The sequence below is a fragment of the Nocardia sp. 852002-51101_SCH5132738 genome (assembly GCF_001665695.1).
Classification (GTDB): Bacteria; Actinomycetota; Actinomycetes; order Mycobacteriales; family Mycobacteriaceae; genus Nocardia; species Nocardia nova.
Map to the genome: position 1 here is coordinate 1 of NZ_LZML01000027.1, position 57,038 is coordinate 57,038.

The following is a 57,038-nucleotide window of genomic DNA, read 5'->3' on the forward strand; positions in this document are numbered from 1 at the left end:
CCCCCGCGCCGCTTCCGCCGCCGCCCCCGCCGGCGCCGGTCTACCCGGACAACCTGGACGGCTGGATCCACAACGCTCTCGACATCATGGCCGCGCACGGCATCCCGGGCAGCTACAACGGCATCTACCGCAACATCATGCGGGAGTCCTCGGGTAACACCCAGGCCATCAACCTGTACGACTCCAACGCCGCCATGGGCATCCCGTCCAAGGGTCTGCTGCAGGTCATCGACCCGACCTTCGCGGCCTATCACGTCGACGGCACCTCCTGGGACATCTGGGATCCGGTCGCCAACATCGTGGCCGCCTGCAACTACGCAGCGCATCGCTACGGCTCGATGGACAACGTCAACTCGGCGTACTGAGCCGAGGCGACCGCGTCCGAGCGGGCATGACCCCGCTCACATCGATCCCCGGCCGGGGGTTCCCGCCTCGAGCGCCGCGGCGGCACGGATCTAGGCTGGTCGGCATGACCGACGATCAGCTGGGGTTCTCCACACGAGCCGTGCATGCCGGGTTCGATCCCGACCCGCAGACCGGTGCGGTGAACGTGCCGATCTACGCGAGCTCGACCTTCGCCCAGGACGGCGTGGGCGGGCTGCGTGGCGGCTACGAGTACGCCCGCACCGGTAACCCGACCCGCGCCGCGCTGGAAGCGAATCTGGCCGCGCTGGAATCCGGGAGTCACGGGCGGGCATTCTCCTCGGGGATGGCGGCCACCGACTGTGTGCTGCGGGCGACGCTGCGCCCGGGTGATCACCTGGTGATCCCGAACGACGCCTACGGCGGCACGTTCCGGCTCATCGACAAGGTGTTCACGCAGTGGGGTATCGAATACTCCGTGGCCCCGGTGTCGGATCCGGACGCGGTCGCCAACGCGTTGCGTCCCAACACCAAACTGGTGTGGCTGGAGACGCCGACCAACCCGCTGCTCAACGTCGGCGACATCTCGGCACTGGCCGACGTCGCGCACGGCGGCGGCGCGAAACTGGTGGTGGACAACACCTTCGCCTCGCCGTATCTGCAGCAGCCGCTGCTGCTCGGCGCGGACATCGTGCTGCATTCGACCACCAAATATCTGGGCGGTCATTCCGATGTTGTCGGCGGTGCGCTGATCACGAACGACGCCGAACTCGACGCCGCCTTCGCCTTCCTGCAGAACGGCGCCGGCGCGGTTCCGGGTCCCACCGACGCCTTCCTCACCATGCGCGGCATCAAAACCCTTGCGCTGCGGATGGATCGGCATTGCGACAACGCGGAGACCCTCGCCGGATTCCTCGCCGAGCACTCGGCCATCTCACAGGTGATCTACCCCGGCCTGCCCGAACATCCCGGAAATCCGGTGGCGCAGAAGCAGATGCGCCGCTTCGGCGGCATGATCTCGGTGCGGCTGCGCGGCGGTAAGCAGGCCGCGCACGACTTCTGCGCGCGGACCAAGATCTTCACCCTCGCCGAATCGCTCGGTGGAGTGGAATCGCTGATCGAGCACCCCGGCGCGATGACCCACGCCTCGACCGAGGGCTCCGAACTGGAGGTGCCCGCGGATCTGGTGCGACTGTCGGTCGGTATCGAGGACATCAGCGATCTGCTCGCCGATGTGGAGCGCGCGCTGGGCTGACGCAGGGAAACGACGAACGGCCGCACCGGAATCGGTGCGGCCGTTCGTGTGGGTAGAGCTATATAAGGTATCCGGCCGGGCTGCTGCCGACCCGGCCGAATCTGCCGAGGAGCGCGCGCAACGCAGCCGCGGTGGTATCACCGCCGCTGCTCGCGTCCATCGACGACACCTTCCCGTCAGCTGTGGTACGGCTCCGCGCTGACCAGGGTCACCTTCATCATGTTGCCGTTGGGCAGGCGGTATTCGCGCGTCTCGCCGACCTTCGCGTCGATCAGGGCGCCGCCGAGCGGGGAACTCGGCGAGTAGGTCTCCAGGTCCGATCGGCCCAGGCCCTCTTCGCGGGTCGCGATCAGGAAGGTCTCGGTGTCGGTTTCGTCGCCGTCGTAGTAGACCTTGACCACCGAACCCGGAAGCGCCACACCGGATTTGGTCGGCGCGACGCCGACCTTGGCGTTGTTCAGCAGCTCCTGCAGCTGACGGATGCGGGCCTCCTGCTGACCCTGCTCCTCGCGCGCGGCGTGGTAGCCGCCGTTCTCCTTCAGGTCGCCTTCTTCGCGGCGTTCGTTGATCTCGGCCGCGATGACCGGACGGTTGGCAATGAGCGCGTCGAGTTCGCTCTTGAGCCTCTCATGCGACTCCGGTGTGAGCCAGGTCACTTGCGTCTCAGTCATCTCGATCACTCCCTAGTAGTTGTTCCCGGCGTGCCGGGGTCCGTGATACCCGTCGCGCATGCGCGAGAACCTGTCCGCGCACAGCAACAGTCGACGGCTAGAGCGATCCGGGGGGATGTTCCTCGAACCCCGACGGTGCGCGGGCATTGTGTGCCCGGGAACCGGCAGCGCTGGCCGTCAATGCAGCAAACACGGCTCCGAGCGTTCGGAACCGTGTTCGCGCCATTCTAGCACGAATTGGATATGTGCAGGTAGAAGGCTTGAATGTGGGGGTGTCAGCCGGCCTTCAGGTAGGCCGGTACCTGATCGCTGCACCCATAGATATTGCCGTTGGCGGGCCGGGCGGTGGTCCGCACCGTGGTGGTGAGTTCGACGGTTCCGCTGTCCGAGCCGGGGATCAGCACCTCGCGGCGGCCGATCTCGCTGCCCTCGGTGTCCATGCCCCGTACCAGGCACACCACCGGCTGCTCCGGATGCTTGCGGGTCAGCTTGAAGTGCACGGTCAGCGTGGAATCGTCGACGACGTCGTAGCCGAGTTGGTCGGGCTCGATATCCTTGGGACCGTACTGCCGATAACCCACATAGGCGACGATCAGCCCGAGTATCACCACCACGATGCCGAGTGCGATCGGAACCCAGCGGCGGTTGCGCACGGGACCGGTTCCGTAACGATTCGACACCCGATCGTTGCCTGCTCCCGTCGCCCCGGTCGCGGCGTCGGCGGTGCGCCCGTCCGGATCGGTCCGGTCGGACTGCGGTGCCGCCTCGCTCATGATGTGGTTGCTCCCGTGGTCGATCAGGGGGTAGGTCGGAACAAAAGACCGTCGGATGGAACTATAGGGAATGCAGTTCGGACACCCGCGTGCCGCTCGGGCACGGCGGACGGCTATGAGGTGAAACGGTGAGCAACGAGGTGAACGAGAAGTGAGCGGCAGCTTCGATCGGCCGCTGCGCCTCATGGCGGTGCACGCCCACCCCGACGACGAGTCGAGCAAGGGCGCCGCCACCACCGCGAAATATGCCGCGGAGGGTGACGACGTGCTGGTCGTGAGCCTGACCGGGGGTGAGCGCGGCTCCATCCTCAATCCGGCGATGGATGTGCCGGGCATTCTCGATCGCATCGACGATGTCCGCCGCGAGGAGATGGCGGCCGCCGCGAAGGCACTGGGCGTGCAGCACCGCTGGCTGGGATTCGTGGATTCCGGTCTGCCCGAAGGAGATCCGCTGCCGCCGCTGCCCGAGGGCAGTTTCGCGCTGGTGCCGCTCGAGGAGGCCACCGAGGCCTTGGTGCGGGTGGTGCGCGAGTTCAGGCCGCACGTGATGACCACCTACGACGAGAACGGTGGCTATCCGCATCCGGACCACATCATGTGCCACAAGGTGTCGATGGCGGCCTTCGAGGCGGCCGGCGACCCCGAGCGCTTCCCCGACGCGGGCGAACCGTGGACGCCGCTGAAGCTCTACTACAACCACGGTTTCAGCCTGCAGCGGCTGGAGACCTTCGCCGACGAGTACGACCGGATCGGGGAGCCGTTCCCGATGCGCGACTGGATGGAGCGCATCCGCAAGGCCGCCCAGGAACACGGCGATGTGATGTCGCGGGTGACCACGCAGATCGACTGCGGCAAGTACTTCCCGCAGCGTGACGAGGCCCTGCGCGCGCACGCCACACAGATCGACCCCAACGGCATGTTCTTCGCGATCCCGCTGGAGATGCAGCAGCGGTTGTGGCCGACCGAGGAATTCGAACTGGCCAGGACCCGGGTGCGCACCGCGATTCCGGAGAACGACCTGTTCGCCGGAATCCGGGACGCCGACGATGCGGAGGCAGATGACATGGTCGCCGACGATATGGTCGCCGACCGGGCGGTCGAGGGCACGGTTCGATGATGTCGATGTTGTACGCGCACACCGCGCTGCTGGCCCAGAACACCACCACGAACCCGACCGGTCCGGAATTCGGCAAGGCGTCGCCGCTGGGTCTGGTGATCATCCTCGTGCTGCTGGCCGGCACGGTGCTGTTGATCCGCTCGATGAACAAGCACATCAAGAAGCTGCCCGCGGATTTCTCCCGCGAACATCCGGAACCGGACCAGGAAGCCGACGAGGGCACCGAGCACGGTGTCGCCGGCGAAGATGACGATGCGGCAGGCGGCGATGCGTCAGGCGGCGATCGGGCGGAGCAGCCGCGCGACGGCGCCGCCAACGGATCCGGCCGCAGCGATTCGGGTCCGTCCACCCCTCCGCCGGCCTCCGGTAAGGCCTCCTGAGATCCGCTGATTCGCCGCGTCGTCGCCGATTCGCCGCCCAATCGCAATCCGAGGTCGGTCACGGCCGCGGGCGGCGACGTCGATTGATGCTCTGATCTGCTTTGATGTTGCCCGGGTCATACGACCCGGCGCTCGCTCACGCATGTCTCGATACCGCGCTTCGGCGGTAATCGGCCGGACGACTCCTATGGGATCCCACACGATACGTGCGGGTAACCCTGCACGGCGTACACATTCGTGGAATAAAGGTGCACACTACGCGGAGCCGCGATACCTCGAATTCTGCCCATGCACCGGGCCTACGCTGTGGAAAGGAGTCGGCGAGTGTTCAGCCGCATCGCCATCGTGAACCGGGGTGAGGCCGCAATGCGCCTCATCCACGCCGTCCGAGATTTGGCCGCGGCGACCGCGCGACAGATCGAAACCGTCGCTCTGTACACCGATGTCGACCGGAACGCGACGTTCGTGCGCGAGGCCGATATCGCCTACGACCTCGGTCCGGCCTCCGCCCGCCCCTACCTGGATCTGAAGGCGCTGGAGAAGGCGCTGGTGGCGACCAAGGCCGACGCCGCCTGGGTCGGCTGGGGTTTCGTCGCCGAGGATCCCGCCTTCGCGGAACTGTGCGAGCACATCGGTATCACGTTCATCGGTCCGAGCCCGGACGCCATGCGCAAACTCGGCGACAAGATCGGCGCGAAGCTGATCGCCGAAGAGGTCGGGGTGCCGGTGGCGCCTTGGAGCCGCGGTGCGGTCGAGACGCTGGACGCCGCCATCGCGGCGGCCAAGGACATCGGCTATCCGCTGATGTTGAAGGCCACCGCCGGTGGTGGTGGTCGCGGTATCCGTGTCATCACCAACGAAGCCGAACTGGTCGACGCCTACGAGCGCACCAGCCAGGAAGCGGCCCGCGCCTTCGGCAGTGGTGTCGTCTTCCTGGAGCGGCTGGTCACCGGCGCTCGCCATGTCGAGGTTCAGGTGATCGCCGACGGTCAGGGCACCGCGTGGGCGCTGGGCGTGCGCGACTGCTCGGTGCAGCGGCGCAATCAGAAGGTCATCGAGGAGTCCGCCTCGCCGGTGCTGCGGCCCGAACAGGTCGCCGATCTCAAGGCCTCGGCCGAGCGGCTCGCGGTGGCGGTCGGTTACCGCGGCGCGGCGACCGTCGAATTCCTCTACCACCCCGGCGACGAGTTGTTCGCCTTCCTGGAGGTCAACACCCGCCTGCAGGTCGAGCACCCGATCACCGAGTACACCACCGGGTTCGACCTGGTCCGGGCGCAGTTGCACGTGGCCTCCGGCGGACGGCTCGAGGGTGAGCCGCCGGCCGAACGCGGGCACGCCATCGAGGCCCGCCTCAACGCCGAGGACCCCGACCGCGACTTCGCCCCGGCGCCGGGCCGCATCGCCCTGCTGGATCTGCCGGCCGGCCCGGGTATCCGCGTCGACACCGGTGTCAGCGAGGGCGACACCATCCCCGCCGACTTCGACTCGATGATCGCCAAGATCATCGCCTACGGCCGCGATCGCGAAGAGGCCCTGGGTCGGCTGCGCCGCGCGGTCGGCGAGACCCGCGTGATCATCGAGGGCGGCGCGACCAACAAGAGCTTCGTCCTGGATCTGCTCGACCAGCCCGAGGTCATCGACGCCAGCGCCGACACCGGCTGGATCGACCGGGTGCGCGGCGAGGGCCGATTGGTGGCCCAGCGGCACACCGCGGTCGCCTTGGCCGCCGCCGCCATCGACGCCTACGAGGAAGAGGAGCGGGCCGAGCGGCATCGGCTGCTGTCCACCGCCGCCGGTGGCCGCCCGCAGGTGCAGCACGAGAGCGGCCGCCCGCTGGATCTGAAGCTGCGTGGCGCGAGCTACCGCCTGCGGGTCGCGCGAGTCGGCGCGCACCGATTCCGGATCGGCATCGAGGCGGCCGGCGAGATCGCCACCGCGGACGTCGATCTCGAGCGTTTCGACCGCCACACCGGTCAGATCGTGGTCAACGGCACCCGGTATCGGCTGGTCACCGGCACGCACGGCCCCACCCACGTGGTGGATGTCGACGGCGTGACGCATCGGGTGAGCCGTGACGAAGGCGGTGTCGTGCGCTCGCCCGCGCCCGCGCTGGTCGTCGCCAAGCCGCTCGAGGTCGGCGACGAGGTCGAGGCGGGCGCGCCCGTGCTGGTCCTCGAGTCGATGAAGATGGAGACCGTGCTGCGGTCGCCGTTCAGGGCGCGCCTCAAGGAGTGCAGCGTCTCGGTCGGCTCGCAGGTCGAGGCGGGCGCGCCGCTGCTGCGGCTGGAACCGATCGCCGACGACGATCAGGCCGACGAGGCCGCCGCGGTCGAGTCGGTCGAACTGGACCTGCCCACCGCGCCCACCGAGGTGCTGGCCCACGAGCGCACCGTGCGCGGCCAGGAGGATCTGCGCGGGCTGCTGCTCGGTTTCGACGTCGACCCGCACGACGGCGGCCGTGTCCTGACGGACTACCTGGCCGCGCGCCGCGCGGCGATCGCGGACAGCCGCCGCCCGCTCGCCGAGGAACTGGAACTGATCGAGGTCTTCACCGATCTCGCCGAGCTGAGCCAGTTCTGGGGTGAGGACGCCGGCCACGGCCACGTCCACAGCGCCCGCGAATATTTCCACACCTATCTGCAGAGTCTCGACGTCGAGCGGGCCGGACTGCCGGAGTCCTACCGGGCCAAGCTGTCGAAGGCGCTCGCGCACTACGGCGTCACCGACCTGGAGCGCACCCCGGAACTCGAGGCCGCGGTCTTCCGGATCTTCCTCGCCCAGCAGCGCCCGTCCGACACGGTCACCGTCGTCACCACGCTGCTGCGCGAATGGCTGGGCGAGCCGGTGCCGGATCGGGTGCTGCAGGAACCGGTGGGCCTGGCGCTGGAGCGGCTGGTGGCCGCGAACCAGGTGCGCTTCCCGGTGATCGCCGACATCACCCGCGGTGTGGTCTACGCCTGGTACGGCCAGCCGCTGCTGCGCCGCAACCGCGCGCGCGTCTACACCACGGTCCGCAAGCATCTGAGCCATCTGGACGCGCATCCGGACGCCGCCGACCGCGCCGATCGCATCGCCGAGATGGTGCGCAGCACCGAACCGCTGGTACGCCTGCTGGCCCAGCGGCTGGTGCGGGGCAACCCCGACAACACCGTCATGCTCGAGGTGCTGACCCGGCGGTACTACGGCAACAAGGGCCTGACCGACGTCCGCACCCAGGAGGTGGACGGCTGCACCTTCGTGGTCGCCGAACGCCGCGGTGTGAATCTGGTCTCCGCGGCCGTCAGTTTCGACTCGCTCGACACGGTGCTGAGCGGGCTCACCGAACTGGCCGGCGGCGCCGCCTCCATCGAGGCCGACATCTACCTCGGCTGGGAGAACCAGCCGGAGGACTTCGACGCGATGGCCGCCGCCCTGCAGGAGGTGCTCGGCGCCCGGTCGCTGCCCAACCAGGTGAATCGGATCACGGCCACCGTCGCGGGCAGCAACGGCGCGGTGATGCACCACCACTTCACCTTCCGCCCGTCGGCGACCGGTCTGGCCGAGGAGCGGTTGATCCGCGGCCTGCACCCCTATATCGCCGAGCGGATGCAGATGCGCCGCCTGCGCAAATTCGATCTCACCCGGCTGCCGTCCTCCGACGAGGAGGTCTACCTGTTCCGCGGTGTCGCGAAGGAGAACCCCGCCGACGAGCGGTTGATCGCCTTCGCGCAGGTGCGCGACCTGACCGCGCTGCGTGACCACGAGGGCCGGCTGCTGTCGCTGCCGACCGCCGAGAGCACGGTCGCGACCTGTGTCGATTCGATCCGCCGGGCACAGTCGCGGCGCCCGTCGGCCAAGCGCTTCCACACCAACCGGATCGTGCTCTACATCTGGCCGCCGCTGGATGTGACCCGCGCCGAACTGGACACCATCGTCGGTCGCGTCGAACCGGCCACCGCGGGCGCCGGGCTGGAGGAGATCCTGCTCATCGCCCGTCAGCCCGATGCGCAGACCGGTGAGCTCGTCAAGCTCGTCGTGCGCATCCGGTTCGATGCCACCGGCAGCACCGAGGTCACCGTCGGCGAGCGCACCGACGATCCGGTCGAACCGCTCGACGAGTACCGCCAGAAGGTGCTGCGGGCCGCCGGCCGCGGCACCGTGTACCCGTACGAATTGACCGGTCTGCTCGGCACTTTCACCGAATACGACCTCGACGCCGAGCACGCCCTCGTCCCGGTCGACCGGCCCAAGGGCCGCAACACCGCGGCCATGGTCGCCGGTGTGGTGAACACGCCGACCGACCGGCATCCGCAGGGCATCACGCGGGTGGTGCTGCTCGGCGATCCGACCAAGTCGCTGGGCGCGCTCTCGGAGCCGGAGTGCCGCCGGGTGATCGCGGCGCTGGATCTGGCCGAGCAGATGGAGGTGCCGCTCGAGTGGTACGCGCTGTCCTCCGGCGCCCGGATCTCGATGAAATCCGGTACCGAGAACATGGACTGGGTGGCGGCGGCGCTCAAGCGCATCGTCGAATTCACTCAGGACGGCGGCGAGATCAACATCGTGGTCTCCGGCATCAACGTCGGCGCGCAGCCGTACTGGAACGCCGAGGCGACGATGCTCATGCACACCAAGGGCATCCTCGTGATGACCCCGGATTCGGCGATGGTGCTGACCGGTAAGCAGGCGCTGGACTTCTCCGGCGGTGTGTCGGCCGAGGACAACTTCGGCATCGGCGGCTACGACCGCGTGATGGGCCCCAACGGTCAGGCGCAGTACTGGGCGCCGAATCTGGCCGGAGCCCGCGATGTGCTGATGTCGCACTACGACCACACCTACATCGCTCCCGGTGAGCAGGGTCCGCGCCGCGCGCAGACCACCGACCCGATCGACCGCGACGTGTGCACGTTCCCACACAACGTGCCGGACAGCGATTTCACGACTGTCGGCGAGATCTTCTCCGCGACCGCGAACCCGGATCGCAAGAAGCCCTTCGATATTCGCACCGTGATGCGGGCGCTGGCCGACCAGGACCACGCCGTGCTGGAGCGCTGGGCGGGTATGGCCGATGCGGAGACCGCAGTCGTCCAGGACGCGCATGTGGGTGGTATCCCGGTCTGCCTGCTGGGCATCGAATCGCGGGGTGTGCCGCGGCGCGGCTTCCCGTCCACCGACGGACCCGACACCTACACCGCGGGCACGCTGTTCCCGCGGTCGTCGAAGAAGGCGGCTCGCGCGATCAACGCGGCCAGTGGCAACCGCCCGCTGGTGGTGCTGGCGAATCTGTCCGGCTTCGACGGATCGCCGGAGTCGATGCGCAAGCTGCAGCTCGAATACGGTGCCGAAATCGGCCGCGCGATCGTGAACTTCCGCGGGCCCATCGTGTTCTGCGTGATCTCGCGCTACCACGGCGGTGCGTTCGTGGTGTTCTCGAAGGCGCTGAACCCGAATATGACCGTGCTCGCGCTGGAGGGTTCGTTCGCCTCGGTGCTCGGTGGCGCCCCGGCCGCGGCCGTGGTGTTCGCCGGTGACGTCAACACCCGCACCGCCTCGGATTCGCGGGTTCGCGAATTGGAGTCGCGGGTCGCGAACGCGTCGGGCACCGAGCGCGCGGAACTGTCCGCCGAACTCGACGAGGTCCGTTCGCAGGTGCGCGCGGAGAAGCTGGGCGAGGTCGCCGCCGAGTTCGACCGGGTGCACAACATCCACCGCGCCGTCGAGGTCGGCTCGGTCGACGCGGTGATCAGCGCTCGCGAGCTGCGGCCGCGCATCATCGAGGCGATCGAGGCGCGTCTCGGCTGATTTCCTGCCCGTGACCGGCCGTCCGCGGCCGGTCACGGGTTCGGCCGCGTTGTGATGATCATGGCGGGGTAGTCCCTTGTCGTGACGGTAATCACGCGACTTCTCGTAATGGTGTGTGCGGTCGTTGCCGGGGGTACTTTCGCGGCGGGTTCGGCCGCGGCGGACCCGGCGGCGCATGTGGTGGGCGAACATCCGCTGGGTCCGGCGGCGGTCGAGATGGACGTCTATTCGCCATCGATGGACCGGGTGATCACGAACCGGGTGATCCGCGCGGCCGGTGGCGGACCGGCACCCACGCTCTATCTGCTCACCGGCATCGGCGGCGGTGTGGACAACATCTCCTGGTGGGACGACACCGATGTGCGCGCGTTCTTCGCCGACAAGCATGTCAATGTGGTGATGCCGATCGGCGGGCCCAACAGCATGTACACCGATTGGATCGCCGACGACCCGATGATGGGCCGCAATCGCTGGCAGACCTACCTCACCCAGGAACTGCCCGATGTGGTCGACGCCCAGCTGGGGACCACGGGCCGCAATGCGATCGCCGGGGTGTCGATGAGCGGGGCGTCGGCGGTGGACCTCGCCATCCAGGCACCGGAACGCTTCGCCGCGGTGGCCTCCTACAGCGGGTGCCCGTGGTCGAACGATCCGGCCGGGATCGCGATGGTGAGTGCCCAGGTCGTGCGGGGCGGCGGTAATCCGGGCAATATGTGGGGCCTGCCGGGAACCGGGGCGTGGCCCGCACACGATGCGTTCGCGCGGGCCGGCGCCCTGGCCGGCAAGGCCATCTATCTGTCTGCGGCGTCCGGTATCCCGGGTGGTATCGACCGGGGACTGCCCTTCCCACCGGTGGAGGCCGTCGCGAGTGCGTGTACCGGTGCTTTCGCCGGTCGGCTCGGGCAGCTCCGCATCCCGGCGGTGTTCGTGGACCGGCCCGAGGGCTCCCACACCTGGGGACTGTTCGAGGCGGACCTCCACGATTCCTGGCCCGTACTGGCCGGTGGCATCGGCGCCTGAGATCAGCCCGTTCACGAGCGCCATATCGTTGCCGCCACCCGTGACCGGGGTGAAGGAGTAGACCAGGCGGCGACCGAGGTCTCGGGTGGTGAACATTCCGTCCTGTAGCCGTAGGTACTGCCGGTCTTCCCCCAGACCGTCACTCCGTTCGCCGAGGTGACCCGCATGAGGCCCGCGCTGTAGTAGCCCGGCTTCGGCCACTGTCCCTCGTCCCTCGGCGCTACGTAGCCGTGTGGGGTGCGGGCCGGGAATCGTCGTATCGGTCTGCGGGGCAGTGGTATCGGGTAGACGCGGCGCTGCCCGGACGGAACCGCCCGTCCACCGGCACCGGGGCTTTCGTGACCGTGCCGGCGACGCCGGAAGTCCCGGGCCACTGCCCTGCGGGTCCGTTCACCTGCGCGAGAACCGCCGTTGCTCGGTCGGGCGCGCTGGATACCGCGGCCTGCATCGATGCCGAATCGAGTTGTGGGAGAGCGGAATCGGCATACTCGTGGACTCGACTGCTCGTCGAGGGGACGAACTTCAGTGCCAGAGTTCCGGCGCCCAAGATCACTACGGCCGAGGCGGCGCTCACCAGGGCTACCCTCGGCGATCGGACTGCTCGCCGAAAACCGAACGGCGCGAAGAATTTTCAGACCGCTGCGGGCCGGAACCGCCGGTGGCAGATCTCGCAATCACAATCGAAATAGCCGAGTCCGGCATTGCCGTGGGCGCCACGTCGTTCGGCTTCTTCCAGATCCGCGAACCAAGGCCGCCGCCGCATCGGTACCGGTCGAATCTGCGCGCTGTCGTTCATGGCGACGGAGTACCCATTTCGGACAGCGCGTACGGTCACGGTTTCGGCGCGATGGGTGTGGTGATACTGGAGGGGATGGCGAGCACAGATCCCGAACCGATCCGGGAATCGCGCAGGGCGTCGGCGGGCGCCGGATGGTCGGCCGCCGACCGCGCGGCCTACCGCCGTTTCGTGCGCGCCCAACACCCCGACGTCGGCGGTGACCCGGCCGCGTTCCGAGAAGGTCTGGCTCGCTACGAGGCCGCCCGCCGGGCCGGTACCTCCGCATCCGAAGTCGACCCGACGGACCGATTCGACGGGCCGGTGCGGTTCGTCGCCACACCGCGTGGCTGGCGGCGAGCAGTGCGCGTGCTGCGTCCGCGCCGGCGTACCCGGCACCTGCAGTGATCGATATGCCGGAAGCCTATCCGGCTAATGGCCGACAGCAGCGATAGCTGGGTATACGCTGATGTAAGGCCATTCTGTGATGTGGCTTACTCCAAACATCGGGGTGTCGTCGCTCGACCTATCCCGCGGCAGTGTGGCCGCGCCGGCACGCCGAGCAAACAACGAGAAGGCCATGAAGGGTGGCACAAGTATCGCTGTAGGAGTGGGTATCGGATACCTACTGGGCCGCACGCGGAAGATGCGGTTCGCGCTGGGGGTGATGATGGCGAAACGTTCGTCGGACATTCCCGGTGAGTTGCTGGAGCGGGGGACATCGCTGCTCAAGTCGTCGGCGGATCTGACGCAGCTCACCGATACCGTTCGCGACGAATTGCTGGGCGCGGCCCGGTCCGCCGCCGTGACCGCTGCGAGCAATCAGCTCGACTCACTCAACACCCGGCTGCAGCAGGGCTCGTCCCTGTTGTCGGGCGACTCCCTCTTGTCGGGCAAGGACCGCGAGCGAGCACCGGCAGCCGAGCCGGACGACGAAGGCGAGCCCGAGGTCCTGGACGTGGAGTCCTCCGACGAAGATCTCGAGGAAGTCGATTCCGGCGACCGGGAAGAAGACCGGGAGCCGCCCGCCCCGCGGACACGCAAGTCCGCGGCCCCCCCGCGCGCGGAAGACGACTTCTCGGACTTCCACTACTCGTAAATCCGCGGAACGCAAACCCGTTTCGGTCAACCGACGCCGCAGCAGCTCCGATTCCGACGAACCGCCCGTGCGACGCACGAGGAGGTGAGAGCGATGGCGAAAACGGCTCAGCCGACCAGCCCGCTCCAGCAATCGGTGCAGAACCTCGCGGGCACGCTGGCCGAACGCGCGGTGGAAGGGCTGTCGAACCGGGTCTCGAAGACCGCCGGCCGGTTGAACGACTACGCGGGTGGCGAGGGCAATCTCCTCGCGGCCGTGACCGGCGTCGACAAGCTGGCCGGCGGCGCTTCCCCACTGCACGCCGTCATGAGCGGAGGTATGAGCAAACTCAAGCACTCGGCGGGGGAGACGTTCCAATCGATCAAGAATTCGCTGACCGGTGGTGGCAAAGGAGGCGGGGGGAAGAAGCTCAAGCTGACCAATATCGTCGAGGAGATCGACGTCGGCGTGCCGATCGATCTAGCCTACGACCAGTGGACCCAGTTCGCGGACTTCCCGAAGTTCACGAAGAAGCTCGAGCAGGTCGAGCAGGTCTCCGATGAGAAACTCAGCTGGACCGGCAAGGTGTTCTGGTCGAGGCGGACCTGGGAATCGACGATCATCGAACAGATTCCGTTCGAGCGAATCATCTGGCGTTCCAAGGGCGCCAAGGGCTATATCGACGGTGCCGTCGGCTTCTATGAGCTCACCCCGAATCTCACCCGCATCCTGGTGGTGCTCGAGTACCACCCGCAGGGAGTGTTCGAGAAGACCGCCAATATGTGGCGCGCCGCCGGGCGCCGATGCCGGTTGGAGCTCAAGCACTTTCAGCGTCATGTCATGACCGATGCGGTCCTGCACAGCGACGACATCGTCGGCTGGCACGGCGAGATCCGCGACGGCAAGGTCGTGGAAGACGACGAGACGGCGCGACAGCGCGAAGAGGAAGAAGAGGCCGCCGAGGAAGACCACGAAGAGGACAACACCGACGAGGACAACGCCGGCGAGGAAGCATTCGACGACGAAGAACCGGATGAGGCAGAAGAAGAGGAAGACGAGGAAGACGAGCAGGACCGGGATCGGAGCGAGCCGGACGAGGAGGAAGAACCGGAGCCGCCTCGCCGCCGAACGGCCGCCCGCAAGAGCTCGGTCACTCGCCGGCCACGTGTGAGCGGAGGAGCAAGAAGATGACGATCGAACCCGCAGGAGGCGGGGGCGGAGGCGGAGCCGGCACGATGGCCCGGCCGAACTCGTCCAGCCTGGCCGATGTAATCGACACCATTCTCGACAAAGGCCTGGTCATCGACGCGTTCGCCCGGGTGTCGCTGGTGGGTATCGAATTGGTGACCATCGACGCGCGCGTCGTGGTCGCCAGTGTCGACACATATCTGCGGTTCGCCGAAGCGGTGAACCGGCTGGAGATTTCGACCAGTGAGCCGAAGGGCATCACCGACATCGTCGGCGACGTCACCGAGGGCGCGGCCAAGCACAAGACCAAGGGCGCACTCGATGCGGCCGGACAGAAGGTCGCGGACTTCCTCGGCGATGTGCAGGAGAAGCGGCAGACGGTGCACCGGCCCTCCAAGCGGGAGGAGCGGTGATGGCTGCCGATGCAACCGCCGTATACGTCTACGGCATCGTGCCCGCCGACGTCGAGCCGCAGCCACACGCCACCGGAGTCGGCGATCCACCGGGTGAGGTAACGGTCGTGCGGCACGGCGACATCGCCGCGCTGGTCAGTCCGCTCTCCTCCGATCGGCCCCTGGGCACACCCCAGGACCTCACCGCCCACGAGAAACTTCTCGACGGGTCCGCGGCGGTGGCCCCCGTGCTGCCGCTGCGGTTCGGCGCGGTCATGACCGACACCGATGCGGTGGAAAATGAGCTGCTCGAGGCGAACGAAGACGAATTCCACGCGGCCCTGGTGGAACTCGAGGGGCGCGTGCAGTTCGTTATCAGAGGACGTTACGTCGAGAATGCGATCTTGCGCGAACTGCTCGACGAGAATGCCGACGCCGCCCGCCTCCGGGACGAGATCCGTGGGAAATCGGAGGATGCGACCCGCAACGAGCGAATCATGCTGGGCGAGATGATCAATCAGGCCATCGAGACGAAGCGAGCCGAGGACACCCGCAAAGTGGCTTCCGAACTCGAGAAACTCGAGGCGATGGTCAACCTGCGCGACCCCACCCACGAAGAGGATGCCGTGCACCTCGCGGCACTGATCGAAACGGCCCGCCAGGACGAGTTGGAGGAGTTGTTGCGCCGGCTCATGTCGGACTGGGACGGCCGGGTGGAGTTGAGTCTGCTCGGGCCGATGGCGGCTTACGACTTCGTGACCAAGCGAGCACCGGAGGGGTGAGGCATGGGTCTGTTCTCTTCGATACTCCTGCTCCCCGCCGCGCCGGTTCGTGGCGTGATCTGGCTGAGTGAATTGATCCAGGAGCAGGTCGAACAGCAAATGCACGATCCCGTGAGGTTGCGGCGCGAGCTCGAGGACATCGACCGTGCCGCAGCCGCCGGCGAGCTGTCCGCGGAGGAGGCCGCGCAAGCGCAACAAGAGATCCTGAATCGGATGACCGGTCCGAGGTAGGTCCGACCGACCGGAAGAAGTGACTCCCGTGGCCCGCGAAACCATCTCCGACGATGCCCAGGCATCGGACGAACAACCGCCACTCACCGCGGCGCAGGCCGCTGGGGTGGCGGTCGAATGCCTCGCGGAATTGACGTCGCACCCCCTCCAGGGCGTCACGAGCGTGGAGCCGACCGACGACGGGTGGCTGGTGGAGATCGAGGTGCTCGAGGATCGCCGGATCCCCTCCTCGGCGGACATCATGGCGCTGTATCAGGTGGAGATCGATTTCGACGAGAACCTGCTGGCCTACCGCAGAACCAAGCGCTACATCCGCGGCAGCACCGACATCGGCTCGAGGGGGCAACGATGACGGTGGTCGGAGGCGAGTCGTACGCGCCGCAGCCCTACGGGGGCGGGGGTGGGGGCGGGCACCACTCCACCAATCTCGCCGACATCCTGGAGCGAGTCCTCGACAAGGGTTTGGTGATCGCGGGCGATATCCAGGTGAATCTCCTCGACATCGAACTGCTCACCATCAAGTTGCGGTTGGTGGTCGCGTCCCTGGAGACGGCCAAGGCGGTGGGCATCGACTGGTGGGAGACCGATCCCTGGCTCAGCAGTAAGGCGCATACGCTGGAAAAGCAGGACAGCGACCTGGAAATCGAGAACCGGGAGTTGCGCGAGCGGATCGCCCAATTGGAGGCGGCGAACGAACGCCGGCAGCCCATCGAGCGCGGGCGCGAGTCGAGGAAAGAGCGATCGTGACGGATCGTTGCCTGGTCTGGCTGTACGCGGTGGCGCCCCGCAGCGACGAGGAGGCGGAAACCGCCGCGCCGGCCGGAGTCGCGGGGGAGCCGGTGCGGACGATCGTTTCCGGCGATCTCACCGCGATCGTCGGCTCGGTGCCGATGGACGTGTTCGGCGAGGAGCCGCTGCGGCGGAACTTCGAAGACCTGGACTGGCTGGAGGCGACCGCGCGGGCACACGACGCGGTCGTCTCGGCCGTGGTGCGCCGCGGCCCGGCCGTACCGTTGCGGCTGGCCACCGTCTTTCGCGACGACGAGCGGGTGCGTGAGCTGCTCGACGAACGGCGAGCGGATTTCGCCGCGGCGCTGGAATTGGTGAGCGGGCGCACCGAGTGGGGAGTGCGCGCCTACGGCGACCGTGCCGTCCTCACCGCCGCCGTGGCCGAGGCCAAGGCCGAAGCCGGCACCATGACGCCGGGCGCGGCCTATCTCGCCCGGCGGCGCGCGCAATTGTCCGCGCAGGAGACGGTCGAACGCGACGCGGCCGAGCGGGCGTCGCAGGTGCACGAGCGGTTGCTGCGCCGGGCCGCGGCCGGACGATGTCAGCCACTGACCGATCCGGCGGTGAGCGGCCGCCGGGACTGGATGGTGCTCAACGGCACCTACCTCGTCGACGACGACCGGACCGAGGACTTCACGGCGACCGTGAACGCGCTCGGCGCCGAATTTCCCGGTATCCGGCTCGAACTCACCGGCCCGTGGCCACCGTATTCGTTCGCCGGCGTACAACGTGAGCCGACATGACGCGGGCCGATATGACGCGGGCCGGCACCACACCGCCCGATCGCGGCGTCGACGCCGAGCGGCGTATCGCGCTGGTGGACCTCTTGGACCGGGTGCTGGCCGGCGGTGTGATCATCACCGGCGACATCAAACTGGCCATCGCCGATGTGGATCTGGTGCAGATCTCGCTACGCGCCCTCATCTCCTCGATCAGCACCCTGTTCCCGCCGGCCCTGTCCACGTCGTCCGACAAGCACGGCGATGACTGAATTCGGCGGTATCCCACCGCGTATCGACACCGACCCGGAATCCGTCGAACGCGGACTGGTCACCCTCGTGCTCACCCTGGTGGAGTTGCTGCGCCAGCTCATGGAGCGCCAAGCGCTGCGCCGCGTGGACGCCGGCGACCTCACCGACACCCAGGTCGAACGCATCGGCACCACGCTGATGCTGCTCGAACAACGCATGGCGGAACTGCGCGAACACTTCGGCCTCACCCCGGAAGACCTCAACATCGACCTCGGTCCGCTGGGGCCTTTACTGCCCCCGCCGGAGTGAGAAAGCTCCGGTGCGCTCGCCGCCGCGGTGCCCCGAAAATCGTTGGACGGGTGCGATATCTGCGGCGTTCGTGTCTCGCGGCGCAACGACGAAGCCCCGTCTCCACAGCAGCGGATACGGGGACTTGGGGCGTCCGGGTGTTGTGGTGCGGTCCGGAGGATCGCTCAGAAGCGAAGTTCGGGAATGGTGTTCAGGTCGAATCCGTGGCGAGCGTAGATCTTGATCGTGTTCTCGCCGGTGAGGTCATGCTCCGTATAGCCGAGCAGTTCGGCGACCCGGATCACGTCCTCCGTCGTCGCTGCTTCGATCTCCAGATACGGAGGAATCAGGGGCCACGTATCTATTTCGAGCTGGGCACCTTCGAGAGTGAAGCTCGCGCGCTTGGTCTCTTGGTACGACTTGGGCATGAAGCCCATCAGCTTCAGCAGTTCGTTGGCGGCGGTGAAGTCACTGACGGTGACCTCTACCTCGTGAGTGCCGTCAATGGAGTCCTTGGTGATCTGCTTGACGGCGAGCGTGATGCCGTTTCCGTTGTCGCGCAGTCTGATCCACTTGGATTCATCGCCGGGGGTGATGTCGTAGACGTAGCGCCGCATGAACCGGTCGCCGAGCTTGATTCCCCCTTTGTCGAGGATCCTACGTTCGGCGGTCCGAGGATCGATGCCGAGAATCTTGGCTTCGTGCTCGATAGGCAATGTGTCTCCAAACGTGCTGTGTCACAGCGAGATTTGTCCGGCACGCCGGGCGGCGAGTCGGTCGTACTCGGTGTCGCGCAAGGTGAGGATTTCGCGGCGTAGGGGGCTGCTCAGGAAGTCGGACAGCGGTAGGCACAGGTCCATGCGCTGGATGCACACGCCGACCTGGAATGTGCCGGTCCGGTCGTAGTACAGCCGTACACCGTAGAAGCTCTCTTCGCAATCGGTCCCATTGTTGAACCGGCATCCGGAACATGTGCCTGGCAAGCGGACCGGCCGAATCTGCTTGAAGAAGATGCGTCGTCCATCCGGCAGACGGTAGGCGGTCCGTGCACCGGATGCGCCTGCCGTGATATGTAGAGACTCGGCGACGGCACCCCGGTCAGCGAGGATCCGCGAGATGGCTTCGATCGAGGTTTGTCCGCCATCGAGCGAGTTGAGTAGCCGTACGGTCAGCCGCGGGGAGTGCTCGTCGAGGAGGCGATGTACCCGCGGCGCGTGCGTGTAGTCAGGAACCACGAGATTGGCGTTGGCGTCGACTCCGTTCACGTCGCACGCGGCGATGGAGAGCGCGAGCGCTTCGAGCTTCCGTTGTGCCAGAACAGGGTTGCGGTAACGGCTGTGTTGAACCTCGGCTAGTTCAGCCGCGGTTGTGCCGAAGATTGAGAAGTTCACCCGGCCGAGTCCAGCCTCAGCGCAATCCGGGATTACTCGTTCACCGCGTTCTCCGTTCGAGGTCATACCCACCCGAAAACCGGCCTCGGTGCTATCGCGGTCAATCGCGCTACGCCTGGGTGCGAGGCCGGCAGGAAGGCAGATTGAATTTCACGACCAGCGCGAACGACATGAGGCTCCCTCGAACAGCGTGTGCGGACAGTCCGGAGGATAACCCGCACGGCCGTGCGGCCCTCATGTCACGAGTATGGGGCCGCTTCCCGTCTCGTGGACGATGGCTCGAGTGCTCGGCCTGGACCGGCCGGTCACCGCGCAGTGCGGCTCGGCTGCCCGGTCAGCGGGTGTCGCTGTGTGTCGGTCCTGTGGGAGGGTGGACCCATGAACCGCTTGGCCGACGCAACTTCTCCCTACCTGCGCCAGCACGCCGACAACCCCGTCGACTGGCGGGAATGGAGCGCCGAGGCGCTGGCGGAGGCGCGCTCGCGGGATGTGCCGATCCTGCTGTCGGTCGGTTACGCCTCCTGTCACTGGTGTCACGTGATGGCGCACGAATCGTTCTCCGATCCGGCCACCGCCGAACTGATGAACGCGAATTTCGTCTGTGTGAAGGTCGATCGCGAGGAACGGCCCGACATCGACGCGGTGTACATGTCCGCGACCGTCGCGATGACCGGGCAGGGCGGGTGGCCGATGACGTGTTTTCTCACGCCGGCCGGGGAGCCGTTCTACTGCGGCACCTACTATCCGAAATCGCCGCGCGGCGGTATGCCGTCGTTCACCCAGCTGCTGACGGCGGTCGCCGATACCTGGACCAATCGCCGTGCCGAGGTCGACCAGGCCGCCGGTCAGGTGGCGCAGGCGCTGCGGGACCAGGGCGCCGGACTGCCCGCGAGCGAGTTGACCGTCACGCCCGAGTTGCTCGCGCACGCGGTCGCCACGGTGCTGCGCGATGTCGACGAGCGCTACGCCGGATTCGGCGGGGCGCCGAAATTCCCGCCCTCGGCGCTGCTGGAGGGCCTGCTGCGCCATTACGAGCGCACCGGGGAAGACGCTGCGCGACAAGCGGTTTCGGCGACCTGCGCGGCCATGGCGCGCGGGGGAATCTACGATCAGCTGCGCGGTGGCTTCGCTCGCTACTCGGTCGATGCCGCCTGGGTGGTTCCGCATTTCGAGAAGATGCTCTACGACAATGCGCAACTGCTGCGTGCCTACGCGCATCTGGCACGGCTGGAGGCGAGCGGTGAACCGGGTACGGGCGACCCGCTGCCGCAGCGGATCACCGAGGAAACCGCGGCCTTCCTGCTCACCGATCTGCTGACCGCCGAGGGCGGGTTCGCCTCGGCCTTCGACGCCGACACCCATGTGGAACCCGGGGCGCCCGGAATCGAGGGCGCCACCTACGTGTGGACGCCGCCGCAGCTCACGGAAGCCCTCGGTCCCGAGGACGGCCCCTGGGCCGCAACGATCTTCGGCGTGACGCCCGAGGGCACGTTCGAACACGGCACCTCCGTGCTCACCCGGTACACCGATCCCGGCGCCGGACCGGGCGAGGATCCCGCCGACGCCCGCCGCTTCGACGACATCCGGCAGCGGCTGCGCGCGGTGCGGGACCGGCGGCCGCAACCCGAGCGCGACGACAAGGTGGTCACCGCCTGGAACGGCATCGCGATCACCGCCCTCGCCGAGGCGGGTGCCGCACACGACCGGCCGGAATGGGTCGACGCCGCGGCGCGGTGCGCGCGGTACCTGCTGGACCGGCACCTCGTCGACGGCCGTTTGATGCGCGCCTCACTGGGCGGCGCGACCGGTAACGCGCCCGCCGTCCTCGAGGACTACGCGTGGCTGGCGACCGGACTGCTGACCCTGCACCAGGCCACCGGCGAACTGTCCTGGCTCGACCGGGCGCAGCAGCTGATCGACGCCGCCACAACCCTTTTCGAGGACCCGGCACAACCCGGCAGTTGGTTCGACACGGCCGTCGATGCCGAGGAACTCGTCGCCCGCCCGCGCGATCCGCTCGACGGGGCGACCCCGGCCGGGGCCTCCACCTTCGCCGAAACCCTGCTCACCGCCTCCGCCCTGAGTGTCCCGGACCGCGCGGCCCGTTACCGCACGCTGGCCGATGCCACCCTCGACGCAGGTGCCATCGTCCTGGCCCGTGCGCCGCGCTCCGGCGGCCAGTGGCTCAGCGTCGCCGAGGCGGCACTGGCCGGGCCGATCCAGATCGCGATCTCGCAATCGGCCGACGCCGACGCTAGCGCCGAACTGCTCGGCACTGCACGGCGTTTCGCCCCTGGCGGTGCGGTCATCATTGCCGGACAGGCAGATTCGGCGCCGCTGCTCACCGAGCGCCCCGCACTGGGAGGCGCCCCGGCGGCCTACATCTGCCGTGGCACCGTTTGCGATCTCCCGGTCTCGGATCCGCAGCGGGTGCGCACAGCACTGGTGGGAGAGTGAAGCGCCGCTGATCCGGTAGCGGCATCCATTCGATGCCGCCCAGCTGTATTCGGGTCTCAGACGGCTTACACGGTACCGAAGCTGAGCGTGCGGGGTGGGCGACGGCGTGAATCGGAGGTAGCGAGAGGTTCACGTGGTGACGATGGGTGCGCGGCATCCGGCCCGGCGCAGCCGCCCTCACTCCTCGACCGGAGCGTTCGCGCCCAGTCCCACCGGTTTGCGATCGGTCCAGCACGCCGTCGGCTCCCGGCGGCCGCGCAGCTGGATCTTGTCGTAGAGCACCCACCGGGAACGTTCGGATTCGGTCGCCGCGTCGATCACGGCCTGGCTGGCCAGGATCCGGCGGGGGACCTCCTTGGCCTCGGTGGTGAGCCGGGAGGCCTCATTGACAGCGTCGCCGATCACGGTGAATTCCAGCCGGGTGTCGGTGCCCACGTCGCCGGCGAAGACGCTGCCGCGCGCCAGGCCGATGCCGATATCGAATTCGCCGCCGAGGGCCACCTCGTCGCGGATGCGCCGCGCGGCGCGCAGGGCGGGAGTCGCGTTGTCGCCCAGAGCGATCGGGGCGCCGAAGATGCACAGCGCCGCATCGCCCTCGAATTTGTTGACCAGCCCGCCGTTGTCCTCGGTGGCCGAGACGACCACGGCCAGTAGGCGATTGAGCTGATCGACGAATTCGCGCGGCGCGAGTTCGGTCGACATCTCGACCGATCCGGTCACGTCCACGAACAGCGCGGTCACCACCCGTACATCGCCGGTCAGGTCGACGCCGCCGGCCAGTGCGCGTTCGGCCACCTCGTTGCCGACGTGGCGGCCGAAGACGTCGCGCATGCGTTCGCGTTCGGACAGATTCTCGGCCAGCTCGTTCACCGACAGTTCCAGGCGCCCGATCTCACTGGCGCTGGTGATCGGCACCCGCGCGGACAGTTCCCCGCGCGCGATCCGGTCCAGCGCCCGCCGCAGCGTCCCCAGCGGCGCCGCCACCGACCGGGCCAGCGTGGCGGTGGTCAGCGCCCCGACCAGCAGGCCGACCAGCGACATGTACAGCGCGGTCCGCACCCGATCGGTGGCGTCGGCCACCGGATCGCCGAGGACGGTGATCAACATCAGCAGCGGCATCGCCCCGGCCACCGCCCAGGAGATGACCAGCCGGTTGAGCACCGTGGCACTCCAGTGCGAGGTACCGCCGAGCACCCGCGCGATGACCGGGATCGTCGGCCGGATGAGCCGGTCCACCACCAGGAAGGTGAAGCCCGCCGACTCCAGCCCGCCCAGGAAGAACATCGCCCCGATCGCCCACAGGGCCCGGGTGGGCACCACCTGGGCGAACAAGGCCGTGGCGATGGCGACACCCGGTATCCAGATGGCCAGCGCCCGCACTGTGATGGCGATGGGTAGTCGGAGTAGTCGCTCGGCCTCGGGACGGGTGGGCCGGCGGGTCTGATCGATCCAGCTGAAGTAGTACACCCGGTCGCGCACCGCCAGCACGATGCCGGCCAGTGCGCCGATCACCGGATAGATCGCGGTCTGGGCCACGGCACTGAGCCAGTCCTCGCCGAGGTTGCCGAGAAATCCGCTCAACCACAATTCGACGACGATCACCGCGAGGCCGCCCAGATTGCAGACCATCACCACCGTCGAAAGGCCCCAGCGCGCACGCAGGGCCCAGAGCACGAGTCGACTGGTCATAGCCCCTGGCAGTGGTCTGGTTCGGTATTACCGGTTTCGGACGTATAGCACGAACGAGCATAGAACCCGCCCGTACGGCCGCGGCAGGTTACCGGTGATCTTGCCCTACGAGAATACGACCAACCAGATCGCGACGTAATGACACAGGGCAGCGAGAACCGTTGCCGCGTGGAAGAATTCGTGGTGACCGAAGACCTCCGGCCACGGATTCGGCCATTTCGCGGCGTACAGGATCGCGCCGACGCTGTATGCGATGCCGCCGATCAGCAACAGCACCATCGGTGTGACGCCCACATTGTGGGTGAGCGTCGCGGCGACCGGCACGATGGCCCAGCCCAGCAGCAGATACAGCGGCACCCCGACCCAGCGCGGCGCGGTCGGCCACAGCACCTTCAATGCCACCCCGGCGACGGCACCCGCCCAGACCACGCTCAGCAGGGTGATCCCGGTGCGGCCGGGCAGCCCCAGCAGGGCGAACGGTGTGTAACTTCCCGCGATGAACAGGAAGATCATCGAATGGTCGGCGCGCTTCATCCGGGTGCGGGTGCGTGCGGACTGCCACGTCACCCGGTGGTAGACCGCGCTGATGCCGAAGATGCCGCAGACGGTCACGCCGTAGACCAGCGTCGACCAGCCCGCGGTGGCGGAAACAGTGGCCGAGAACGCGACGAGCACCGCCACGGCGATGGCCGCGACGCCGACCGCGTAGGTGTGGATCCAGCCGCGCATCCGCGGTTTGACGGCCAGGGTGCGCAGCCCCTTCTCGGCCAGATGCTCGAGTGTGGACACCTCCCCGCAGACCGGATTTGCCGAGCTCACCGATTCGGACACTAGTTCCCTCCTGAGTAACCTACGGTTGCGTAGGTTAGTTCTTCAGCCACTGTACCGGCAGTAGGCTCCGCGTGCCGGACGCCGCCGCGATAGGGTCGATCGGAACCGGGGAACTGATTCGTGGTGTCCGCTGCCATTCCTGCGCAGCAGAAATTGGCGGAGAACTCGGGCGGCACGCGAGAGGTGGATAAGGTTGGCAGCCGTGAAGCTTGCTAGTCGGGTGCTCAGCGGTAAGGTGCGCAACCTGCCCTATCGCATCTACGAAGCGCAGCTGTCGAAACAGCTGGCAGGCAAACAGCATCCGCGTCACGTCGCGGTCGTTTGTGACGGAAATCGCCGCTGGGCGCGGGAGAACGGCTTCACCGACGTCACCCACGGCCACCGGGTCGGTGCGCTGAAGATCGCCGAACTGGTCGGCTGGTGCGAGGCCGAGGGCATCGAGATGGTGACGGTGTATCTGCTCTCGACCGAGAATCTCAGCCGCTCCGCCGACGAACTGGAAACCCTGTTCGAGGTGATCACCGATGTGGTCGAGGAGTTGTCCGCGCCGGAGAACAACTGGGGTGTGCGCATCGTCGGGTCGCTGAAGGGCCTGCCCGAGGATGTCGCCCGCCGCATGCAGAAGGCGGCCGACGAAACGCACGGTCGTGGCGGTGTGCACGTGAACGTGGCCATCGGCTACGGCGGCCGGCAGGAGATCGCCGACGCGGTGCGCTCGCTGGTGCGGCAGGAGATCGCGGCCGGGGAGACCGGTGAGGATCTGGTGCAGTCGATCACGGTCAACGCGATCGGCCAGCATCTCTACACCTCCGGTCAGCCCGATCCGGACCTGGTCATCCGCACCTCGGGAGAGCAGCGGCTCTCGGGCTTCCTGCTGTGGCAGAGCGCCTACTCCGAGATCTGGTTCACCGAGGCCTACTGGCCGGAGTTCCGCCGCGTCGACTTCCTGCGCGCGCTGCGCGACTACGCCGCGCGGCATCGCCGTTACGGAGTGTGAGCGGGCGGGCCGCAGATAACGGCCCGGCGCAGGATGTGTTGCATTGCATGATCATCCCCCGATCCGGTCGTGTGCTCGCGTACCGTCGCGAACATGAGCGAGATGCGGGGCGGGCCGGGTGGTGCGACGGAGGTGGCCGGAGCGCCGGTGCCCTACGTCACCTATGCCGAATTCGGCCGGCGATTCGTGGCCTACGCGGCGTCCGAACAGCGCATATCCGCTGTTTTCGCCCAATTGGCAGGTAGCGCATTCGATTTCGGCCCGATCGGGGTCGGCCCGGCGCATCTGGCGAAGGCCTCGGCGCAGGTGCGACTCGGTGATCCGGTGCTGGAGCGCTCGGTCGGCGAGGTCGTCGGCTTCGAGCTTGCCATCCCGCTCGATATCGATCTGCTGCTGGATCTGGCCGTCGATCGCCACCGCTTCGAGGTCAGGGGTTTCGTCCACGTCCACCTGACGGTGCGCACCGCGGCGCCGCTGCGGATCCTCATCGATATCGCCGAACCGCGTCCGGGCGATGTGCGGATCAATGTGGCCACCACGACCCGGCGCGGCCAACTGCTGCGGCTGCTGGCCAGCGTCGATCACGAGATCCGCCGGTTCGTCGCCCGCTATGTGGCCAACGAGATTCGCCAACCGCATATCGCGGCCGTCCGCGATATCGATGTCGCCGCACGGCTGGACGCGGCCTGGCCGGCCTGATTCGCCAACTCGTCGAAAGGAACCGAATCAGAGCTTGCGCAGCCGGATCCGGTTGATGCTGTGGTCGGAATCCTTGCGCAGCACCAGGGTTGCGCGTGGCCGCGTCGGGAGGATGTTCTCCACCAGATTGGGCCGGTTGGTGGCGTTCCAGATCTCCTGGGCGGCGATGGTCGCCTCGGAATCACTGAACTTCGCGTAGTGGTGAAAATGCGACTGCGGGTCCGCGAACGCCGTTTTCCGAAGGGAGAGAAAGCGATCGACATACCACCGCTCGATATTCTCGATGCGCGCGTCGACGTAGATCGAGAAGTCGAACAGGTCCGAAACCATCAGCCGCGGCCCGGTCTGCAGGACGTTGAGCCCTTCCATGATGAGGATGTCGGGCTGGCGCACGCAGTGGAACTGGTCCGGCAGAATGTCGTAGGCGATATGCGAATACATCGGTGCGCACACCTCGGACGCACCGGATTTGACCTCGGTGACGAAGCGCAGCAGCTTGCGCCGGTTGTAGCTTTCCGGGAAACCCTTGCGGTGCATGATGCCGCGCCGGGTGAGCTCCGCGGTGGGATAGAGGAATCCGTCGGTGGTGACCAGATCGACGCGCGGATGGTGATCCCAGCGCGCCAGCAGCGCCTGCAATACGCGGGCAGTGGTCGATTTACCGACCGCCACACTGCCGGCGATGCCGATGACGAACGGCACCTGATGATCCGGATGCGTTTCGCCGAGGAAGGTCGCGGTGGCGGCGAACAGCCGCTGCCGGGCGGCGACCTGGAGATGGATCAATCGGGCCAGCGGCAGATAGACCTCGGCGACTTCTTCGAGATCGATCTGCTCGCCGAGACCGCGCAGGCCGATCAGTTCTTCCTCGGTGAGGATCAGCGGAGTCGATTTACGCAGGGTGCGCCATTGTTTGCGATCGAATTCGACATACGGACTCGGCTCGCTCATCCGGGCCACCTACGCACACTCCCGGTCCGGAGTTCCCCCGCTGGGCGGGCGCGCCACCACCCGCAACGACGTCACCGATGAACCTGTGCCGTGCCCGGCGCGGTGAAATGCGCTCGACAGTCCTCGCATAGGCGAATTCTCCTCGGAGTGGGCACCGCGCCGAACGCGGGGTATTATTACTCGCCGGTAACCCTGGGTGACATTTCTCTCTCGACCGACGGGTTTCGGTCGCCGGCGAGGCCGGGAACGGGGAAGCGGCTATCGTCGGATGTCATGGCTGCGCATCCGCTCGTCACCGAATATCTGCGCCTGGGACTGGCATTCGACCGATTGGAACCCGGCTTCGTCGACGCCTACACCGGCGATCCCGCGCTGCGCCGGGCGGTGGAGTCGGCGCCCGCGCCGCAGCCGCGCGAACTGGCCGACCGGGCAGCGGCCCTGCGCAAGGAACTGCCCGAGGCCGGGCTGAGCGAGCAGCGCGCCGAATTCCTGGAGGCGCATCTGCGCGCGCTGGAATGTTCGGGACGCAAGTTCGCCGGTGACGACATCTCCTTCATCGAGGAGGTGCGGTCCTATTTCGACGTCGATATCGCCCTCGGTGACGTCGAGGACTATCGGGACGCGCACCGGCAGCTCGACGAGGTGCTGGCCGGTGACGGCTCGCTGCTGGATCGGATGACCGCACATCGGCGCGCCGACGAGATTCCGCCGCAGCGCCTCACCGAATGTGTGCAGGCGTTCTCGGGCGCACTGCGCGAGTTGGTGCGCGAACGCTATCCGCTGCCGGATCACGAGCAGGTGGAATACGAGATCGTCGGCGACAAACCGTGGTCGGGATTCAACTACTACCTCGGCAATTTCCGGTCCCGGGTCGCGATCAATTCCGATCTCAAACAACATATGGCGCAGCTGCCGGCGCTGATCGCGCACGAGGCCTATCCCGGTCACCACACCGAACACTGCCGCAAGGAGGCCGGGCTGGTCGCCGCCGGACAGGACGAGCAGACGCTGTTCGTGGTGAACACGCCGCAATGCCTGATGGCCGAGGGGCTGGCGGATCTGGCGCTGAAATCGATCATCGGCCCGGACTGGGGAATCTGGGCGCAGGAGATCTACGCCGACCTCGGCCTGCGATTCGACGGCGAACGCGCACAACGACTGTCGAGCGCCTCGGCGAAACTGCTGGCGGTCCGCCAGGATGCGGCGCTGTTGCTGCACGATCGCGGCCGCAGTGCCGACGAGGTCGCCGAATTCCTGCAGCGCTGGAGTCTGACCACACCCGAGCGTGCGCGGCAGTCCCTGCGTTTTCTGTCCTCGCCGCTGTGGCGGGCCTACATCAGCACCTATGTGGAAGGGTATCGCCTACTGGGCGGGTGGCTGGATCGCGCGGTCGACACCGACGATCGGGTGGCGCGCTTCGGCCGGCTGCTCGACGAGCCGCTGACGCCGGCGGCGCTGCGCAGGATGTGAGGACGCGCCGTAGCGAGAATCGGGGAATATTCGGCCCCGGACATTCGGTGGCGATGTCCGTACGCGGAAATAGTTAGCACGGCAAACAATGGCGACCGTGATCGGCATCGCAATATCCGGTTCGGGGCTATCGAGTAATTCGCCGGAAATCCGATTTCGAGCGCCGACCGGATCCGCGCCCCGACTCGCGAACCCGGCCGAAGGGTGTCGGTGCTACTACGCGCCCCAGCCCGCGCACCCGGCGTTGCCGCCGGAGGAGATGGTGCAGGCGGACTTCAGGATGGCGAAAAGCATGTCCTGAATCGAGTTACCGGTACCCGCGGTGAAAAACAGCATGTGAACCCCTGATGTGATCGAATGAGTCGATGACGCTGTCACAGTCGTCGACAGCGCGGCGAATGTTACGCCTTTTTTACACAGTGGGCAGCCCCGTTTTATGGGGGCGCAACGGGCCGGTGTGCAGTCGCTATTACGCCTCGGCGGGTATCGAGGTCGCCGCGCCCGGCACCGGTGCGGGGCACAACGGAGCGGCCGGGGGCCACCACATAGACTGTGCGCGTGACCCAGACGACCGCCCCCTCTGTCAACACCCAGTCGCTCGCCGATCTCGATCCCGAGCTCGCCGCCGCGATGGCGGGCGAACTCGCCCGTGAGCGCGACACCCTCGAGATGATCGCCTCCGAGAACTTCGTGCCGCGCGCGGTGCTGCAGGCACAGGGCAGCGTGCTGACCAACAAATACGCCGAGGGTTATCCCGGTCGCCGCTACTACGGCGGTTGCGAGCACGTCGACGTGGTGGAGAATCTCGCGCGCGAGCGGGTCAAGGAGTTGTTCGGCGCCGAATTCGCCAACGTGCAGCCGCATTCGGGCGCACAGGCCAACGCCGCGGTGCTGATGTCGCTGATGAATCCGGGCGAGAAACTGCTCGGCCTGGATCTGGCGCACGGTGGTCACCTCACGCACGGCATGCGGCTCAACTTCTCCGGCAAGCTCTACGAGGTGCACGCCTACGGGGTGAGCAAGGAAGACCACCGCGTCGACATGGACGAGCTGCGCAAGCAGGCGCGCGAGGTCCGGCCGAAGGTGATCGTGGCCGGCTGGTCGGCCTACCCGCGTCACCTGGACTTCGCGGCGTTCCGCGAGATCGCCGACGAGGTGGGCGCCTACCTCTGGGTCGATATGGCGCATTTCGCCGGTCTGGTCGCCGCCGGTCTGCACCCCTCGCCGGTGCCGCACGCGGATGTGGTGTCCTCGACCGTGCACAAGACCCTGGGTGGTCCGCGTTCGGGTCTGATCCTGGCCAAGCAGGAGTACGCGAAGAAGCTCAACAGCGCCGTGTTCCCGGGCCAGCAGGGCGGTCCGCTCATGCACGTGATCGCCGCGAAGGCCGCCGCCTTCAAGATCGCCGGCACCGAGGAGTTCAAGCAGCGCCAGGCACGCACCCTGTCGGGCGCCAAGATCCTGGCCGAGCGCCTGACCGGCGCCGATGTCGCCGGTAACGGCGTCACCGTGCTGACCGGCGGCACCGATGTGCACCTGGTGCTGGTGGATCTGCGCAACTCGCAGATGGACGGCCAGCAGGGCGAGGATCTGCTGCACGAGGTCGGAATCACGGTGAACCGCAACGCCGTTCCGTTCGACCCCCGTCCGCCGATGGTCACCTCCGGCCTGCGCATCGGCACCGCCGCGCTGGCCACCCGCGGCTTCGGCGACACCGAATTCGCCGAGGTGTCCGACATCATCGCCACCGCGCTCGCGGGCAAGGCCGATCTCGCCGCCCTGCGCGCGCGAGTGTCCAAGCTGGCCCAGGACTTCCCGCTCTACGACGGCCTGGAGGACTGGAAGCTGCTCGGCTGAGCCGTACCGCAGTGCGATCGACCCCGGTAGCCGGACCCGGCCGCCGGGGTCGATCTGTGAGTGCCCTTGTCCGCCAGGGCATCTCGCTTCGCGGTCGGTCCGGCAGCGCTCAGTCGCGGGTGCTCAGGTATTCGATGTACATGGGCCGCAAGGCCTCGGCGATCTCGCCCTCACCGGAGTGCATGTAGTCGTCGAGCATCGGCAGCACGTACTTGATGTCCGCCTCGCTCTCACCGATGTTCCCGGTGGCGGCCTCCGCCGCCGGAATCTGCTCCAGCAGCCGCCACAGGAACTTGACGTCGCCGTGCCGGACGGCGTGCTTGACCGCTCGGTCGTGCAGTTCCTTCGACGACAGCTTCTCCAGCTCTGCCACATCGCTCATGTAGCGACTCTAGCGGGTTCGGCCGGGTGGCCGGGCAACTCCGTAGCTGACCGATAGCTACCGGTCGGCGTTCACTACCTATTCATCGACACACCTGTCATCTCGGGAGCCGGAATCGCGAAATCGCAGTACCGTCGAAGTGCGAGCCGCGTCGGTGTGGCTCGTCCGGGAGGTTCTGATCGTGGCTGAGCAACTCAGTACGAGAGGGCCGGTACCCGGCCCTCGGGTCGTTTGACCCCAGGGCGGACCGGCCCAGCGAGAACGTCCGTGCGGGTATGGCACGGACAACAAAGGAGCCCACCGTGACTGATGCACGCTCCGTCATCGCTCCCTCGAAAGCCCGCTCCGACAAGAGCGGAGGCTCCGGAAAGGGAGCCGGCACCTCGCCCCGCAAATCCTTCGTGATCGACACCTCCGTGTTGTTGTCCGACCCCTGGGCCATGACGCGTTTCGGTGAACATCACGTGGTGTTACCGCTGGTGGTCATCAGCGAACTGGAGGCCAAACGGCACCATCACGAACTCGGCTGGTTCGCCCGCGAAGCCCTGCGCAATCTCGACGATCTGCGTTTGGAATTCGGCCGGTTGGACCTGCAGGTCCCGATCGGCACCGAGGGCGGCACGCTGCAGGTGGAGTTGAATCACACCGACCCGGAGGTGCTTCCGGTCGGGTTCCGCACCGACACCAACGATTCCCGCATCCTCGCCTGTGCGCTCAACCTCGCCGCCGAGGGGCAGCGAGTAGTGCTGGTGTCCAAGGACATTCCGCTGCGGGTGAAGGCGGGCGCGGTGGGCCTGCCCGCCGAGGAATACCACGCCCAGGACGTGGTGATCTCCGGCTGGACCGGAATGACCGAGCTCGAAGTCGGCGCCGAGTGCGTCGACCGGCTCTACGCCGATTCGGTCATCGATCTGGACGAGGCCCGGGACCTGCCCTGCCACACCGGGATTCGGCTGCTCGGCGCCAAGGGCAGTGCGCTGGCGCGGGTGACCGCGGACAAGCGAGTGCAGCTGGTCCGCGGCGATCGGGAGGCCTTCGGCCTGCACGGCCGCTCCGCCGAACAGCGCATCGCCCTCGACCTGCTGCTGGACGAGAGTGTGGGCATCGTCTCGCTGGGCGGTAAGGCCGGCACCGGCAAATCGGCCCTGGCGCTCACAGCGGGCCTGGAAGCGGTGCTGGAACGGCGTTCTCAGCGCAAGGTGGTGGTCTTCCGGCCGCTGTACGCGGTCGGCGGTCAGGAGCTGGGCTATCTGCCCGGCAGTGAGAGCGAGAAGATGGGTCCGTGGGCCCAGGCGGTCTTCGACACCCTCGACGGCCTGGCGAGCCCGGAGGTGATGGAGGAGGTGCTGGCCCGCGGCATGCTGGAGGTCTTGCCGCTCACCCACATTCGCGGCCGGTCGCTGCACGATTCGTTCGTGATCGTGGACGAGGCGCAGTCGCTGGAACGCAATGTGCTGCTCACCGTGCTCAGCCGGTTGGGCAGCGGCTCGCGGGTGGTCCTCACCCACGACGTCGCTCAGCGCGACAACCTGCGGGTGGGCCGCCACGACGGTGTCGCGGCGGTGATCGAAAAGCTCAAGGGCCACCCGCTTTTCGCTCACGTCACGTTGACTCGCAGCGAGCGCTCGCCGATCGCCGCGCTGGTCACCGAGATGCTGGAGGAATACGGGCCCAACGCCTGACGGCGGCCGGCCGAGCGAAAACCCCGAGGCGGTAGCGGACCTGTTCCGCTACCGCCTCGGCGGCAAAAGGTGTGTCCCAGCAAACATTCGGAATATGGTTCAGATCACACGGTGGCGGGTATCTTTCCGCAAGAACCCTGCTCGACGTGATTGTCGGTGTGTCGGATAGGTTCGCCGGATCATTGCCGAGCGGTGGCCTGTGGGTCGGTGGTGTCGCATGCGGCACTGTCTGCCTTCACCTTCCGAGAGGATGAACATGCACCACTTCGCTCGACGTTCCGCCGCCGTTGTGATGGCCTTCGCCGGGACGGCGCTGCTGTTCACCGCCGCCTGCAGTAACGACAACAACGACAACAACAGCTCGGGGACCACCACGACCCATGCCGGTGCTGCCGAGACCACCGGCGCGATGGCTACCGGGACCATGGCTACGGGCACCATGACGCCGGGCGAGACGCCGCCGGGCGCTGCCGCGGCCACGGAAACCAAGATCGCGACCCAGAACGGCCAGGAGATCGCGGTCTCCGGCCACATCCTCACCAAGTACACCGACATGGGCGGTGTGCAGAGCCCGCTCGGCGAGCCCACCGGCGCCTCGGTCCAGGGGCCCAACGGTGGTTCCTGTCAGGAGTTCACCGGCGGTGCGATCTGCTGGAGCGAGCAGACCGACGCCCACGTGGTGTGGGGCGATATCCGCACGGCCTGGGAGAGCAACGGCGGCGTGAACGGCAAGCTCGGCTATCCGACCAGCGACGAGAAGGACAACCCGACCGGTAAGGAGAGCGACTTCACCGGCGGCACGATCACCTGGAACTCGGCCGATCGGCAGACCACGGTAACCGCCAAGTAGGCGACCCGCGCGGCGCGGCGGCGAGGCATCGTCACGGTCTCGCGGGCCGCGCCGCTGTGTATCGCACGACGTCCGCGCGTAATTCCCCCGTTCGGCCCGGGCAGCCGGTACCTTGTCGGGGTGCAAACTCAGTTGACCGATCGTGAGCTGCTGGAATCGCTCGCGCACGCGGTGGAAGACAATCTCCGGCGCCACACCGAACTGGCGCAGGTCTGGCAGCCGCACGAATACGTGCCCTTCAGTGACGGACGCAATTTCGGCTTCCTCGGTGGTGTCGACTGGGATCCGGAACAGGCCACCCTGGGCGAGGTTGCCACGGTTGCGCTCACCGTGAGCGTGCTGATCGCCGACAATTTGCCGTCGTACCATCGCGAACTCGGCAAGTACCTGCGCACCGGGCCGTGGTGGCGCTGGGTCGGCCGGTGGACGGCCGAGGAGAACCGCCACGAGATCCTCATCCGCAACTATCTGATGGTGACGCGGGCGCTGGATCCGGTCGAACTCGAGCGCGCGCGGATGGAGCATATGACCACCGGCTTCCGCCGGCCGCCGCTGCATCTGCTCGATGTGCTGGCGCTGTGCGCCTTCGAGGAGTCCGCCTCGGCCGTGCGGCATCGCAATATCGCCGCGCTGCAGGAGAATCCGATGGTGACGGCGATCGCGGACCGGATCGCGCTCGACGACGAATTGCAGTCGGAGTTCTTCGGCAATCTGGTCGCCGCGGCGCTGGACCTGGTGCCGGATCAGGCCATGCGGGCGATCGCCGATCGGATCGCCGAGTTCCGGGTTCCCGAACTCACCCTGCGCGACGGCCGCAACAGTACCGACGTCCTGGCCGAGGCCGGCATCTACGAACCGAAGCGCGCCGGCGAGCTGGTTTTCGCGCCTCTGCTGGAACGCTGGAACATCTTCTCGCGCACCGACTTCGGTACCACCGGTGAGGCGGCGCGGGCGGAGATCGCCCACCTGCGCGGCTGATGTCGCGACGGTCGTGGTGTGCCGGTGCGCGCACGACGACCTCGAGCACCGGCCGGTGCGGATCCTCGGTCCGCGCCGGGCGCCGCTCGGCTGCGCGTGCTCAGCGCCGACGGACCAGGTTCCAGATCCCCGCCGCGGTGCCGCGCAGGAAGTTCTCCCAGCTGAAGTGGTCGTGCCACAGGGTGATGCGGCCGTCGACGAGTTCGAACGTGCCGCATACCCAGAACCCGATTTCCAACGGGCCCATGCGCAGGTAGTCGGTGCGCTCGGTCAGCACCGTCTCGCCCTCGACCGCGGGCGCGCCGTCGGTTTCCGCGGCGATGTGGTGCATATCGGCGCGGAAACCGAACGCATCGCGACTGAGCCCGCGCAGCACCGCGCCGACCCGGTGAATGCCCCGGATATCGGGCAGCGACGTGTTCTTCCAGACGATGTCGGGATCCAGCAGATCCAGCGCCTCGTTCACCGCGCTCATTTCCATCGCGGCGAAGAACTCGCGCACCGTGGTCACGGCGTTCTGTTGTAGCTCCGGTAATTCGGCCATAGTCCGACTGTAGGCGTGCGAGGGCGCGGACGGGGGATGATCGGGCTCGTTTCGGCTCGTCGTCGGGTGTTCGGCGCGGTTCAGCCGCGGCGCCGGGCGATCAGCGCGGCCACTCCGTCGAGGATGCGCTCGATGCCGTAGCTCAGGGCCGCGTTGCGATCGTCGGCGGGGGTGTCGGCGAAGGCGGCCACGACCTCGGGATAGCGGTCGGCATGAGCGGCCAGCACCTCGCCGACCTGCCGGGTCATCTCGCTTTCGGCCTGTTCGGGGCCGGTCGCGGCGGTCTGCTGCACCAGGCTGCGGACGTGGCCGTTGAGCAGCACCACCGTGTCGAGGCGTTCGGAGCCCCGTAGACCCGTGCCGGCCAGCGGGGCCAGTGCGGCCTCCATCCAGCCCAGTTCGTTCGGGCCGAGCGGCCGCGCGCCGGCGGTGAGTTCGATGGTCCACGGATGCGCCCGATAGCGCTCGTACATCGTGTAGGACCACTGCCGCAGCGCCTCGCGCCAGGGTTCGGGGTCGGATTCGGCGGCCTCGACCTGCGGCGGCTGTCCCATGCCATAGTCGAGCATCAACGCGGTGAGCTCGGCTTTTCCCGGCACGTAGCGATACAGCGCCATTTTGGCGCAGCCCAGCCGCTCGGCGAGCCGCTGCATCGATACCGCGGCCATCCCGTCGGCATCGGCCAGCGCGATGGCCTCGGTCACGATGCGCTCCAACGACAGCGACGGCTTGGGGCCACGCCGGGGGCGCTGCGAAGTACCCCACAGCAGTTCGTGGGCAGTCGGTCCGGTCATGACGCCATCCTCTCCGAATCCGGGCTTGACGGGAAACTGCGTCCAACATACGCTAATTAGCGTCCTGCAGACACAGTTACTGACCGAGGGGTCCTCATGCGGAATACGACAGTTCTCATCTCCGGTGCGAGCATCGCCGGCCCGGCGCTGGCCTACTGGCTGCAGCGCTACGGCTTCGCCGTCACCGTCGTCGAGCGGGCGCCCGAATTGCGGCCCGGTGGTCAGGCCGTCGACTTCAAGGGCGCGACCCACCGCACGGTGCTCGAGCGGATGGGCGTCTGGGAGGAGATCCACTGCCGGCAGACCGGCAAGACCGATATGGTCCTCACCGACGCGGAGGGCCGCGAATTGGCCGTCATGTCAGGCGATTTCACCGGTGGCGATGTCGAGATCCTGCGCGGGGACCTGGCCGAGATCTTCTACGAGCGCACCGCGGACCGCTGCGAATACCTGTTCGGCGATTCCGTCGCCGCGCTGCGCGAGACCGCTACCGGTGTCGAGGTGGAATTCGAGAACGCGTCCGCCCGCACCTTCGACCTGGTGGTCGGATGCGACGGTATCCACTCCCGGGTGCGCGCGCTGGCCTTCGGTCCCGAGGCCGACTATGTCAAGCACCTGGGCTACTACTACTGCACCGCCGGTGCGGCCGGCTGGGGCCACGATCCGAACGGGCCGCGGCAGCGCAACCGCTCGCTCGCCTACAGCGAACCCGGACGGCTCGCGGTCCGCGGCGGCAACAAGGCCGCGCACATGTACATGTTCGCCGCCGATCGGCTCAGCTACGACCGGCGCGACGAAGCGGCGCAGCGGCGGGTGCTGGCCGAGGCCTTCGCCGGAGCCGGGGGACCGGTCCCGGCGATGATGGCCGAACTGTCCGGACTCGACTCCTTCTACCTGGACTCGATCGGGCAGGTCCGGATGAAGGGCCGCTACACCACGGGCCGGATCGCGCTGGTCGGCGACTCCGCGTACGGAAATACGCTGGGCGGCTTCGGAACCGGGCTCGCGGTGGTCGGCGCCTATGTGCTGGCCGGTGAGCTGGCGTTGGCCGGCGGCGACCACACCGCGGCCTTCGCGCGGTACGACGAACTGATGAAGCGCTACGCCAAGATCGCGGGCAACAGCAACGCCGGCCGCTTCCTCGCGCCGCGCACCGCCCGCGGGATCCGGATGCGCAACTGGTTCCTCGGCTCGCGCATGTTCGACCTGATGCTGAAGTACACCGACAATGCCGCCAACGACATCGAATTGCGCGACTATCCGGCGCTGGTGGCGGCCTGAAACGCACTTCCGGATCCGACCTCCCGGCGCGTCCCGGCGGTCGGATCCGGAGACCGTGTGATCAGTCCTGTTCCTCGACCTTCGCCATCGACAGCACGTCCAGCCGGCGATCGAGCTCCTCCTCCGACAGCTTCTCGCCGATCAATCCGCGATCGACGACCGTCTCGCGAATCGTCTTGTTCTCGCGCAGTGCCTGTTTGGCGACGGCGGCCGCTTCCTCGTAGCCGATGGCCGAGTTCAGCGGTGTGACGATGGACGGCGAGGACTCCGCGAGCCGGCGCAGCCGTTCGGTATCGGCGGTCAGGCCGGCCACGCACTTGTCGGCGAAGAGGCGAGACACATTGGCCAGCAACCGAATCGACTCCAGCACGTTGCGGGCCATCATCGGAATGTAGACGTTCAGTTCGAAAGCGCCGTTGCCGCCGCCCCACGCCACCGCGGCATCGTTGCCGATCACCTGGGCGGCGACCTGCGTAACAGCTTCCGGCAGCACCGGATTCACCTTGCCGGGCATGATCGAGGAGCCCGGCTGCAGATCCGGCAGCTGGATCTCCGCGAGCCCGGTGAGCGGTCCGGACCCCATCCAGCGGATATCGTTGGCGATCTTGGTGAGACTGATGGCGATGGTGCGCAGCGAACCGGAGATCTCGACCAGACCGTCCCGGGCGGCCTGGGCCTCGAAGTGGTTGCGGGCCTCGGACAGTTCGTCCAGCCCGGTCGTCTTGCGCAGTTCCGCAACGACTTTCGCGCCGAAGCCGGCGGGCGCGTTGAGTCCGGTGCCGACGGCGGTGCCGCCGATGGGCAATTCACCGAGCCGCGGCAGCGCGGCGACCAGGCGTTCGGTACCGGCCTCGACCTGGCGGGTGTAGCCGCTGAACTCCTGGCCGAGCGTCACCGGAACGGCGTCCATCAGGTGGGTACGGCCGGATTTCACCACGGTTCGCCATTCGGTGGCCTTGTCCAGCAGTCGCAGCCGCAGATGATCCAGCGCCGGAAGCAGTTCCTTCACCACGGCCTCGGTGGCGGCCAGATGCGTCGCGGTAGGGAAGGTGTCGTTGGACGACTGGGACATGTTCACGTCGTCGTTGGGGTGCACGGTGATGCCGCGGGCGGCGGCCAGGCTCGCGATCACCTCGTTGGCGTTCATGTTCGAGCTGGTGCCGGAGCCGGTCTGGAAGACGTCGATCGGGAACTGGTCGTCGTGGCGGCCCTCGGCGATCTCGTTCGCGGCGGCGATGATCGCCTCGGCCTTCACACCGTCGAGCAGCCCCAGATCCCGGTTCACCGTCGCACACGCGGCCTTCAGCAGGCCGAGGGCGCGGATCTGAGCGCGTTCGAGGCCGCGGCCGCTGATCGGGAAGTTCTCCACCGCCCGCTGCGTCTGCGCCCGCCACAGCGCGTTCACCGGAACGCGGACCTCGCCCATGGTGTCGTGTTCGATGCGGTACTGCGTCTGGTCGTCGGTCATAACTCGACACTAAGCCGGTTGGCGGAGCGAATGGGCTGCCACGCCTGAGGCTTTTCGCACAGGAACCGGCGGAATACCGGCGGTTCGTTCGGATCGCGGCGCGACCGGGCCGCCGGCAGGCGATGCCCGCCGCCGGCCGGCCGCACTGCTGTCGTCACACGAAGGTATAGGCGAGACCGTTGCTGGTCCCGCCCGAGCCGGTAACGGTGACCTGCACCGTGCCCGCCGCATGCGCGGGGGCGACGGCGGTGATCTGGGTGCTGGAGTTCACCGTGAACGTCGTGGCGGTCGTGCCGAACCGGACGGTCAGCGGGCCGGTGAAGTCGGTGCCGGTGATCGTCACATTGTTGCCGCCCGTCGCCGGCCCGGAGGCCGGGGAAATGGAGGTGATGCTCGGTACGACGACGTACACGTAGGTCACCGAATTGCTGGTGCCGCCGGGCCCGGTGACCGTCACCGACACGATCCCGGTGCCGGCGGGTGCGACGGCGGTGATCTGGGTGTCGGAATCGACGGTGAACGAGGTGGCCGGAGTAGTACCGAAATTCACCGCGGTGACTCCCGTCAGGCCCGACCCGGTGAGCGTGACCGTCGTCCCGCCCGTGGTCGGCCCCTGGTTGGGGCTGATGCCGCTCAGCGCCGGAACCGCGAGGTAGGTGTACGTCACGCCATTGCTGGTACCGGCCGAGGTGGTGACGGTGACCTGCACGGCGCCGACCGAGCCGGCGGGGGCGATCGCCGTGATCTGGGTGGGTGAATCCAGAGTGAAAGTCGTTGCGGTCGTACCGAATCGGACGGTGGTCGGCCCGGTGAATCCGGTACCGGTGATCGTGACGCTCGTTCCTCCCGTGGTCGGACCCGAGGTCGGGGAGAGTGAGGTGATGGTCGGCATGGCGCTGCCTCCTTACTGCCGGTTGAGATCTCCGGCGCAACCTGGCCGGCTGCCCGAGTTGCGCCGGCGTCCTGCACCTTCCATTAACGTCCCGGAAACACGCCGTCGGACGGTCTGCCGGGTTCGTTTTCGTCCGTTATCGGAGCCGCCGCGGCGCGGAGTGCAGTCGATCGGTCGCGACCATCGCGTATCGGGTCGAAACGGACGAAACCGGATCGGAGATGCGTTGCCCTGCAACGCGGTAGCGCGCTTAATGGAAGTGCGGGTCACCACCGGGTGGGGCGGAACTTCCCGCGCCTTGCCATAGCTGTACCCGGGTAGGCCCGGTTGTTCGAGTCGCCGCCGCGGGGGCCGGTGGTCGCTGAGTGAGGGGGTTTGCTTGGCTACCGTTCTGAAGACGCTGCTGGCGCAGCGCCACCTCGAGAGCCACTCGGATTTTCTGGCCGCGTACGACGCCTGTGCCGCACGACTCGACCCGCCCGTCCCGCCCGGGTACGGGCCGGCGAAAACCCAGTTCTATCAGTGGCTCTCGGGCAAGATGGTCGGACTTCCCCGGGGCTACCACTGCCGGGTGCTGGCCGAGATGTTCCCCGGCTGGACGGTTCAGAACCTGTTTCGGACGGCAGCCGGGGCCGCGCCGACCGGCGGGGGAGTGCTCGAAACCGGTCTTCCCGCCACCGATATCGAACTCGAGTCGTTCCTCGGAAGCGAAATGCTCACCACCGGAATCGCTCTCGTCTACCCCTCCCTGGAGCTGCCCCTGCGATCCGTGCCGGCGCACCGGGCGGTCGATACTGCCGACCTGTGCGCAGTCGAGGGACGACTCCGCGCGTTCGCGGCCGATCATCGCTTGAATGTGCTGGCGGCATTGCCGGAGCGGGAGGTTCGCGGACTGCTGTATGTGTTGTCCATGCTTCAGCGCCGGACCGGCCTCTCGGCCGATGTCCGGAGCGACCGGGAGGTTGTCGCGCACGACGACCGGCCCTACATCGCCTTCGGGCTGACCGGAAACGCTTGCACACGGAGGTATCTCGACACCGCCGACCGGCGGCTGTTCACCCTCGACGACAGCGCCGCCGGATCGGAGCAACTGGCGTTGACCGACGGAAGCCGATTCGGTCCGAGCGGAGGACACAGCATCGGCATCATCGCGCGAGTGCGGACGAGCCCGGCGCTGCACCCCACCCGATACCGGATTTTCTGCGCCGGCTTGGGACCGAGAGGTACCACCGGGGCGAGCTGGTACCTCGCCAGCTCGTGGAGTCTCTTGCAGCGCCGAGTCAGTGACCACGAGTTCGTCGCCGTCATCGACGTCGGGGACGACGGCGACGAGACTGCCCGCCTCGAGTATCTGCTGATCGAATCGGCGCAGTGAGGCGCGAGTCCGGCACTGCGCTCCCACCCCCGAGCGCCGTCGAGGCAGATCCCTGTCGACGGGTTTCGGCCGCCTCGATTTTGCAGCGACGGAGGGAGGGAGCGCAGCGACTGACCGGAGGAGTGAAAAATCGAGGCCAAGAGGCCGAAACCCCGCCGGAGCGAAGCGGAGGCAGATATTACGGCAGCGGCGGGATCGCGGTCTCGTCGCCGACGAAGTCGACCGAGGCGTACTCGTGCAGCTTGGTCAGGCGGTGGTAGGCGTCGATGATGCGCACGGTGCCGGACTTGGAGCGCATCACGATCGACTGGGTCGAGGCGCCGCCGCTGTAGTACCGCACACCGCGCAGCAGGTCGCCGTCGGTGACGCCGGTGGCGGAGAAGAAGACGTTCTCACCCGAGACCAGGTCCTCGGTGGTCAGGATGCGGTCGAGGTCGTGACCGGCATCGAGCGCCTTCTGCTTCTCGGCGTCGTCGGTGGGGGCCAGCTTGCCCTGCAGCGCGCCGCCCATACAGCGCAGCGCGGCCGCGGCGATGATGCCCTCGGGGGTGCCGCCGATGCCGACCAGCATGTCGGTGCCCGAATCGGGACGGGCGCAGGCGATGGCGCCGGCCACGTCGCCGTCGGAGATCAGGCGGATGCGCGCGCCCGCGTCACGGACCTCCTGGATGTGGCGAGCGTGGCGGGGCCGATCCAGCACACAGACGGTGAGGTCGGAAACCAGCGAATTCTTGGCCTTCGCCACCCGGCGCAGATTCTCCGCGATCGGAACGGAGAGATCGATGACGTCGGCCGCCTCCGGGCCGACCGCGATCTTGTCCATGTAGAACACCGCCGAGGGGTCGAACATGGCGCCGCGTTCGGCCACGGCCAGCACCGAGATGGCGCCCGGCGAACCCTTGGACATCAGCGTGGTGCCGTCGATCGGGTCGACCGCGAAGTCGACCTCCGGACCGGTCCCGTCGCCCACGGCCTCGCCGTTGTAGAGCATCGGGGCCTCGTCCTTCTCGCCCTCGCCGATCACGACGGTGCCGCGCATGGAGACGGTGGCCACCAGTTGCCGCATCGCGTCGACGGCCGCCCCGTCGCCGCCCTCCTTGTCACCGCGGCCGACCCAGCGGCCCGCGGCCATCGCACCGGCCTCGGTCACCCGGACCAACTCCAGTGCGAGGTTGCGGTCCGGGGCCTCGCGGCGGCGACTGGTTGCGGGTGTGGGTGCCGTCATGACGGTGCCTCCTCGAGTTGTGTTTTGCTGCGTGAATTGTCGCAGAACGGTCGGATCGGCCATTCAGGTACTGCTGTTCCACTTCGAGGGAGGAGCGTCCGCGCCGGTGAAGGCGGCTGTGATGTCGGCCTCGTGGCCGGAGGGCGAGGCTCGGCGGCTTCGGCCGCGTGTGGATACTTGGGACGTGTCGCAGAAACCACGCATCCTCAACGACTACCGGGATCTGATCTGGTCGCTGATCCCGCTGGTACTGATCTGCGTGGTGCTGGCCGCGGTGGCCAGTCAGTGCAGCTTCTCCGCGCACGGGCCCACGCCCGGTCAGGTGCCGAATTTCGATGTCCAGTCGGCATTGCACGACGACGCGAAGGCGCTGCCCTTCCCGATCCGCGACCCCGCGGTTCCGGCGGACTGGAAGGCCAATTCCGGTAGTCGCGACACTGTGACCGGCACCGGTGGCGGTACCGTCAGCACCGTCGGTTTCATCACCTCCAACGGCACCTACCTGCAGCTGAGCCAGAGCAATGCGAGCGAGAGCGCGCTGGCCGCCCACATCGTCGACACCCGCAGTCCGTCCGGGTCCCGGATGGTGGGCAACCAGAAGTGGACCGTCTACCACGTGCAGGGCAGTGAGCCGGCCTGGATCTCCGACTTCGGGCAGAGCCGCGTGCTGCTCGAGGGCGCCGCGAACGAGGCGGCCTATCTGACGCTCGCGCAGGCCGTCGACGCCGCCGCCCCGCTGCAGCCCTGAGAATCGCCGCCCCGTGGCTCAGCGGTGGCTCACGACGTTGACGACCGTGCCGTCCGGATCGCGGACGAAGAATCGCCGCACACCCCACGGCTCGTCGCGCAGCGCGTAGACCACCTCGGCTCCGGCGGCGACCATCGTCTCGTGCGCGGCGTCCACATCGGCGACCTCGACGCTGATATCCGGTTGCGGCTCATCGGCATTCGCGCCGATCAGCAGGATCTGTGCGGTCGGATTGCTCGGTGAGGCCAGCCCGACCGCCCAGCCGAGATCCATCACCTCGTCCAGGCCCAGCGCCCGGTAGAAGGCGCGCGCCCGCGCCATATCGGCGACCCGCAGATCCGGGACGACACGACGGATGTCCATGCTCAATCCTGCGCTGCGCCGCGCCGCGACAGCGCGTCCTCTACCCGGCGGCGGGCTCCGGCGAGATGTTCCTCGCAGCGGTTGGCCAGCGCCTCACCGCGTTCCCACAGGGCCAGCGAATCGTCGAGGTCCATTCCGCCCTGTTCGAGCATCTTCACGACGTTGACCAACTCGTCGCGCGCGCGTTCGTAGCCGAAGGTCGCGATTTCGGCGTCTTCGCTCTCGGTCATGACGACTCCTCCTGTTCGGATGGCGGTGCCGGCCGGTCCGTAACCCGCTGAGCCGGCAGGGGATTCGCGAGTGCCTGACTGCCCAGGGCCGCGGCGCTGATCGCGCCGTCGGCGACCCGGATACGCAACTGCGTGCCCGGTGGGGAGTCGGCGACGGTGCGCACGACATGGCGTTCGCTACCGGTAACCCGTTGTACGACAGCGTATCCGCGCGCCAGGGTGGCGGCCGGGCCCACCGCGGTGAGCTTGTCGCGCAGATGCCGCGCGGTGGTGGCCTGGCTGGTGAGGCAGTGCTCGACCGCGCGGTGGGCCGCGGTCCGCAGCCGCTCGATCTCGTCGTGGCGCTGCTCCAGGATCCGCAGCGGATCGGCCAGCACCGGGCGCGACCGCAGCTGCTGCAACGCGCGCGCCTCGCGATCGACCCAGCCGCGCAGGGCGGCGGCCGAGCGGGCGCGCAGTTCCCGGACACCGGCGAGTTCGGCCGCGGCGTCGGGGACCAGCGTTTTGGCCGCATCGGTCGGGGTGGCCGCGCGCAGATCGGCGACGTAGTCCGAGAGCGGATTGTCCGGCTCGTGCCCGATCGCGCTGACGATCGGGGTGGTCGCGGAAACGATGGCGCGGCACAGGGTTTCGTCGGAGAACGGCAGCAGATCCTCGACACTGCCGCCGCCGCGCGCCAAGACGATCACCTCGACCTCCGGGTGATCGTCGAGCTCGGCCAGCGCGTCGAGTATCTGCGGCACCGCGGTGGGGCCCTGTACGGCGGTGTTGCGGATCTCGAAACGCACCGCGGGCCAGCGCTGCTGGGCCACGGTCACCACGTCATGCTCGGCGGCACTGGCGCGGCCGGTGATCAGGCCGATCACCTTGGGCAGGAACGGCATCGGCCGCTTCAGCCGCGGATCGAACAAACCCTCGGCCGCCAGCAGCGCCTTCAGCCGTTCGATGCGGGCCAGCAGTTCGCCGATACCGACGGGTCGAATCTCGGTGACGCGCAACGAGATCGTGCCCCGGCCGGTGAAGTACGACAGCTTGCCGTAGACCACCACCCGGCTGCCCTCCTGCAGCGGGACGGCCGAGGCGCGCAGCAGTTGCGGATCGCAGGTGATCGACAGCGACATGTCGGCGGCGGTATCGCGCAGCACCAGGAACGCGGTGCGGGTGCCGGGCCGCAGATTGATCTGGGTGATCTGTCCCTCCACCCAGACGCTGCCGAGCCGGTCGATCCACTGCGCGACCTTCATCGCGATGGTGCGCACCGGCCACGGGTGTTCGGCCGAGTTGGCGGGGCGGGCAGCAGAACGCGCCGGTTCCCCGGAGGCTCGGGCCCCGGCGGCCGGCGCGTCGGCGTGTGAGTCGGTCACTTGGCCTGCACGGTGGCGATCCGGTTCGTCAGCATGGTCACGAACGGCGCCCGGTCGAGGGTCTGCTGCTCGTAGGCCAGCAGGTCGGCCAACTCCTCGACGCTGAGCATGCGCAGCCGGGCCCGCAGCTGAGCCAGCGTCATGTTCGCGTAGTCGTACCGCCCGGCGACCTCGGGTTCGATCACGCCGCGCGATTGCGCCGGTGCGGACGCCGCGGTGCCGGCGGTGCCCGTTCCGGTGGTGTCCGTGTCCTCGCCGGTCGCCTCGGTGGCCTCCGCGCCGGCCGCCTCGGCGGCGGTGCTCTCCGCCGCGTCCGTTTCCGCGGTGGCCGCTTCGGTAGTGTCCGATTCCGCAGTGTGAGATGCGGCATAGCCGTTGGTCGGCGAGGGGGTGATCGAGGCCGTCGGTTCCGGGACGCCTTCGGCCGGGTCGGATTCGGCGAACAGATCGAAGCGGCTGAGCCGTGCGGCGAAATCGCTGTCGCTCCGCGCCGCGAAATCGCCGCTGCCGAACGGTTGCTCGTCGTCGAGATCCTCGTCGAACGTGGCCCATTCCGGCTGCTCCACCGGGCGATTGGCCAATCTGTCGAAGACCTCGTCACCCTTGAGGGCGAGGCTGGTCACGAACTGCTGCAGATGCATCGAGGTCTGCAGCAACTGGCTGATCGCCGTGATCGGCAGATGGATTGCCACAGTGGGTAACCGGCGAGTTTCCTCGAGGGCGTAGACGGCGGCCCCAGCGGCGACCCGGGCCAGGTAGGGAGGTCGGAACATGTCCCTAGCCTGCCCGAAACGGCCGGTGATGCAAAGAACAGAGTTCACGTGTTCCATTCTCGCGCGTCCCGTCGCACCGCCGCACCCGCTGTGCGCGGTCGGGACTTTCCCCGTCGGCCGGCGCACGTAAGCTGTGGGCATGTCCTCGGCTATCCCCCTGAATGTCGGAATCGCCCGGTCGGCCGATGCGGCCGGCACCGGCGCGGGCAAGCGGGTGCTGCTCGCCGAACCACGCGGCTACTGCGCGGGTGTGGACCGGGCGGTGGAAACCGTGGAGCGCACCCTCGAGAAGCACGGTGCGCCGATCTACGTGCGCAAGGAGATCGTGCACAACCGCCACGTGGTGGAGACCCTGCGCGAGCGCGGCGTGGTCTTCGTCGACGAGACGGACGAGGTGCCCGAGGGTGCGGTGGTGGTCTTCTCCGCGCACGGCGTGTCGCCGGCGGTGCACGAGTCCGCGGCGGCTCGCAACCTGCACACCATCGACGCGACCTGCCCGCTGGTGACGAAGGTGCACCAGGAGGCCAAGCGCTTCGCCCGCGACGACTTCGACATCCTGCTCATCGGCCACGAGGGCCACGAGGAGGTCGAGGGCACCGCCGGTGAGGCGCCCGACCACGTGCAACTGGTCGACGGCCCCGACGCGGTCGACGGCGTCGAGGTGCGCGACGAGAACAAGGTGATCTGGCTGTCGCAGACCACGCTCTCGGTGGACGAGACCATGGAGACGGTGCAGCGGCTGCGCAAGCGCTTCCCGAATCTGCAGGACCCGCCCAGCGACGACATCTGCTACGCCACCCAGAACCGCCAGGTCGCGGTGAAGGCGATGGCGCCGGAATGCGATCTGGTGATCGTCGTCGGCTCCCGCAACTCCTCCAACTCCAAGCGGCTGGTCGAGGTCGCCCTGAACGCGGGCGCCCGCGCGTCCTACCTGGTCGATTTCGCCCGCGAGGTCGACCCGGCCTGGTTCGAGGGCGTGCGGACCGTCGGCGTCACCTCCGGTGCCTCGGTGCCCGAGATCCTGGTGCGTGGCGTACTCGATCTGCTCGCCGAACACGGTTACGGCGAGGTCCAGCCCGTCACCACCGCGAACGAAACCCTGGTCTTCGCCCTCCCGCGCGAACTGCGCACCACCGGCCGCCGCTGAGCGAGCGCGGGTCCTACGAGACCCTCGCAACGCCAGGGCCCGTGCCATTGTCCGGCGACGCTCGCGGGGCGGTCGCGATGGCGATTCGCTCGCGGGACGGTCGGCGGCGTCCGACGATAGGGCCGCCGTTCACGTCCGGGACGTGTCGCTCAGCTGCGCGGGAGCTCGTCGACGCCGATGCTTCCCGACCTCGAACCACGTTGGGAGCGTGCTGTTTTGCGGCACGTAACGGCGCGCGCCATCGAGACGATGAGTGGGCGTGGGGAATTCGGGGATGACCACTGCGGGCGCAGCCGTAACCGGTTCGGCGCCCGCGACGTTCGGCTCAGCGGTCGCGGTAGCGCACGTTCGGCCGAGGATGCGGGGGCACATCACTCGGCGGCTGCGGCCGGCCGCGACGAGGCTGCGGTTCGGCGACTCGCGTGCGTTCGGCGGTCCGGGTGCGCTCACCCGTGCGGGGATAGGCCGCGGCGGCGGAGACGCGCGGCGGGCGTTCGGCCACCTTGCCGCCCGTGCGGCGCGCCGCACGGGCGGGTTCCGGCTCCGCGCTCCGCTTGGCCGCCCCGGACCCGCGAGCGGCCGAATCGCCACGCTTGGGAGTCTTGGCGGCCTTGGTGGCCTCCGCACCGCGCTTCTGACCCCGGGAACTGCGCCGCAGGGTGTCCTCGGCGCCGGCTTCGCTCCGCGTGCGACGAGCCCGGCCGGCGGCCGAGCGCGGATTCCAGCTGTCGCTGCCGCGCGTGCGTTCCCGGCCGGGGCGCGCGGTGGTGTCGGCATTGCGGTACAGCCACACCCGCAGGGCGCCCACGCCCAGCACCAGGACCGTCGCCAGTGCCATGGTCGGGAATCTGTTCACCAGCGGAATCGCCAGATTCAGCAGAATGTCCTTCACCGAGGTCGAGCTGTGCCCGGTGAGCTGCTGATAGGCCAGCGGGACGGCGATGAACAGCAGTAGCGGCGGAGTCACCATGGTGGTGAACAGGCCGCGATAGCGCACCACGCACGCCGCGATCACACATCCGATGATGTAGAACGCGGCGAACACATGGGTCAGCTCCTTGCCGCTGTTTCCGGAGTCGATAAAGAATCCGATGAAAGTGCACGCCACCGCGATCAATACCGCGGCGCCGGCGGGGATGCCGGGCACCGACGGGACGATCGAGAGGTGCGAGGCGGGTACATCGGATCGCTCGCGTTGGGTAGCTGCCACGTAAAGCACACTATCTGCCGCGGCCGGAACGTGTGTCGAGGCCGGGCTGCTGCCGGAGTTACTCGTTGGTGTCCGAGAAGCCTACCGCGCGTGGCCACGACTGGACGGGAGCAATTGCCGGTACGGCGCGATCGCCGATATCGAGTTCGTGCAGCCGGCGCGCGGTGACCATCACGCGGGATTCGATCGAGGCCACTGTGTGGTTGAAAGCGTCGACGGCCTTACCGAGTTGGGTGCCGAGCTTGTCGAGATGGTTGCCCGTGGTGGACAGCCGATTGTACAGCTCCCGACCCAATTGCTGAACGGTTGCCATATCTCGGGAAAGTGCTTCCTGTCGCCAGCCGAACGCGACGGTGCGCAGTAATGCGATCAGGGTCGTCGGTGTAGCGAGGATCACGTTGCGGCCGAAGGCGTACTCGAGAAGACCGGCATCGGCGGTCAGCGCGGCGTCGAGGAACGGATCGCCGGGGATGAACAGGACCACGAATTCCGGGCTGGGATCGAAGGCCTCCCAATAGGCCTTGCCGGCCAGCTGGTCGACATGCGCCCGCAGGTGTTTGGCGTGCCGGGCCAGATGCTCGGTGCGCCGGCGCGGATCCGTCTCGCCGGTGGCGTCCAGATAGGCCGTCAGCGGCACCTTGGCGTCGACCACCAGTTGGCGGTCACCGGCCAGCCGGACCACCAGGTCGGGGCGGATCAGGCCGTCGCGGCCGCTCGCGGTGACCTGCGTGTCGAAGTCGCAGTGTTTGGCCATGCCCGCCAGTTCGACGACCCGCTCGAGTTGTATTTCCCCCCAGCGCCCGCGCACCTGCGGCGCCCGCAGCGCCGACACCAGCTCACCGGTCTGCGTGGACAACTGCTGGGAGATCCGCTGCATCCCCGCGACCTGTTCGCGCAGCCCGGAGTAGGCGTTGATGCGATTGTGCTCGACCTGCTGGATGTGCTGGTTCAAACTGCCCAGCGCCTCGCGTAGCGGCTCGACCAGCGTGCCGATGGCCTGCGAATTGTGCCGTGCCGCATCGGCGCTCGCGGCGCCGAGCGAGTGCCGCAGCAGCTGTTCGTTCTCCCGCAGCGCCGCGAGTTGAGCTTCGGCCGCGGCCGCCCGCTGCCCCGCCCGGGCGGCGTGCCCCAGCCACCCGAGGCCGGCCCCCGCGCAGAACACCAACAACAACGCGAACAGCATCGATGCGGTCATGAGCCCGATAGTGCCCTATCCCACCGACAAGTTCGCGAATCCCGGCAATTCCCCAGCACCACTCGTCGACACGCCGGAGCGATTCAACCTTGTCGGTGAGATGGCTTAGCCTCTTGCCACATGCGGATGCTGCATACCTCGGACTGGCACATCGGGCGCACCTTTCACGGTGTCGACCTGCTGGCCGATCAGGCGCGTGCGCTGGAGGCGGTGGCGGAGCTGGTGACCGCGCAGCAGGTCGACGTGGTCGTGGTGCCGGGCGACGTCTACGACCGGTCGATTCCGAGCGCGGACGCGATAGCGGTGTGCAACAAGGGCTTCGAGGCCATTCGCGCCGCGGGGGCGACGATCGTCGCGACCTCGGGCAATCACGATTCGCCGACGCGACTGGGCGCCCTGGGCAGCTTCGCCGCGGCGGGCGGACTGCATCTGCGCACGTCGGTGGCGGAGGTGGACCGGCCGGTGATGCTCGCCGACGAGCACGGACCGATCGCCTGCTACGGCATCCCGTATCTGGAACCCGAAATCACCCGCGCGGAACTGGATGTGCCGCAGGCGCGTTCGCACGCCGAGATCCTGGATGCCGCGCTGGCCCGTATCCGTGCGGACCGGCAACGCCGCGGCGATCCGCGAACCGTGGTGCTGGCACACGCCTTCGTGGTCGGTGCCGAGGCGACCGGTTCGGAACGTTCGATCGCCGTGGGCGGTGTGGAGACGGTGCCGCTCAGCGCGTTCGAGGGTATGGACTACGTGGCGCTGGGCCATCTGCATTCGCCGCAGACGTTGTCGGAGTCGGTCCGGTATTCCGGCTCGCCGCTGCCGTATTCGTTCGCGGAGCGTTCGCATCGCAAGGCGGTGTGGATCGTCGATCTGGACGCCGACGGGCTGGCATCGGTGCAGCGCCACGAACTTCCGGTGGTACGGGGCCTGCGCCAGCTGACCGGTGTGCTGGACGAGCTGCTGTCCGCGGCCGAATATGCCGATGCCGAGCACGATTACGTCTCGGCGGTGCTCACCGATCACGCGCGCCCGGTCGACGCGCTGCGCCGGCTGCGCGGACGCTTCCCGCACGCGGTGCATGTGGAATGGACCCGCCCGGAGGCGAATTCGCAATTGCGTTACCGCGAGCGGGTGCACGGCCGCCGCGACAGCGAGATCGCGCACAGCTTCCTCAGCGATGTGCGCGGTGAACCGACAGCGGGGGAGATGGCGCTGATCGAGCAGGCACTGTCGGCGGCTCGGCGCGAACCAGTCTCCGAAGTGGTGGCGGCCTCGGCGGAGTTGTCGGCATGACGGGCGCCCGGGCGGGTGGCGTATGAGGCTGCATCGGCTGGAGCTCACGGCTTTCGGACCGTTCGCCGAGACGGCGCGGGTCGACTTCGACGAGCTCGGCGCCGACGGGCTGTTCCTGCTGCACGGTCATACCGGCGCCGGGAAGACGACGGTGCTCGACGCGATCGCCTTCGCCCTCTACGGCCGAGTGCCGGGGGCCCGCGGCGAGAGTAAACGCCTGCATTCCGACCACGCCGATCCGCAGACCGCGCCCCGGGTGGTGCTGGAGGCGACGCTCGGCGGCCGCCGGTTGCGCTTGACCAGGTCGCCGGAGTTCGAGCGGCCGAAGAAGCGCGGCACCGGTATGCGGACCGAACAGGCCGCGGCGACACTGGAGTGGCTCGACGGGCGCGGGCAACATCTGTCCCGCATCCCCGATATCGGCGACGAGGTGAGCCGGCTGCTGGGGATGAGCGCCGATCAGTTCTTCCAGGTCGTGCTGCTTCCGCAAGGCGATTTCGCGCGGTTCCTGCGCTCGGACAACGAAGATCGCGAGAAGCTGCTCGAGCGGCTGTTCGACACCGAACGCTTCGGCACGGTCGAGCAATGGCTGGCGCAGCGGCGACGCGAGAGCGCCGCGCAACTGGACAATCACCGCCAGAGCGTCGACCGCCTGATCGCTCAGGTCGCGATCACCGCCGGCCTGGGCGCCACCGAAGCCGTCGGGCCGCTCGAGGCCGTGGAATGGTCACAGCAGCTCCTCGCGCAGGCTCGCGCCGAGGCCGAGCGCTCCGCGACGGATTTGGCTCGCTGCCAAGAGGATTCGGCCCAGCGGCACACCGCTGCCGAGGAACACCGCCGGGTCCAGGAGCGTCGCGAACGCGCCGCGATCGCCCGCCGCCAACTCGACGACTACGCCGCCGGCGCGCCCGACCGCGATCGCGTCCAGGCCGATCTGGACCGCGCCCGCCGCGTCGAGCCGGTGGCGGCCGCACTCGCCGACGCCCGCACGGCCGCGGTCATCCTGCGCCGCCGCACCGACGAAGCCCGCGACCTGGCCGAACGCCTGGCCGTCCGCCTGCTCGAACCCGAATCCGCCGAGCTTCCGGGAACGACATGGGCCGCAACCGAGCTCGCTGCCGCCGAATTGGCGGATACCGATATGGCCGAGGAGCTCTCCGCCATTCCGGCCATTCCGGACATCAGTCGCGCCGCCGCCGACGACGGTGTGGTGGCCACGGCACCCCCGCCGGAGGAGCCTGGTGCGGTGGACGAACCGATCGAATGGGAGTTGTTCTCCATCGACCTCGCCCGGCCCGCAGCGGCGCCGGAGTCGCGCGGTAACCGGACTCGCTCCGATGCGGGTGCGCAGAACCAGCCGGGCCGGTCGGGCGGGCAGAAGGTTGCCGGCGCGCTCGACGACTCGGGCACCGATGCAGCAGGAGCGGACCGTGGTCTCGACGCCGCGGTACAACGGTGGTCCGCGCATATCGGCTCGCTGGAGGAGGTTCGCGCGGACGCCGAGTCGGCCGTCCGCGTGACCGCCGAATTGGCCGGACTGCGAACGGAATACGCCACCGTATCGCGAGAACTGGAACAGCTGTCGCAGCGCAGGGAGCAGTTGCCGCAGGCCATTCGATCGGCCGAGGTGGCGCTGCGCGAGGCAGCGGATGCCAAGGCCGCGCTGCCGGGTCTGGAACGCGAATGCGAGCGAACCCGCGCCGCGGCGCAGGCGGCGGTCGAGCTCGTGGGCACGCGGAAGGAATTGGCCACAGCGACCGAGGAATTCGAGCGGGCTCGGGCGGACCATACCGATGCGCGCGAGCGCACCCTCGATCTTCGCGAACGTCGCCTGGCCGGAATGGCGGCGGAGCTGGCGGGTGCACTCGTCGAAGGGCAGCCGTGCACCGTGTGCGGTTCCGCCGACCATCCGGCTCCCGCCCGGCCCACCGCCGTCACCGTCGCGAAATCCGACGAGGACGCGGCGGTGCAGGCCGAACGCGCCGCCGAACAACGACGCGACCGCGCCCTCACCCGTCGCACGGAACTGGAACGCCGGATCGAACTGCTCGGGGAGCGCGGCGGCAACGGCGACCCCGCGGAATTGGCCGCCGCCGTGAACGCGGCGACCGAGCAGTTCCGCTCCGCACAGCAGAAGACGAGCGCCGCCGCCGATCGCGGTGCCGAGGTGGAGCGGCTGCGCACCGCCGAAACCGAACTGCACAGCCGCCTTCGAGAACTCGAAAGCCGGTCCAGCGCAGTGCAGGAACGCATCCTGGCCGCCGACCGCCGGCTGGCCGAACTGACGGATCGAGTCCGGGTGGCGGCCGGCGCCGACGGCACGGTCGAGCGTCGCCGTGCCCGGCTGGACGCGCTCATCGCCGACGCCACGGATCTGCTCACCGCCCGCACCGACGCCGCCGTCGCCGACGACCAGTTCGCCGACCTCGCCCGCCGCGTCGAACAGACCGCCCGCGCTGCCGACCTGCCGGCAGCTCCGGAACCCGAGCATCCCGCGTCCGGCGCGCCCGACCGTGCCGTGCTCGCGGCCTACGCGAAAGTCGTTGCGGCCGCGACCCGTACACCGCAGCAGCAGAAGGAGATGGAGGCCGAGCTCGTCGCCGCCGACCGCCGCCGCGCCCACGCCGAAGCGGTTCTGGCCGAACCCGAGGTCCGAGCCGCGGCCGATGCCGACGCCGTGGACCTCACCGAGGTCGAGACGGCCGTGGCCGAGGCCCGCCGCGCGCTGGACGCCGCGGTCGCCGCGCACGCCGAGAGCACCCGCCGCGTGGCCCAACTCGAGGAACTCGGCAGTCAACTGTGGGCCGCGGCCGACCGCATCGCCCCCCTGCAGCAGGCGCACACCGAACTCGAGGGTCTCGCCGACGTGGTCGCGGGCCGCGGTGCAAACAACCGCCGTATGTCCCTGCGTTCCTATGTGCTCGCCGCGCGACTGGAAGAGGTCGCGATCGCCGGCTCGGCACGCCTGCGCCGGATGTCCGGTGGCCGATACGAATTCGTCCATTCCGATGCGGCAGGCCCGCGCGGACGCCGCGGCGGTCTCGGCCTGGACATCCGCGACGACTACACCGGCGCGGTCCGTCCCGCGAAAACCCTGTCCGGTGGTGAAACCTTCATGGCCTCGCTGTCACTGGCGCTCGGCCTCGCCGATGTGGTCGCGGCGGAATCCGGCGGCCTGGTACTGGACACCCTGTTCATCGACGAGGGCTTCGGCAGCCTCGACGCCGACACCCTCGACGCCGTGATGGGCGTACTGGACGAATTGCGTTCGGGTGGACGGGTTGTCGGTGTGGTCAGCCACGTCGACGAGATGCGACAGCGCATCCCCAGCCGGCTCCACGTCATCCGGGAACCGACCGGCTCGCGGCTGCGTACGATCGTCGCCTGATCACCCGCGGCGCAATCTGCTCCCCGATTCGCGCAGCGCCAGCAGTTCCGCGGCGTGCGGGTCGGGCACGGTGGCCGAGCTCGGGAAGTCGAACATCCGCACCTGCCGGTCCGCTCCGAACGGCGCCCACCCCGGGTCGCCGTGCGTCGCGAAATCCACCCAGGCCCGGTGGACGTCGTCGGCCAGTGGTTGCGGCGGGTTCGGTCCGGTCAGCGGATGCGCCTCGGAGAGTTTGTCGAAGACGAACGGGATCTCCACCACGTGACAGGCGCCGAGATCGGGAACCCCACTGCGCCAGCCGAATTCGTACACGTGCGTCGGCGCACCGGCGGCGGCGTTGGCCGCCGCGATGCGCATCGAATCGTCGCGGAAGACCACGTCGGTGATCACGGCCGCGAACAGGTCGGCGGCTGTGGCCCGCGGCCGATGCTCGGCATACACCCGCACCACGGCGGGGTCGACGCCGTAGCGGGACAGCACCGGCCCCAGCGTCTCGTCGGTGAGCGTGGCCGCGATGCCGGTCGGAAAGGTGAAGAACCGGAATTCCTCGGCCGTCCAGCCGATGAGCAACGGCACCGCGTGGGCGGTGGAGCGCTCCAGCACATCGATCGGCCGGTTCTCGATGAGTTCACCGTCGATCACCGGGAAGAAACTCAGAAGCCCGAGACCGTGGTCGATGATCGTGCGGCCCCACCGATTCGGATCGGGATTGGTGATCAACTCCAGCGCCACCGCGTCCTGTGCGGTTCGCAGCCGATCCGGTCCGAGTTCGCCGAAGGCTGCCGCCGTCGGCTCGATTCCCAGTGTGCGAGCGAGATTTTCGGCGACCTTGACCGCGTCCTCGGCCTCGGCGACCGCGGATCCGTTGCCGCTCTGCACGATCGCGCGACGGAACAGTCCCCGCGCCGGAGCCGCGGTCAGCAGATCGACCACGCTCATCCCGCCCGCCGATTCACCGAAGACGGTCACATTGTCGGGATCCCCGCCGAACGCCGCGATATTGTCGTGCACCCAGCGCAGCGCGAAGATCTGATCGTGCAGCCCGCGGTTGAGCGGCGCGCCGGGCACGGCGGCGAAGCCGGAGATCCCGAGCCGATAGTTGATCGACACCACCACGACCCCGTCGCGGGCGAACGTACTTCCGTCGTACATGGTCCGGGCGTTGGAGCCGCGGGTGAAGGCACCGCCGTGAATCCAGACCATGACCGGCAGACCGGAGCCGCCGACCTCGGGCGTCCACACGTTCAGGTTCAGGTACTCGTCTCCGGGCAGCCCGTCGCTGCCGATCAGGGCGTGGATCGGCGCGGGGTACTGCGACTGCACACAGGTCGCCCCGTAGGTCAGCGCATCGCGCACGCCGTCCCACTCCGGAACCGGCCGCGGCAGGTCGAACCGGGCCGGACCGACGGGCGCGGCCGCATAGGGAATACCGAGGAATGTGCTCACCGCGTTCTCGGTGTTGCCCCGGACCTTGCCACCTGTGACCGACACGATCGTTTCCATGCAGAACTCCTTCGTCGTTCCGCATTCTGCCCGCCGAAGCGAGGGTTCGACACGAGTTCGGCGCGGGGGATCCTGGGAGAGCGTTCAGCGGCCGAGGTGGGCGCTGTCCTCCGCCGCGCGCTCGTGGGCGAGCAGCCAGCGCTTACAGCCGAGCCCCCAGCGGAAGCCGCCGAGCGAGCCGTCCGTGCGGAGAATCCGGTGGCACGGAACGAAGAGGGCGGCGGCATTGCGCGCGCAGGCGTTGGCGGCGGCGCGGATGGCCTCCGGGCGACCGGACCGAACGGCGAAGGCGGTGTAGGTGATCGGCGCGCCGGCCGGCACCGCTCGCAGGACCGACCACGCGTGTTCGAGGAACGGACCGGACACCTGCCGGACCGCCACTCCGTCGACGGCATCCAGCTCGCCCTGGTGATACCGCTCGACGGTGTCGGTGAGCTCGTCCAGCGCGTCGTAGCGGCGCAACGCGTCCGGCCGCAGCCGCGGATGGACGAGACCGCGCAGACCTTCCGCGTCGGCGGTCCAGCCGGAGGCCAGGACCGCGCCGTCGGCATCGGCGATCACCGTGAACGGCCCGATCGGGGTCGGGACGGTCGCGTAATCGGCGGTGCTCATCGCCGCGCGCCCAGATAGGCCGCGCGACGGCCGGCCTCGGCGGCCGCGACTCCGGTGCGCGCGGCGTCGCCACGACGGTCGAGCGTGCTGCGCGCGGGTGCGGGCCGGGTGGCGTCGTCGCGGCCGGCGGGGTATCCACCGTTGCGTGCGAGGGCAGCTCGCGCGGTTGCGGCGCCGGCCACCGCGGTGCGTTCGGAGAGCGCGCGCTTCCACAGATGCATCGACAGATACGACCGCCACGGCGCCCATCGCGACGTATCGGTGAGATCGATGCCGTACTGAGCCGCGCCCTGCCGGACCACGAGATCGGTGTGCAGCAGGATGTCGGGGTCGGCGAGCAGGCGCATCGTCACGTAGTCGGCGGTCCACGGGCCGACCCCGTCGAGGGCGAGCAGATCGCGGCGGACGTCGGCGGCGGTCCGGCCGGCATGCAGACGCAGGTCACCGGAGGCGAGGGCACGGGCGGCGCCCACGATCGAGGCGGTCCGCCGGGCCGGTCCGGTCAGTACGTCGGCGCCCCGTTCCGCGATGGCTTCGGCGGTGGGGAACAGGCGCGGCATCGGGCCGTTGACGTTCTCACCCAGCGCGTCGACCAGGCGGGCGGTGTGCGTGGTCGCCGCCGACACCGAGATCTGCTGTCCGATCATGGTGCGCAGCAACAACTCCGAGCCGTCCAGGCAGCCCGGTACGCGAATGCCCGCGCCGATGGCCGGCGCCCCGGGCCCGAAGCCCTCGGTGAGGGCGGCATCGATCCCGACCGGATCGGCGTCCAGGTCGAGCAGGTGCCGGATCCGCGCGACGGTCGGCGCCAGATCGCGCATATCGTGCAGCGCCAGGCTGGCCCGCACATGGCCGGGGTGGATACTCGCGCGCACCGTGGCATGCCCGTGCGGAGTGCGCAGGCTGCGCGTGTAGACGCCGTCCTCCCAGCTCTCCAGCCCGGGGACGGCATGCGCGGAGAGGAACCATTCGAGCCAGCTCGCGTCGAGCGGTTCGCGATAGGGCAGGCGCAAGGTGAGGGCGCCGTTGGTGGCGGGCAGTGCGTCGCCGCGCAGCCGCCGCGCCTCCTCGCGCAACACGGTCGGACTCACCACGAACACCTCGCGCACGGTGTCGTTGAACTGCCGGATGCTGGCGAAGCCGGCCGCGAAGGCGATGTCGGACATGGGCATTCGCGTGGTCTGGATGAGCAGTCGGGCGGTGTGAGCGCGATGGGCGCGAGCCAGGGCGAGCGGACCGGCGCCGAGTTCGGCGGTGAGTACCCGGGTCAGTTGCCGTTGCGAATAGCCGAGCTTGTCGGCCAAGCCGGGGACGCCGCTGCGTTCGATCACGCCGTCGGCGATCAGCCGCATCGCCCGCGCGGCCAGATCGGCGCGGGTGTTCCACAGGGGTGAGCCGGGCGCGGCATCGGGCAGGCACCGGCGGCAGGCGCGGAATCCGTTCTGCTGCGCGGCGGCCGCGGTGGGGAGGAACGTGACATTCGTACGCTTCGGAGTGATAGCAGGACACGATGGCCGACAGTAGATTCCGGTGGTGCGCACCGCCGTG

53 protein-coding genes (1 of these 53 running past the window's edge) are annotated in these 57,038 nt (G+C 68.3%); 31 read left to right on the forward strand and 22 right to left on the reverse strand.

Features of this window, described 5'->3' with window-relative positions:
* On the forward strand, nt 1–365 hold a 365-nt coding region (locus A5789_RS04030), incomplete at its 5' end, for a transglycosylase SLT domain-containing protein (RefSeq protein ID WP_156772982.1).
* Nucleotides 366–469: 104 nt separating this feature from the next.
* Nucleotides 470–1,618: a cystathionine gamma-synthase gene (locus A5789_RS04035; protein WP_064902151.1), complete on the forward strand. Its 1,149-nt coding sequence runs from the start codon at nt 470–472 to the stop codon at nt 1,616–1,618.
* 176 nt (nt 1,619–1,794) lie between these two features.
* Here A5789_RS04035 and greA read toward each other — a convergent pair whose 3' ends face one another.
* Both greA and A5789_RS04045 read right to left on the reverse strand, forming a co-directional pair.
* Nucleotides 1,795–2,289, reverse strand: a complete 495-nt coding sequence (gene greA, locus A5789_RS04040; RefSeq protein WP_030518168.1) for a transcription elongation factor GreA — start codon at nt 2,287–2,289, stop codon at nt 1,795–1,797.
* Between the two features lie 275 nt (nt 2,290–2,564).
* Nucleotides 2,565–3,062 (reverse strand): DUF4307 domain-containing protein, encoded by a 498-nt coding sequence (locus tag A5789_RS04045; RefSeq protein ID WP_030518167.1) that lies wholly within the window; start codon nt 3,060–3,062, stop codon nt 2,565–2,567.
* A gap of 184 nt (nt 3,063–3,246) precedes the next feature.
* On the opposite strand from A5789_RS04045, the gene mca reads away from it, so the two are divergent.
* The 15 genes from mca (at nt 3,247) to A5789_RS04120 (ending at nt 17,872) form a co-directional block, all read left to right on the forward strand.
* Nucleotides 3,247–4,179, forward strand: coding sequence for a mycothiol conjugate amidase Mca (gene mca, locus A5789_RS04050; protein WP_063017006.1), 933 nt, complete (start codon nt 3,247–3,249; stop codon nt 4,177–4,179).
* A 5-nt stretch (nt 4,180–4,184) separates the two neighbouring features.
* Nucleotides 4,185–4,559 (forward strand): hypothetical protein, encoded by a 375-nt coding sequence (locus A5789_RS04055; RefSeq protein ID WP_181068686.1) that lies wholly within the window; start codon nt 4,185–4,187, stop codon nt 4,557–4,559.
* 324 nt (nt 4,560–4,883) lie between these two features.
* A complete protein-coding gene (locus A5789_RS04060) occupies nt 4,884–10,337 on the forward strand; it encodes a carboxyl transferase domain-containing protein (RefSeq protein ID WP_064902149.1) in 5,454 nt (1,817 codons plus the stop codon).
* A gap of 81 nt (nt 10,338–10,418) precedes the next feature.
* Nucleotides 10,419–11,357: an alpha/beta hydrolase family protein gene (locus A5789_RS04065; protein ID WP_227462985.1), complete on the forward strand. Its 939-nt coding sequence runs from the start codon at nt 10,419–10,421 to the stop codon at nt 11,355–11,357.
* A gap of 871 nt (nt 11,358–12,228) precedes the next feature.
* Nucleotides 12,229–12,540 (forward strand): hypothetical protein, encoded by a 312-nt coding sequence (locus tag A5789_RS04070; RefSeq protein ID WP_197516548.1) that lies wholly within the window; start codon nt 12,229–12,231, stop codon nt 12,538–12,540.
* A 172-nt stretch (nt 12,541–12,712) separates the two neighbouring features.
* Nucleotides 12,713–13,231, forward strand: a complete 519-nt coding sequence (locus tag A5789_RS04075; RefSeq protein ID WP_155525791.1) for a hypothetical protein — start codon at nt 12,713–12,715, stop codon at nt 13,229–13,231.
* Nucleotides 13,232–13,324: 93 nt separating this feature from the next.
* Nucleotides 13,325–14,401 carry an SRPBCC family protein gene (locus A5789_RS04080; protein WP_063016994.1) on the forward strand — a complete coding sequence of 359 codons (1,077 nt, stop codon included), beginning with the start codon at nt 13,325–13,327 and terminating at the stop codon, nt 14,399–14,401.
* A complete protein-coding gene (gvpJ, locus tag A5789_RS04085; RefSeq protein ID WP_174553898.1) occupies nt 14,398–14,811 on the forward strand; it encodes a gas vesicle protein GvpJ in 414 nt (137 codons plus the stop codon). The genes A5789_RS04080 and gvpJ overlap by 4 nt, the downstream gene beginning before the upstream one ends.
* Nucleotides 14,811–15,572 (forward strand): GvpL/GvpF family gas vesicle protein, encoded by a 762-nt coding sequence (locus A5789_RS04090; RefSeq protein ID WP_051757144.1) that lies wholly within the window; start codon nt 14,811–14,813, stop codon nt 15,570–15,572. Before gvpJ ends, A5789_RS04090 begins: the two co-directional genes overlap by 1 nt.
* Nucleotides 15,573–15,575: 3 nt before the next feature.
* Complete coding sequence (locus tag A5789_RS04095) at nt 15,576–15,803, forward strand: gas vesicle protein GvpG (protein ID WP_063016993.1); 228 nt, start codon at nt 15,576–15,578, stop codon at nt 15,801–15,803.
* Between the two features lie 28 nt (nt 15,804–15,831).
* The gene (locus A5789_RS04100; protein ID WP_227462984.1) at nt 15,832–16,155 is read left to right on the forward strand and encodes a gas vesicle protein; all 324 of its coding nucleotides are present in this window, start codon (nt 15,832–15,834) and stop codon (nt 16,153–16,155) included.
* Nucleotides 16,152–16,550 (forward strand): gas vesicle protein, encoded by a 399-nt coding sequence (locus A5789_RS04105; RefSeq protein WP_030518154.1) that lies wholly within the window; start codon nt 16,152–16,154, stop codon nt 16,548–16,550. The genes A5789_RS04100 and A5789_RS04105 overlap by 4 nt, the downstream gene beginning before the upstream one ends.
* Nucleotides 16,547–17,335: a GvpL/GvpF family gas vesicle protein gene (locus tag A5789_RS04110; protein WP_064902146.1), complete on the forward strand. Its 789-nt coding sequence runs from the start codon at nt 16,547–16,549 to the stop codon at nt 17,333–17,335. Before A5789_RS04105 ends, A5789_RS04110 begins: the two co-directional genes overlap by 4 nt.
* The gene (locus tag A5789_RS04115; RefSeq protein WP_063016989.1) at nt 17,332–17,583 is read left to right on the forward strand and encodes a gas vesicle protein; all 252 of its coding nucleotides are present in this window, start codon (nt 17,332–17,334) and stop codon (nt 17,581–17,583) included. Before A5789_RS04110 ends, A5789_RS04115 begins: the two co-directional genes overlap by 4 nt.
* Nucleotides 17,576–17,872: a gas vesicle protein K gene (locus A5789_RS04120; protein WP_030518151.1), complete on the forward strand. Its 297-nt coding sequence runs from the start codon at nt 17,576–17,578 to the stop codon at nt 17,870–17,872. The genes A5789_RS04115 and A5789_RS04120 overlap by 8 nt, the downstream gene beginning before the upstream one ends.
* A gap of 164 nt (nt 17,873–18,036) precedes the next feature.
* On the opposite strand, the gene A5789_RS04125 is transcribed toward A5789_RS04120, so the two are convergent.
* Nucleotides 18,037–18,567 (reverse strand): class IV adenylate cyclase, encoded by a 531-nt coding sequence (locus A5789_RS04125; protein WP_064902145.1) that lies wholly within the window; start codon nt 18,565–18,567, stop codon nt 18,037–18,039.
* 21 nt (nt 18,568–18,588) lie between these two features.
* The gene (locus A5789_RS04130; protein ID WP_064902144.1) at nt 18,589–19,242 is read right to left on the reverse strand and encodes a hypothetical protein; all 654 of its coding nucleotides are present in this window, start codon (nt 19,240–19,242) and stop codon (nt 18,589–18,591) included.
* Nucleotides 19,243–19,620: 378 nt separating this feature from the next.
* Between A5789_RS04130 and A5789_RS04135 the strand changes: the two genes are divergently transcribed.
* A complete protein-coding gene (locus A5789_RS04135; protein WP_064902143.1) occupies nt 19,621–21,699 on the forward strand; it encodes a thioredoxin domain-containing protein in 2,079 nt (692 codons plus the stop codon).
* Between the two features lie 177 nt (nt 21,700–21,876).
* On the opposite strand, the gene A5789_RS04140 is transcribed toward A5789_RS04135, so the two are convergent.
* Nucleotides 21,877–23,388: an adenylate/guanylate cyclase domain-containing protein gene (locus A5789_RS04140; RefSeq protein WP_036526294.1), complete on the reverse strand. Its 1,512-nt coding sequence runs from the start codon at nt 23,386–23,388 to the stop codon at nt 21,877–21,879.
* A 105-nt stretch (nt 23,389–23,493) separates the two neighbouring features.
* Complete coding sequence (locus tag A5789_RS04145; protein ID WP_064902154.1) at nt 23,494–24,117, reverse strand: hemolysin III family protein; 624 nt, start codon at nt 24,115–24,117, stop codon at nt 23,494–23,496.
* A gap of 304 nt (nt 24,118–24,421) precedes the next feature.
* On the opposite strand from A5789_RS04145, the gene A5789_RS04150 reads away from it, so the two are divergent.
* Together A5789_RS04150 and A5789_RS04155 are read left to right on the forward strand one after the other, a co-directional pair.
* Complete coding sequence (locus tag A5789_RS04150; RefSeq protein ID WP_063016981.1) at nt 24,422–25,216, forward strand: isoprenyl transferase; 795 nt, start codon at nt 24,422–24,424, stop codon at nt 25,214–25,216.
* Between the two features lie 93 nt (nt 25,217–25,309).
* A complete protein-coding gene (locus A5789_RS04155; RefSeq protein WP_063016979.1) occupies nt 25,310–25,915 on the forward strand; it encodes a hypothetical protein in 606 nt (201 codons plus the stop codon).
* Between the two features lie 27 nt (nt 25,916–25,942).
* On the opposite strand, the gene coaA is transcribed toward A5789_RS04155, so the two are convergent.
* Nucleotides 25,943–26,875, reverse strand: coding sequence for a type I pantothenate kinase (coaA, locus tag A5789_RS04160; RefSeq protein WP_064902142.1), 933 nt, complete (start codon nt 26,873–26,875; stop codon nt 25,943–25,945).
* Nucleotides 26,876–27,139: 264 nt separating this feature from the next.
* Between coaA and A5789_RS04165 the strand changes: the two genes are divergently transcribed.
* Both A5789_RS04165 and glyA read left to right on the forward strand, forming a co-directional pair.
* Nucleotides 27,140–28,336, forward strand: coding sequence for a hypothetical protein (locus tag A5789_RS04165; RefSeq protein ID WP_063016974.1), 1,197 nt, complete (start codon nt 27,140–27,142; stop codon nt 28,334–28,336).
* 558 nt (nt 28,337–28,894) lie between these two features.
* On the forward strand, nt 28,895–30,193 hold the full coding sequence (glyA, locus tag A5789_RS04170) for a serine hydroxymethyltransferase (RefSeq protein WP_064902153.1): 1,299 nt from the start codon (nt 28,895–28,897) through the stop codon (nt 30,191–30,193).
* Nucleotides 30,194–30,302: 109 nt separating this feature from the next.
* Here glyA and A5789_RS04175 read toward each other — a convergent pair whose 3' ends face one another.
* Entirely contained in the window at nt 30,303–30,575 is a 273-nt protein-coding gene (locus A5789_RS04175) for a hypothetical protein (protein WP_030518599.1), read from the reverse strand.
* A 302-nt stretch (nt 30,576–30,877) separates the two neighbouring features.
* Between A5789_RS04175 and A5789_RS04180 the strand changes: the two genes are divergently transcribed.
* From A5789_RS04180 to A5789_RS04190, 3 genes are all read left to right on the forward strand, one after another.
* Nucleotides 30,878–32,257, forward strand: a complete 1,380-nt coding sequence (locus tag A5789_RS04180) for a PhoH family protein (RefSeq protein ID WP_030518600.1) — start codon at nt 30,878–30,880, stop codon at nt 32,255–32,257.
* Between the two features lie 256 nt (nt 32,258–32,513).
* A complete protein-coding gene (locus tag A5789_RS04185; RefSeq protein ID WP_063910885.1) occupies nt 32,514–33,107 on the forward strand; it encodes an LGFP repeat-containing protein in 594 nt (197 codons plus the stop codon).
* A 120-nt stretch (nt 33,108–33,227) separates the two neighbouring features.
* Nucleotides 33,228–34,085 carry an acyl-ACP desaturase gene (locus tag A5789_RS04190; protein WP_064902141.1) on the forward strand — a complete coding sequence of 286 codons (858 nt, stop codon included), beginning with the start codon at nt 33,228–33,230 and terminating at the stop codon, nt 34,083–34,085.
* A 100-nt stretch (nt 34,086–34,185) separates the two neighbouring features.
* Here the strand turns inward: A5789_RS04190 and A5789_RS04195 are convergent, their stop codons facing one another.
* Complete coding sequence (locus tag A5789_RS04195) at nt 34,186–34,629, reverse strand: limonene-1,2-epoxide hydrolase family protein (protein ID WP_036505026.1); 444 nt, start codon at nt 34,627–34,629, stop codon at nt 34,186–34,188.
* An 80-nt stretch (nt 34,630–34,709) separates the two neighbouring features.
* On the reverse strand, nt 34,710–35,423 hold the full coding sequence (locus A5789_RS04200; RefSeq protein ID WP_063016968.1) for a TetR/AcrR family transcriptional regulator: 714 nt from the start codon (nt 35,421–35,423) through the stop codon (nt 34,710–34,712).
* Nucleotides 35,424–35,519: 96 nt separating this feature from the next.
* On the opposite strand from A5789_RS04200, the gene A5789_RS04205 reads away from it, so the two are divergent.
* Entirely contained in the window at nt 35,520–36,704 is a 1,185-nt protein-coding gene (locus A5789_RS04205; protein WP_064902140.1) for an FAD-dependent monooxygenase, read from the forward strand.
* A 61-nt stretch (nt 36,705–36,765) separates the two neighbouring features.
* Here A5789_RS04205 and A5789_RS04210 read toward each other — a convergent pair whose 3' ends face one another.
* The gene (locus A5789_RS04210; RefSeq protein WP_063016964.1) at nt 36,766–38,172 is read right to left on the reverse strand and encodes a class II fumarate hydratase; all 1,407 of its coding nucleotides are present in this window, start codon (nt 38,170–38,172) and stop codon (nt 36,766–36,768) included.
* A gap of 154 nt (nt 38,173–38,326) precedes the next feature.
* Nucleotides 38,327–39,064, reverse strand: a complete 738-nt coding sequence (locus tag A5789_RS04215; RefSeq protein WP_064902139.1) for an IPT/TIG domain-containing protein — start codon at nt 39,062–39,064, stop codon at nt 38,327–38,329.
* A gap of 379 nt (nt 39,065–39,443) precedes the next feature.
* Here A5789_RS04215 and A5789_RS04220 point away from each other — a divergent pair, with 379 nt between their 5' ends.
* On the forward strand, nt 39,444–40,439 hold the full coding sequence (locus A5789_RS04220; protein ID WP_064902138.1) for a hypothetical protein: 996 nt from the start codon (nt 39,444–39,446) through the stop codon (nt 40,437–40,439).
* Between the two features lie 178 nt (nt 40,440–40,617).
* On the opposite strand, the gene glpX is transcribed toward A5789_RS04220, so the two are convergent.
* On the reverse strand, nt 40,618–41,664 hold the full coding sequence (gene glpX / locus A5789_RS04225) for a class II fructose-bisphosphatase (protein ID WP_063017010.1): 1,047 nt from the start codon (nt 41,662–41,664) through the stop codon (nt 40,618–40,620).
* Nucleotides 41,665–41,848: 184 nt separating this feature from the next.
* Here glpX and A5789_RS04230 point away from each other — a divergent pair, with 184 nt between their 5' ends.
* A complete protein-coding gene (locus tag A5789_RS04230; protein WP_063016961.1) occupies nt 41,849–42,412 on the forward strand; it encodes a DUF4245 domain-containing protein in 564 nt (187 codons plus the stop codon).
* 18 nt (nt 42,413–42,430) lie between these two features.
* Here A5789_RS04230 and A5789_RS04235 read toward each other — a convergent pair whose 3' ends face one another.
* The 4 genes from A5789_RS04235 to A5789_RS04250 form a co-directional block, all read right to left on the reverse strand.
* Complete coding sequence (locus A5789_RS04235) at nt 42,431–42,775, reverse strand: VOC family protein (RefSeq protein WP_030518610.1); 345 nt, start codon at nt 42,773–42,775, stop codon at nt 42,431–42,433.
* A gap of 2 nt (nt 42,776–42,777) precedes the next feature.
* Nucleotides 42,778–43,005: an exodeoxyribonuclease VII small subunit gene (locus A5789_RS04240; protein ID WP_063016960.1), complete on the reverse strand. Its 228-nt coding sequence runs from the start codon at nt 43,003–43,005 to the stop codon at nt 42,778–42,780.
* Nucleotides 43,002–44,249 carry an exodeoxyribonuclease VII large subunit gene (gene xseA, locus A5789_RS04245; protein WP_218022062.1) on the reverse strand — a complete coding sequence of 416 codons (1,248 nt, stop codon included), beginning with the start codon at nt 44,247–44,249 and terminating at the stop codon, nt 43,002–43,004. The genes A5789_RS04240 and xseA overlap by 4 nt, the downstream gene beginning before the upstream one ends.
* A gap of 116 nt (nt 44,250–44,365) precedes the next feature.
* A complete protein-coding gene (locus tag A5789_RS04250; protein WP_063016959.1) occupies nt 44,366–45,142 on the reverse strand; it encodes a lipid droplet-associated protein in 777 nt (258 codons plus the stop codon).
* 139 nt (nt 45,143–45,281) lie between these two features.
* Here A5789_RS04250 and A5789_RS04255 point away from each other — a divergent pair, with 139 nt between their 5' ends.
* Nucleotides 45,282–46,289, forward strand: coding sequence for a 4-hydroxy-3-methylbut-2-enyl diphosphate reductase (locus A5789_RS04255; RefSeq protein ID WP_063016958.1), 1,008 nt, complete (start codon nt 45,282–45,284; stop codon nt 46,287–46,289).
* Nucleotides 46,290–46,614: 325 nt separating this feature from the next.
* On the opposite strand, the gene A5789_RS04260 is transcribed toward A5789_RS04255, so the two are convergent.
* A complete protein-coding gene (locus A5789_RS04260) occupies nt 46,615–47,499 on the reverse strand; it encodes a DUF6542 domain-containing protein (protein WP_064902137.1) in 885 nt (294 codons plus the stop codon).
* A gap of 58 nt (nt 47,500–47,557) precedes the next feature.
* The gene (locus A5789_RS04265) at nt 47,558–48,694 is read right to left on the reverse strand and encodes a DNA recombination protein RmuC (protein WP_063012482.1); all 1,137 of its coding nucleotides are present in this window, start codon (nt 48,692–48,694) and stop codon (nt 47,558–47,560) included.
* Nucleotides 48,695–48,814: 120 nt separating this feature from the next.
* Between A5789_RS04265 and A5789_RS04270 the strand changes: the two genes are divergently transcribed.
* Nucleotides 48,815–49,987 carry an exonuclease SbcCD subunit D gene (locus A5789_RS04270; RefSeq protein ID WP_064902136.1) on the forward strand — a complete coding sequence of 391 codons (1,173 nt, stop codon included), beginning with the start codon at nt 48,815–48,817 and terminating at the stop codon, nt 49,985–49,987.
* 22 nt (nt 49,988–50,009) lie between these two features.
* Nucleotides 50,010–53,375 carry an AAA family ATPase gene (locus A5789_RS04275; protein ID WP_064902135.1) on the forward strand — a complete coding sequence of 1,122 codons (3,366 nt, stop codon included), beginning with the start codon at nt 50,010–50,012 and terminating at the stop codon, nt 53,373–53,375.
* On the opposite strand, the gene A5789_RS04280 is transcribed toward A5789_RS04275, so the two are convergent.
* From A5789_RS04280 to A5789_RS04290, 3 genes are all read right to left on the reverse strand, one after another.
* Nucleotides 53,376–54,878: a carboxylesterase/lipase family protein gene (locus A5789_RS04280; protein ID WP_064902134.1), complete on the reverse strand. Its 1,503-nt coding sequence runs from the start codon at nt 54,876–54,878 to the stop codon at nt 53,376–53,378.
* Nucleotides 54,879–54,962: 84 nt separating this feature from the next.
* Nucleotides 54,963–55,490: a methylated-DNA--[protein]-cysteine S-methyltransferase gene (locus tag A5789_RS04285; protein WP_030518620.1), complete on the reverse strand. Its 528-nt coding sequence runs from the start codon at nt 55,488–55,490 to the stop codon at nt 54,963–54,965.
* Nucleotides 55,487–57,038: the 3' portion of an AlkA N-terminal domain-containing protein gene (locus A5789_RS04290; protein WP_082856877.1), read on the reverse strand. It continues 89 nt past the right edge of the window; only the last 1,552 of its 1,641 coding nucleotides appear in the window; its start codon lies off the right edge, out of view — the gene reads right to left on this strand; the stop codon is at nt 55,487–55,489. Before A5789_RS04290 ends, A5789_RS04285 begins: the two co-directional genes overlap by 4 nt.

Coding starts and splice junctions, on each gene's coding strand:
- A5789_RS04240 (WP_063016960.1), bottom strand. CDS start 43,005: ATGACCGAGAGCGAAGACGCCGAAATCGCGACCTTCGGCTACGAACGC.
- A5789_RS04140 (WP_036526294.1), bottom strand. CDS start 23,388: ATGACCAGTCGACTCGTGCTCTGGGCCCTGCGTGCGCGCTGGGGCCTT.
- A5789_RS04280 (WP_064902134.1), bottom strand. CDS start 54,878: ATGGAAACGATCGTGTCGGTCACAGGTGGCAAGGTCCGGGGCAACACC.
- A5789_RS04115 (WP_063016989.1), top strand. CDS start 17,332: ATGACGCGGGCCGATATGACGCGGGCCGGCACCACACCGCCCGATCGC.
- A5789_RS04095 (WP_063016993.1), top strand. CDS start 15,576: ATGGGTCTGTTCTCTTCGATACTCCTGCTCCCCGCCGCGCCGGTTCGT.
- mca (WP_063017006.1), top strand. CDS start 3,247: ATGGCGGTGCACGCCCACCCCGACGACGAGTCGAGCAAGGGCGCCGCC.
- A5789_RS04105 (WP_030518154.1), top strand. CDS start 16,152: ATGACGGTGGTCGGAGGCGAGTCGTACGCGCCGCAGCCCTACGGGGGC.
- A5789_RS04195 (WP_036505026.1), bottom strand. CDS start 34,629: ATGGCCGAATTACCGGAGCTACAACAGAACGCCGTGACCACGGTGCGC.
- A5789_RS04045 (WP_030518167.1), bottom strand. CDS start 3,062: ATGAGCGAGGCGGCACCGCAGTCCGACCGGACCGATCCGGACGGGCGC.
- A5789_RS04055 (WP_181068686.1), top strand. CDS start 4,185: ATGTTGTACGCGCACACCGCGCTGCTGGCCCAGAACACCACCACGAAC.
- A5789_RS04175 (WP_030518599.1), bottom strand. CDS start 30,575: ATGAGCGATGTGGCAGAGCTGGAGAAGCTGTCGTCGAAGGAACTGCAC.
- A5789_RS04185 (WP_063910885.1), top strand. CDS start 32,514: ATGCACCACTTCGCTCGACGTTCCGCCGCCGTTGTGATGGCCTTCGCC.
- A5789_RS04270 (WP_064902136.1), top strand. CDS start 48,815: ATGCGGATGCTGCATACCTCGGACTGGCACATCGGGCGCACCTTTCAC.
- A5789_RS04275 (WP_064902135.1), top strand. CDS start 50,010: ATGAGGCTGCATCGGCTGGAGCTCACGGCTTTCGGACCGTTCGCCGAG.
- gvpJ (WP_174553898.1), top strand. CDS start 14,398: ATGACGATCGAACCCGCAGGAGGCGGGGGCGGAGGCGGAGCCGGCACG.
- A5789_RS04035 (WP_064902151.1), top strand. CDS start 470: ATGACCGACGATCAGCTGGGGTTCTCCACACGAGCCGTGCATGCCGGG.
- A5789_RS04155 (WP_063016979.1), top strand. CDS start 25,310: ATGAGCGAGATGCGGGGCGGGCCGGGTGGTGCGACGGAGGTGGCCGGA.
- glpX (WP_063017010.1), bottom strand. CDS start 41,664: ATGACGGCACCCACACCCGCAACCAGTCGCCGCCGCGAGGCCCCGGAC.
- A5789_RS04235 (WP_030518610.1), bottom strand. CDS start 42,775: ATGGACATCCGTCGTGTCGTCCCGGATCTGCGGGTCGCCGATATGGCG.
- A5789_RS04090 (WP_051757144.1), top strand. CDS start 14,811: ATGGCTGCCGATGCAACCGCCGTATACGTCTACGGCATCGTGCCCGCC.
- A5789_RS04070 (WP_197516548.1), top strand. CDS start 12,229: ATGGCGAGCACAGATCCCGAACCGATCCGGGAATCGCGCAGGGCGTCG.
- A5789_RS04250 (WP_063016959.1), bottom strand. CDS start 45,142: ATGTTCCGACCTCCCTACCTGGCCCGGGTCGCCGCTGGGGCCGCCGTC.
- A5789_RS04120 (WP_030518151.1), top strand. CDS start 17,576: ATGACTGAATTCGGCGGTATCCCACCGCGTATCGACACCGACCCGGAA.
- A5789_RS04145 (WP_064902154.1), bottom strand. CDS start 24,117: ATGCGCGGCTGGATCCACACCTACGCGGTCGGCGTCGCGGCCATCGCC.
- xseA (WP_218022062.1), bottom strand. CDS start 44,249: ATGAAGGTCGCGCAGTGGATCGACCGGCTCGGCAGCGTCTGGGTGGAG.
- A5789_RS04215 (WP_064902139.1), bottom strand. CDS start 39,064: ATGCCGACCATCACCTCACTCTCCCCGACCTCGGGTCCGACCACGGGA.
- A5789_RS04255 (WP_063016958.1), top strand. CDS start 45,282: ATGTCCTCGGCTATCCCCCTGAATGTCGGAATCGCCCGGTCGGCCGAT.
- A5789_RS04200 (WP_063016968.1), bottom strand. CDS start 35,423: ATGACCGGACCGACTGCCCACGAACTGCTGTGGGGTACTTCGCAGCGC.
- A5789_RS04075 (WP_155525791.1), top strand. CDS start 12,713: ATGAAGGGTGGCACAAGTATCGCTGTAGGAGTGGGTATCGGATACCTA.
- greA (WP_030518168.1), bottom strand. CDS start 2,289: ATGACTGAGACGCAAGTGACCTGGCTCACACCGGAGTCGCATGAGAGG.
- A5789_RS04210 (WP_063016964.1), bottom strand. CDS start 38,172: ATGACCGACGACCAGACGCAGTACCGCATCGAACACGACACCATGGGC.
- A5789_RS04285 (WP_030518620.1), bottom strand. CDS start 55,490: ATGAGCACCGCCGATTACGCGACCGTCCCGACCCCGATCGGGCCGTTC.
- A5789_RS04205 (WP_064902140.1), top strand. CDS start 35,520: ATGCGGAATACGACAGTTCTCATCTCCGGTGCGAGCATCGCCGGCCCG.
- A5789_RS04135 (WP_064902143.1), top strand. CDS start 19,621: ATGAACCGCTTGGCCGACGCAACTTCTCCCTACCTGCGCCAGCACGCC.
- A5789_RS04165 (WP_063016974.1), top strand. CDS start 27,140: ATGGCTGCGCATCCGCTCGTCACCGAATATCTGCGCCTGGGACTGGCA.
- A5789_RS04080 (WP_063016994.1), top strand. CDS start 13,325: ATGGCGAAAACGGCTCAGCCGACCAGCCCGCTCCAGCAATCGGTGCAG.
- A5789_RS04265 (WP_063012482.1), bottom strand. CDS start 48,694: ATGACCGCATCGATGCTGTTCGCGTTGTTGTTGGTGTTCTGCGCGGGG.